Annotated in this window: 40 protein-coding genes; 15 read left to right on the top strand and 25 right to left on the bottom strand. The window is 69.6% G+C overall.

Features of this window, described 5'->3' with window-relative positions; genetic code table 11:
- From D7Y15_RS15570 to D7Y15_RS15590, 5 genes are all read left to right on the top strand, one after another.
- A partial coding sequence (locus D7Y15_RS15570; protein ID WP_121753082.1) for a TerB family tellurite resistance protein occupies positions 1–613 on the top strand: 613 nt, incomplete at its 5' end.
- A 24-nt stretch (positions 614–637) separates the two neighbouring features.
- On the top strand, positions 638–1,342 hold the full coding sequence (locus tag D7Y15_RS15575) for a Smr/MutS family protein (RefSeq protein WP_121753083.1): 705 nt from the start codon (positions 638–640) through the stop codon (positions 1,340–1,342).
- A 36-nt stretch (positions 1,343–1,378) separates the two neighbouring features.
- The gene (add, locus tag D7Y15_RS15580) at positions 1,379–2,371 is read left to right on the top strand and encodes an adenosine deaminase (RefSeq protein WP_121753084.1); all 993 of its coding nucleotides are present in this window, start codon (positions 1,379–1,381) and stop codon (positions 2,369–2,371) included.
- A gap of 3 nt (positions 2,372–2,374) precedes the next feature.
- The gene (locus D7Y15_RS15585; protein WP_121753085.1) at positions 2,375–3,463 is read left to right on the top strand and encodes a quinone-dependent dihydroorotate dehydrogenase; all 1,089 of its coding nucleotides are present in this window, start codon (positions 2,375–2,377) and stop codon (positions 3,461–3,463) included.
- Between the two features lie 108 nt (positions 3,464–3,571).
- Entirely contained in the window at positions 3,572–3,937 is a 366-nt protein-coding gene (locus D7Y15_RS15590) for a hypothetical protein (protein ID WP_148712779.1), read from the top strand.
- Between the two features lie 28 nt (positions 3,938–3,965).
- Here D7Y15_RS15590 and D7Y15_RS15595 read toward each other — a convergent pair whose 3' ends face one another.
- Positions 3,966–5,048: an SMI1/KNR4 family protein gene (locus D7Y15_RS15595; RefSeq protein ID WP_121753087.1), complete on the bottom strand. Its 1,083-nt coding sequence runs from the start codon at positions 5,046–5,048 to the stop codon at positions 3,966–3,968.
- Between the two features lie 182 nt (positions 5,049–5,230).
- Here D7Y15_RS15595 and D7Y15_RS15600 point away from each other — a divergent pair, with 182 nt between their 5' ends.
- Both D7Y15_RS15600 and D7Y15_RS15605 read left to right on the top strand, forming a co-directional pair.
- Positions 5,231–5,788 (top strand): hypothetical protein, encoded by a 558-nt coding sequence (locus tag D7Y15_RS15600; RefSeq protein WP_120575612.1) that lies wholly within the window; start codon positions 5,231–5,233, stop codon positions 5,786–5,788.
- Between the two features lie 53 nt (positions 5,789–5,841).
- A complete protein-coding gene (locus D7Y15_RS15605) occupies positions 5,842–7,077 on the top strand; it encodes a serine/threonine-protein kinase (RefSeq protein WP_121753088.1) in 1,236 nt (411 codons plus the stop codon).
- Here the strand turns inward: D7Y15_RS15605 and D7Y15_RS15610 are convergent, their stop codons facing one another.
- The 3 genes from D7Y15_RS15610 to D7Y15_RS15620 form a co-directional block, all read right to left on the bottom strand.
- Complete coding sequence (locus D7Y15_RS15610) at positions 7,078–7,518, bottom strand: hypothetical protein (protein ID WP_120575610.1); 441 nt, start codon at positions 7,516–7,518, stop codon at positions 7,078–7,080.
- A 148-nt stretch (positions 7,519–7,666) separates the two neighbouring features.
- Positions 7,667–10,579: a serine/threonine-protein kinase gene (locus D7Y15_RS15615; protein WP_158629061.1), complete on the bottom strand. Its 2,913-nt coding sequence runs from the start codon at positions 10,577–10,579 to the stop codon at positions 7,667–7,669.
- A gap of 170 nt (positions 10,580–10,749) precedes the next feature.
- Positions 10,750–11,133 (bottom strand): hypothetical protein, encoded by a 384-nt coding sequence (locus tag D7Y15_RS15620; protein ID WP_121753090.1) that lies wholly within the window; start codon positions 11,131–11,133, stop codon positions 10,750–10,752.
- A gap of 180 nt (positions 11,134–11,313) precedes the next feature.
- Here D7Y15_RS15620 and D7Y15_RS15625 point away from each other — a divergent pair, with 180 nt between their 5' ends.
- Entirely contained in the window at positions 11,314–12,276 is a 963-nt protein-coding gene (locus D7Y15_RS15625; protein ID WP_121753091.1) for an ornithine cyclodeaminase family protein, read from the top strand.
- 551 nt (positions 12,277–12,827) lie between these two features.
- On the opposite strand, the gene D7Y15_RS15630 is transcribed toward D7Y15_RS15625, so the two are convergent.
- The 5 genes from D7Y15_RS15630 to D7Y15_RS15650 all read right to left on the bottom strand — a co-directional run bounded on the left by D7Y15_RS15630 (position 12,828) and on the right by D7Y15_RS15650 (position 18,318).
- Complete coding sequence (locus tag D7Y15_RS15630; protein ID WP_120575607.1) at positions 12,828–13,982, bottom strand: glycosyltransferase; 1,155 nt, start codon at positions 13,980–13,982, stop codon at positions 12,828–12,830.
- Complete coding sequence (locus tag D7Y15_RS15635; protein WP_120575621.1) at positions 13,972–15,255, bottom strand: O-antigen ligase; 1,284 nt, start codon at positions 15,253–15,255, stop codon at positions 13,972–13,974. Before D7Y15_RS15635 ends, D7Y15_RS15630 begins: the two co-directional genes overlap by 11 nt.
- Before the next feature lie 217 nt (positions 15,256–15,472).
- The gene (locus tag D7Y15_RS15640) at positions 15,473–17,134 is read right to left on the bottom strand and encodes a DUF6178 family protein (RefSeq protein ID WP_121753092.1); all 1,662 of its coding nucleotides are present in this window, start codon (positions 17,132–17,134) and stop codon (positions 15,473–15,475) included.
- A gap of 39 nt (positions 17,135–17,173) precedes the next feature.
- Entirely contained in the window at positions 17,174–17,794 is a 621-nt protein-coding gene (yihA, locus tag D7Y15_RS15645; protein ID WP_120575605.1) for a ribosome biogenesis GTP-binding protein YihA/YsxC, read from the bottom strand.
- 11 nt (positions 17,795–17,805) lie between these two features.
- On the bottom strand, positions 17,806–18,318 hold the full coding sequence (locus D7Y15_RS15650; RefSeq protein ID WP_120575604.1) for a multiheme c-type cytochrome: 513 nt from the start codon (positions 18,316–18,318) through the stop codon (positions 17,806–17,808).
- Between the two features lie 135 nt (positions 18,319–18,453).
- Between D7Y15_RS15650 and D7Y15_RS15655 the strand changes: the two genes are divergently transcribed.
- From D7Y15_RS15655 to D7Y15_RS15680, 6 genes are all read left to right on the top strand, one after another.
- Positions 18,454–18,936: a hypothetical protein gene (locus tag D7Y15_RS15655; RefSeq protein WP_120575603.1), complete on the top strand. Its 483-nt coding sequence runs from the start codon at positions 18,454–18,456 to the stop codon at positions 18,934–18,936.
- Between the two features lie 3 nt (positions 18,937–18,939).
- Positions 18,940–19,536, top strand: a complete 597-nt coding sequence (gene coaE, locus D7Y15_RS15660; RefSeq protein WP_120575602.1) for a dephospho-CoA kinase — start codon at positions 18,940–18,942, stop codon at positions 19,534–19,536.
- Positions 19,537–19,559: 23 nt separating this feature from the next.
- On the top strand, positions 19,560–20,729 hold the full coding sequence (locus D7Y15_RS15665; protein ID WP_172809084.1) for an SDR family oxidoreductase: 1,170 nt from the start codon (positions 19,560–19,562) through the stop codon (positions 20,727–20,729).
- Between the two features lie 545 nt (positions 20,730–21,274).
- A complete protein-coding gene (locus D7Y15_RS15670; RefSeq protein ID WP_121753094.1) occupies positions 21,275–26,422 on the top strand; it encodes a myxosortase-dependent M36 family metallopeptidase in 5,148 nt (1,715 codons plus the stop codon).
- 123 nt (positions 26,423–26,545) lie between these two features.
- Complete coding sequence (locus D7Y15_RS15675) at positions 26,546–26,941, top strand: MaoC/PaaZ C-terminal domain-containing protein (protein ID WP_120596265.1); 396 nt, start codon at positions 26,546–26,548, stop codon at positions 26,939–26,941.
- A gap of 2 nt (positions 26,942–26,943) precedes the next feature.
- Positions 26,944–27,426 carry a MaoC family dehydratase N-terminal domain-containing protein gene (locus D7Y15_RS15680; RefSeq protein ID WP_120575598.1) on the top strand — a complete coding sequence of 161 codons (483 nt, stop codon included), beginning with the start codon at positions 26,944–26,946 and terminating at the stop codon, positions 27,424–27,426.
- 18 nt (positions 27,427–27,444) lie between these two features.
- Here the strand turns inward: D7Y15_RS15680 and D7Y15_RS15685 are convergent, their stop codons facing one another.
- From D7Y15_RS15685 to trmFO, 11 genes are all read right to left on the bottom strand, one after another.
- Entirely contained in the window at positions 27,445–28,221 is a 777-nt protein-coding gene (locus D7Y15_RS15685; RefSeq protein WP_121753095.1) for a tetratricopeptide repeat protein, read from the bottom strand.
- Between the two features lie 3 nt (positions 28,222–28,224).
- Positions 28,225–30,072 carry a molecular chaperone DnaK gene (dnaK, locus tag D7Y15_RS15690; protein ID WP_121753096.1) on the bottom strand — a complete coding sequence of 616 codons (1,848 nt, stop codon included), beginning with the start codon at positions 30,070–30,072 and terminating at the stop codon, positions 28,225–28,227.
- An 18-nt stretch (positions 30,073–30,090) separates the two neighbouring features.
- The gene (locus D7Y15_RS15695; RefSeq protein WP_120575595.1) at positions 30,091–31,416 is read right to left on the bottom strand and encodes a tetratricopeptide repeat protein; all 1,326 of its coding nucleotides are present in this window, start codon (positions 31,414–31,416) and stop codon (positions 30,091–30,093) included.
- 92 nt (positions 31,417–31,508) lie between these two features.
- Positions 31,509–32,735, bottom strand: coding sequence for an aspartate aminotransferase family protein (locus tag D7Y15_RS15700; protein WP_120575594.1), 1,227 nt, complete (start codon positions 32,733–32,735; stop codon positions 31,509–31,511).
- A 59-nt stretch (positions 32,736–32,794) separates the two neighbouring features.
- Complete coding sequence (gene hslU, locus D7Y15_RS15705; RefSeq protein WP_120575593.1) at positions 32,795–34,192, bottom strand: ATP-dependent protease ATPase subunit HslU; 1,398 nt, start codon at positions 34,190–34,192, stop codon at positions 32,795–32,797.
- Between the two features lie 12 nt (positions 34,193–34,204).
- On the bottom strand, positions 34,205–34,732 hold the full coding sequence (hslV, locus tag D7Y15_RS15710) for an ATP-dependent protease subunit HslV (RefSeq protein WP_120575592.1): 528 nt from the start codon (positions 34,730–34,732) through the stop codon (positions 34,205–34,207).
- An 80-nt stretch (positions 34,733–34,812) separates the two neighbouring features.
- Complete coding sequence (locus D7Y15_RS15715) at positions 34,813–35,202, bottom strand: DUF1801 domain-containing protein (RefSeq protein ID WP_233596748.1); 390 nt, start codon at positions 35,200–35,202, stop codon at positions 34,813–34,815.
- Between the two features lie 24 nt (positions 35,203–35,226).
- The gene (locus D7Y15_RS15720; protein ID WP_120575591.1) at positions 35,227–36,129 is read right to left on the bottom strand and encodes a tyrosine recombinase XerC; all 903 of its coding nucleotides are present in this window, start codon (positions 36,127–36,129) and stop codon (positions 35,227–35,229) included.
- 64 nt (positions 36,130–36,193) lie between these two features.
- Complete coding sequence (locus D7Y15_RS15725) at positions 36,194–38,464, bottom strand: kinesin (protein ID WP_121753097.1); 2,271 nt, start codon at positions 38,462–38,464, stop codon at positions 36,194–36,196.
- A 103-nt stretch (positions 38,465–38,567) separates the two neighbouring features.
- Positions 38,568–40,187 carry a PD40 domain-containing protein gene (locus tag D7Y15_RS15730; RefSeq protein ID WP_121753098.1) on the bottom strand — a complete coding sequence of 540 codons (1,620 nt, stop codon included), beginning with the start codon at positions 40,185–40,187 and terminating at the stop codon, positions 38,568–38,570.
- Positions 40,184–41,548, bottom strand: coding sequence for a methylenetetrahydrofolate--tRNA-(uracil(54)-C(5))-methyltransferase (FADH(2)-oxidizing) TrmFO (gene trmFO, locus D7Y15_RS15735; RefSeq protein WP_121753099.1), 1,365 nt, complete (start codon positions 41,546–41,548; stop codon positions 40,184–40,186). The genes D7Y15_RS15730 and trmFO overlap by 4 nt, the downstream gene beginning before the upstream one ends.
- A gap of 228 nt (positions 41,549–41,776) precedes the next feature.
- Between trmFO and D7Y15_RS15740 the strand changes: the two genes are divergently transcribed.
- Entirely contained in the window at positions 41,777–42,169 is a 393-nt protein-coding gene (locus D7Y15_RS15740) for a TraR/DksA C4-type zinc finger protein (protein WP_120575587.1), read from the top strand.
- Positions 42,170–42,231: 62 nt separating this feature from the next.
- Here the strand turns inward: D7Y15_RS15740 and D7Y15_RS15745 are convergent, their stop codons facing one another.
- The 5 genes from D7Y15_RS15745 to D7Y15_RS15765 form a co-directional block, all read right to left on the bottom strand.
- Complete coding sequence (locus D7Y15_RS15745) at positions 42,232–42,810, bottom strand: biopolymer transporter ExbD (RefSeq protein ID WP_120575586.1); 579 nt, start codon at positions 42,808–42,810, stop codon at positions 42,232–42,234.
- Between the two features lie 2 nt (positions 42,811–42,812).
- Positions 42,813–43,337 carry a biopolymer transporter ExbD gene (locus tag D7Y15_RS15750; RefSeq protein WP_121753100.1) on the bottom strand — a complete coding sequence of 175 codons (525 nt, stop codon included), beginning with the start codon at positions 43,335–43,337 and terminating at the stop codon, positions 42,813–42,815.
- Between the two features lie 25 nt (positions 43,338–43,362).
- Positions 43,363–44,118, bottom strand: coding sequence for a MotA/TolQ/ExbB proton channel family protein (locus D7Y15_RS15755; RefSeq protein WP_120575584.1), 756 nt, complete (start codon positions 44,116–44,118; stop codon positions 43,363–43,365).
- 163 nt (positions 44,119–44,281) lie between these two features.
- Positions 44,282–46,879, bottom strand: coding sequence for a type I DNA topoisomerase (topA, locus tag D7Y15_RS15760; RefSeq protein WP_121753101.1), 2,598 nt, complete (start codon positions 46,877–46,879; stop codon positions 44,282–44,284).
- Positions 46,880–46,902: 23 nt separating this feature from the next.
- On the bottom strand, positions 46,903–47,367 hold a 465-nt coding region (locus D7Y15_RS15765), incomplete at its 5' end, for a DNA-processing protein DprA (protein WP_199745930.1).

The raw sequence follows: 47,367 nt of genomic DNA on the forward strand, positions 1-47,367 counted from the left end.
GTTCCCCATCGTCCAGGCCCCGGACGAGGACCCGCTCGACCGCGACATCACCGCCCTCTTCGTGGACGTGGCCCGCGCCGACGGCGACATGCGCCGCGAGGAGGTCCGCGAGGTCCGCCGCTACTTCGAGGAGGTCCTCCGCGCCGACGCCCACACCGTCCAGGCCGTGCGCCGTTACCTCAAGGACTTCCTCTCCCGCCCCGCCTCCCTGGACGCCCCTGCCTCCCTCGCCTCCTGCCTGGACTCCCTGCCTTCGGGCGAACGGCTCCGCCTGCTGGACGCGCTCTATGAGATGGCGCTCGCGGACGGCCCCCTCCAGCGCTCTGAACGCGAGGCCCTGAAGCGCATGGCCGAAGGCCTGGACGTCCCCGACGCCAAGGTCCAGGCCCTGGCCGAACTGCACCTGGGCGACGCCACCGCCCACTACCAGACGCTCGGCCTCCCCCCGGACGCCACCGACGCGGAGGTGAAGAGCGCCTACCGCAAGCTCGCCGCCCGCTTCCATCCGGACAAGGCCGCCCACCTGGCGCCCAAGGCCGCCGAGCAGGCCGCCCGCCGGTTCCAGGCCGCCCGCGACGCCTACGAGGAAATCCGCAGGCTGCGCGGCCTGTAGCCCGGGTTAGAAGACAGGAATCCCATGAGCCAGCGTCCCCCGAAGAAGAAGGAAGCGGAGTTCCAGAACAACCCGTTCAAGTCCGCCATCAAGACGCTCCAGGACCAGGAGAAGCAGGAGAAGGCAGCGGCCGCCGCCGCGGAGGCCTCGAAGAAGAAGGCCGTCGCGCAGAAGCCCACCAAGGCCCCCAAGGCGCGTCCGGAAGACGACGACGTGGGCCTCTTCTTCTCCGCCATGGACGGCGTGCAGCAGATCACCCACCGCGGTGAAGCCCCCAAGACGAACCCGCGCCTGCCGGAGCTCATCGACGACAACGCGGAGGCGCTCGCGCAGCTCTCCGACCTGGTCGCCGTGGACGGGCCCCTGTCCTTCACCGGCTCGGACACGGCCTTCGAGGGCGCCTCCCCCGGCGCCGACCCCAACCTGCTGCGTTCGCTGCGCCGGGGGGACTTCTCCGTGCAGGACCGGCTGGACCTTCACGGCAAGACGCAGCGCGAGGCCCAGGCCGCCGTGGAGCGCTTCCTGTCCGACAGCCGCCGCGCCAAGCGCCGCTGCGTGCTCATCGTCCACGGGCGCGGTTTGAATTCCAAGGATCAGATCCCGGTGCTCAAGGACGCGGTGAGAGACCTCTTGTCGCAGAAGCGGCTGGAGCGGATGGTGCTGGCGTTCTCCACTGCCCGTCCGCAGGACGGCGGGGCTGGCGCCGTCTACGTGCTGCTGCGCCGATAGCTTTACGCGTGGCCGTGGCTGTGCATACATGCCGCCATGGTTCGCGACCTCATTGACCTTCACATCCACGTGGGTGGCGCGGTGGCTCCGCACATCCTGTGGTCCATTGCCCACCAGCAGGGCTTCAAGCTCCCCGTCAAGAACTACTTCGACTTCGTCGAGCTCATCACCTCCCGTCCGGGCAAGGTGGGCAGCCTGGACGACTACCTGAAGATCCTCCACACCTGGACGGAGAAGATCCAATCCTCTCCCAGCGCCATCGAGCGCTCCGTCTACGAGGTGATTGGCAAGGAGTACCGGGGCAGCCGCGTCACGCAGATTGAGCTGCGCTTCAATCCGATGAAGCGCAACCTCTCCAGCGAGTTGGATCTGGACCACATCATCCACGCGGCGCTGCGGGGCATGGACCGCGCGACGCTGGAGTACGGCGTGAAGGTGGGCCTCATCTTCTGCCTGGCCCGCGAGTTCGACCACAAGCTCAACAGCATCATCGTGGAGAAGGCCATCAAGTACCGCTCGCGCGGCGTGTACGGCATCGACCTGGCCGGCACGGAGCGCGACGCGATGGAGCACAAGTCGTCGCTCTCGGAGTACGAGGATCTCTACGCCCGCGCTCGCAAGGCCGGCCTCAAGTGCACCGTGCACACCGGCGAGACGGCCGGCACGGGCGCCAACGGCCTGATGGCGGCGGTGGAGAAGCTCAAGCCCCACCGCATCGGCCACGGCATCCGCGCCGCGTACGACGAGTCCGCGATGAAGATTCTTCGCGAGAACAACATCACGCTGGAGCTGTGCCCCACGTCCAACATCCACACCAAGGCCGTGGCGGACCTGCAGGAGCTCAAGCACATCATGCAGACGTTCTGGGACCGCAAGGTGAAGTTCACCATCAACACGGACGGCCCCTACCTGCTGGAGACGGACATGCGGCGGGAGATTGAAATCGTCGAGTCCAACAACCTGCTCTCCACCGAGCAGGTGGACCAGGCACTCGCGTGGGCGCGCGAGGCGTCCTTCATCCCGGCCTGACGCATGTACGGCCTGACTCGCGCATTGCTCTTCAGCCTGCCCCCGGAGCCCGCGCACCGGCTGGGCATGTCGGGGCTCGCGGCCCTGGGGAAGTGGAACGCCCGCTGCCGCGCCATGCGCGAGCACACGCTGCGCCTCGCGCCCATGGACCTGTCCGTGGAGCTGGCGGGGATGAAGTTCGCCCACCCGGTGGCGCTCGCCGCCGGGTTGGACAAGGACGCGGAGGCCGTGGACGGGCTGTTCGCCTGCGGCTTCTCCGCGGTGGAGATTGGCACCGTCACGCCGAAGCCCCAGCCCGGCAACCCGAAGCCGCGCCTGTTCCGCCTGCCGGAGCACCGCGCGGTCATCAACCGCATGGGCTTCAACAACCACGGCACGGCCACCGCGGCGGAGCGCCTCAAGGCCCGCTCGTGGAAGCCCGGCCCGCTGGGCGTGAACATCGGCAAGAACAAGGACACGCCGCTGGAGCGCGCGATGGACGACTACGTGGCGTGCGTGGATGCGCTCGCGTCGCTGGGGGACTACGTCGTCGTCAACGCGTCCTCGCCCAACACGCCGGGCCTGCGCAAGCTGCAGGAGCCAGAGCAGCTGTCCGCGCTGCTGCTCGCCGTGCGCGAACGGATGGAATCCGTGGCTCCGGGCACACCGCTGTTCCTGAAGATCGCTCCGGACCTCACACCCGAAGCCGTGGATGAAGTCGTGGACGTGGCGATGGCGCGAGGGCTGTCCGGGCTCATCGCCACCAACACCACGCTCACCCGACCCTTCGAGCACCCGCACTCGAAGGAGGCCGGCGGTCTGTCCGGCGCCCCCGTGCGCGAGCTGTCCAACGCCGTCATCCGCCGCGCGTACCAGCGCGGCAAGGGCGCCCTGCCCCTCATCGGCGTGGGCGGCGTGTTCACCGCGCAGGACGTCTACGAGAAGCTGCGCGCGGGCGCCACCGTGGTGCAGGTGTACACGGGCTTCATCTACGAGGGCCCGGGCATGGTGGACCGCATCCTCCCGGAGCTGGGCGCCCTGCTGGCCCGGGACGGCTTCGCCTCCGTGCGAGACGTGATTGGCATGGACGCTCGCGAAGGCATGCCCGCATAGGCCCACCTGCCCTCCGGGGCAGGTAACCTGTCTTCCTGGTGACACAGGAAACTCGGGACAGGCCCCGGGCGATGATTGTGGGACGTCTTCCGCCCTTCGAGGTGCGCCGTGAAGATCTCCCGTCCGCCGTCGTCCCCGCCCGCGTCGCCGACCTCGACGCCGCGCCCTTCCGTGCCGCAGCCGGTCCCGCCGAAGCCGCCCGCGGAGCAGAGCCCCTCCGACGTCTTCGACGGGCCGGTGGCCAGCTCGAACGCGGGTGACAGCAAGCAGGGTGCTTCAGGCAGCAGCATCCGCGTCGGCGCAAGCGCCTCGAGTGGCGGACAGGGCATCGAGGACCGGGACAAGTTCAAGCCCTCACAGGGCCCCGGCGGCCCGGGCACGACCGCCTCCGGCAGCAGCATCCGCGCGGGCGGCCGGGGCAACTCTGGCGGGACGCAGGGCGATCCCCCCTGCACGCCCCACCGGAGGGACTGAAGACGCCGTTCCTCCCGCGCACGCGTGCTCAGTACTCCTTCAGGAGCGCGGCGGCCACCTTGAGGTCCAGCCGCTTGAACAACGCCGAGACCTTCGCCTTCGGGATCAGCTTCTTCGCGGCCGCCTCTACGCGGAGGAGCGCGAAGGCGAGCTGATCGAGTGAGGCGAAGGCCGGCGAGACAGAGCCCTCCTCGTGCGCGTAGCGGACGACCGCTCCCGTCGTGACGTCGAGGAGGAACATCTCGCCGGAGCCGTCGCTCGCGATGCCGACGTACTTGTCGTCGTTCGCAGCGGCCAGGTCCTCCTTCTTGCAGTCGAAGCCGTAGCTGTCGAAGTCGAAGGCGAGGGTCATCGACGGCACGCCACCGCCCATCACCACTTCGTCCAGCGCACGACCCGCGGGAACGGCACGAACCTTCTTGCTGCCGGGCTTCGACACGCGGGGCGCCTTCGGGAAGAAGCGCGCCGCGTCGGCCGCGAAGTCACCGCGCTCGATGTAGCCGGCCAGGGTGCTCGCCTCGGTGCTCTCCCCCCACTCGGTGAGCGTGGGCTTGCTCACGTCGAGCGGCGTGCCGTCCTTGGCGAAGAACGTCGTGCTCTTCAGCTTGCCCTTGGCGAACACCGCCGTCAGGCGATGAGGCCAGGGCTTCGGGACCTTGAAGATCTTGTGCAGGAGCTTCGTGCCGGCGTACTCGAACAGGGCGCCATCGACCGGGCCGACGACCCACTCGAGGGCGCCGTCGATGACGCCATCACGCAGTTCAATCCGCAGCTCGTCCGGGAAGTCGAAGCCGGGGCGGAAGCGCACCTCGACCAGCGCGCCGTCCGCGAACGTCGCGATCATCGTATTGTTCGGCCCGTTCGGCAGCCCAAGCGCCTCCTGCATGGCCAGGCGCGGTGCGTGCTCCGACATCTCGTGGATGCCGAGCGACCATTTGATCTCTCCATCCAGCTTGCCGTCCTTGCGCGTGGCGTCGAGCAGCAGCAGGCCCGACGGATGGATCCACAGGCGCTCGCGCGCGTCGTTGGGACCTCCGCATCGCCAGAGTTTGGTGGAGGCATCGAAGGTGGCTTCAGGAGGAACGCTCTTGGGGCGCGGGGCGGTCGTCATCGCGCCGCACCATACCTGTCGCACCCCTTCCCTCCACCTTCTGGTGGGCGCGGAAGCGCTGTCTGGCTTTGAACGCTGACGCGCTGCATCCCAGACGCGTCTTCGGTTTTCCGGTACTCCTAGGAAACTCGGAACGTGGTGGGTCCGATGATGGTTTCAGGAACTCCGTCCTGAGGTGCTTCGTGAAGATCTCCCGCCCGCTGTCGAGCCCCACGCAGCCCGAGCAGCCCACCCAGCTTCCGGTGCATCGCGCGTCCGGGCAGAGCCTGGCTGGCGGGCACGGATCCTCCAGCAGCGCCCAGGGCTACAGGGATCCGCCGGACCTCTTCCAGGGCGGCCCCAGCCATGACCGGCCTGGCCTCTTGATCCAGGACCGCCTCCATCGCGGCCCCGTGGGTGAGGGCGGCCAGGCGCGGCCCTGCGCCTCCGGCTCCAGCGTGAGGGGCCAGGGCGGTGGCCACTCCGGTTCCGTCTCGTGCAGCTTCGTGCCTTCGGAGAGCGGGGCGGCGGGCGCGGCCAGGCCGAAGCCATCCTCCCCCTTCCAGAAGTTGGCCGAGCGGGTCCGCGACCTGTTCGCGAAGCTGGTGGGCGCGGACGCGCCGGAAGGCTCCCGCCGTGGCCGGGTGGCGACGGGCGATAGCTCCCGGTCCGCGGGCTCCAAGCACACCGGCAGTGGCCAGGGACGCATCGGGGCCGAAGAGGAGCTCCAGGCCAGCGACCCGGCTCGGGTCGGCGGCTGACCCGCGGCGTGATCCTGCGTTCCGGGCGTGAGTGACGGTAGGCTTGCCCCGGAATGAACGACGTCCAGCGATTCGGGCCGTACCGCGTCCTGCGGGACATTGGTGAAGGCGGCATGGGGCGCGTCTCGCTCGCGGAACGCGAGGGCTGGGAAGAGCCGGTCGTCCTCAAGCGAATCCACTCCGAGCACGCCGCCGACGTCCGCTTCCGCCGCCGACTGCTGCGTGAGGCGGAGGTCGCCGCCGGACTGCACCACCTCAACGTGGTGCGGGTGCTGGAGACGGGCGTCATCGACGACCAGGTCTACCTGTCCATGGAGTACGTCGCGGGCTCCAGCCTCGCGCACGTCCACGCGGCGAGCCGGCCAGAGCTGCTGCCGCTGGGCCCCATCCTGGATGCCATCGCGCAAGCGTGTGACGGGCTCGCGTATGTGCACCAGTTCGTCAATCCGGAGTCGGGCAAGTGGATGGAGCTCATCCACCGCGACGTGTCCCTGGACAACCTGCTGCTGTCCTACACCGGCACGGTGAAGATTGCCGACTTCGGCATCGTGAAGACGTCCGAAGGCACGCAGACGACGTCCGGCGTGGTGATGGGGAAATTGGCATACATGTCCCCGGAGCAGATCCGCGACGAGGTCCTGGACGCGCGCGCGGACCTGTACTCGCTGGGCATCTGTCTTTACGAGCTGCTCGCCGGACGTCGGCCGTTCCCCATCCAGCGCGGCCGCGCACTGATGGAGTCGGTGCTGTATGACGCTCCGCCACCGCTCATGCCGCAGCGCCCGGGGATTCCCGCGTCGCTGGTGTCGCTGGTGGAAGCGCTGCTCGCCAAGGACCGCAAGGGCAGGCCCACGGAGGCCACCGCCGTGGCGAAGGAGCTCCGCGCGGAGCTGGCCCGGCTGGGCGAGTCCCCGCTCTTCCCCTCCCGGCTGATGGAGCCACCCACCGGCGTCCCAGCGAAGCCCCGGAGGCTCCGTCCGGCCCTGCCCGAGCCTCCCGCCTCCGAGCCCACGGAGGTGATGAAGCCGGAGGTCCTGCCCACCCTGCCCCTGGAGCCCGCGCCTCCTCTGCGCTCGGAGGCGCCGACCCAGGCGTTGAGGCCCCAGCGTCCCGTGTCCCGGCCACCGGAGCCCGCTCCCGTGAAGGAGCAGGCTCCGCTCCCAGAGCCAGTGAAGCGGTTCCGGCCCCCCGAACCACCGCCACCGTCCTCACAGGCACCGTGGCTCAAGTGGGTGGCCGTCTCCGTGGCGGGAGGTCTCATCGCCGCGGCGGCGTGGTGGTGGAGCTGATCAGCAGCCGCAGGTCCCGCTGAAGGCGTACTGGTATTGATATTCCGTGTGCGTGTAGGTGCCGCCCGCGTCGAAACACACGCGATAGCTGTACTGCTGATTGAACAGGCCCGGCTTGCCGCGCTGGTAGGGGTAGCTGCCATCGTCGCACGGCGGAGGGAGGTGCTCAGGCCCGCCCCCCGTGATGGAACGGGGAGCAGCCGCCATCGGATCACCCTCACAATACCAATAGACGCCACACGCGCGGTTGTCCGAACAATACTGCCCGCCCGAGTTGATCCACTCGGACCAGTTCGCGCACGAGCCCAGCGCGGCCTCCGTCGTGGCCAGTGAAGCCTCCTCGGCCGCGGCCTCCTCGGGCGTCATGGGCCCACCGCACGCAGTCAACGCCAGACCCGTGCAGACGCCGACGACGACGCGCAGCAATGACATTCCAGGCATGAAGGGGGACTCCTTGTCCGAGGGGGCACCGGCATGGCGCCCAGCCGTCCGACAGGGATTCAGATTAGACAATCTCGACTCCCCAGACCAGCGCAAGCCTTTCAGGAAAATTCCCGACAAGAACGGTCCGTTCAAAAGGCGGCAAAGCCTATCGACTTGCAATCCATTGCCGCACCGCGGCCAGCTCGCGCCGCGTCATATTGCCGCCCTGCGCAAAGCCATCCTCGGCCTTGTTCGCCAGCGTCAGAGCCCGCGCATGCTCCGCGGGCTGACCCCAGAGTGCCTGCGCGAGCGCGAAGTGCGTCATCGCGGCGTCCACCGGGTTCCAGCCCAGCGGGGCCAGCACCCGCTCGGATGTCTCCAAAAGCTCTCGCGCGCTGTCGCCCTGCCCCAGCAGGAAGTACGCGAGCCCCAGCGCGGTGCGGCTGTGGATGGTCCGCGCATGCTCCGCGCCCAGCGAGCGCGACTTGGAATCCAGCGCCGCGCGCAACAGCGGCACCGCCTCCTTCGGACGGCCCTGCGCCACCATCAGCCGCCCTACATCCTCCTCCAGCGTGTCCACCGCGAACTCCTCTGGTGGCAACACCTTTCGTTGGAGCGCCAGCCCTTCCTGGAAGTGCGCGAGCGCGTCCGCGTCCCGCTCCAACCGCTCCTCCGCGCCGGCCAGCGCCTTCAGCGAATCAATGGCCTCGCGGCTCTCCGCGCCAAAACCCTGACGCATTCCCTCCAGCGCCTGCCGGTGCAGCGCGAGCGCCCGGTCCGGCGCGCCCAGCGACTCCTGCACCAACGCGATGTCGTGGAGCAGCAGCAACGTCTGGGAATTGAGCGGCCCCAGCGTCTGCTGTTGCAGCGTGTACGCGCGCTGTAGCCACTCCAGCGCCTTCGGCAGGTTGCCTGACTCCTGCTCCGCGAAGCCCAGGTTGGTGAGCGTGCCCGCGAGCAGCGGATGCACCGGGCCCAGCCGCTCCTCGTAGATGGCGAGCGCCTTCTGGTACAGCGCGGTGGCCTCCGCCTTCTTGCCCTGGCGCAGCATCACCATGCCCAGGTTGTTATAGACCTTCGCGGTGTCCACGTGCGTGGGCCCCAGGGTGCGCTCGCGCAGCGCCAGGGCCCGCGTGTAGTGCTCCGCCGCCGCGTCGAGCGCTTCCTCGTTCAGCGCGAGGATGCCCTCGTGGTTGGCGAGCCGTCCCTCCAGGTCCGGCGCGGAGCCCAGCCGTTCGATGAGCGCGTGCGCCTGGGCGCTCCACAGGTGGGCCTCGGGGAACCACTCGGGATCCCCGCTCAGTCCGAGCACCAGCTCCGTGGCCACCTGGAGCGCCACTTCGTCATGCCGTCCCGCCGTGGCGGCGGCCATGGCCTCGTGCCACGTAGCCCGCGCGTCGCGCGACTGGCTCATGCGGTGGTGGGCCCAGCCCAGGACGTGGAGCGCCTCCGCCTCCACGGGCCGGTAGTGCGTCACGTGCGCCGCCTCCACTGCGGCCTTGGCCACGGGCACCGCCTGCGCGTAACGGCCCGTGTCGAGCAGCGCCTGCGCATGCGCCACGTCCTTGCGCACGGCGTCCACGCGGGTGCGCGCCGCCTGGTCCTCCGGCGGGGGCACCGCGGCGGAGAGCGCCTCCACGTTCGCGCAGCCAGACACGCCGCGCAGCGAATCCACCGCTTCCGCGCTGCGCTGCACCAGCGCCACATCCGCGTGCGCCAACTCAGCCCCCAGCGCGTCCACCGCCCGCAGGCGCCGGTCCAGACACGACATGCGCAATGCCAGATGTGCTTCCGGCTGCTCTCCCGTCACGCGCGTGGCCTCGCAGGCCTGGCGATGCATGCGGCTCCACTCGGACGCGTAGGCATCCAGCGCGCGCTCCACCCGGTCGAAGGCGCCATCCGCGTCCTTCGCGCCGCTCTTCTCGAAGGCCTCCGCCACCGCCGCCTTCTGCGTGGGACCCCAAACGCGGGCGAACAGCTTGGGCGCGCCGCTGCACGGCGTGGGACGCACCCACGCCACGCCCACGCCCAGGAAGAGCCCGGCCACCACCGCGATGGAGCGGCCCGCGAGCTTCTTCCGTCCCGCCTCCGGGTCGCGCTCCAGCGCCGCCAGCAGCGCCTCCATGGACGCGAAGCGCTGCTCCGGCGCCACCGCCAGGCCCTGCGCGAGCACGCGGTGCACCCAGCCCGGGACGGATGGATGCGCGGGCGGCTCCAGCTCCACCCGGGGCACCACCGCGCCCTGGGGGGCCCGCTGCGAATCCAGCAGCGTGACGGCCATGCGCCGCAGCGTCCCCTCCTCGAAGGGGCGCTGACCGGTGAGCGCCTCGTAGACGGACACGCAATAGCTGAACTGATCCGCGCGCGCGTCCGGGCCCCGGCCCGCGTACTGCTCCGGCGCCATGTACGCGGGCGTCCCCACCAGCGCTCCCGTCGCCGTGAGCCTTGTGTCGAGCGGCCCTTCCAACAGCGCCGCCGGTGGCACCGCGGGCCCTGCCTCCGTACCCACGCCCGCGTCGGACGCGATGCCGAAGTCCGTCACCCAGACGCCGCCGTCCCGGCCCAGCAGCACGTTGTCTGGCTTGAAGTCGCGGTGCACCAGCCCCGCCGCGTGCGCCGCCGCGAGCCCCTGCCCCATCGCCCGGCATACGGCCAGCACCTGGCGCTGGGGGTGCGGCCCCTCGCGCAGCCACTGGCGCAGCGTGCCGCCCTCCACCCGCGCCATGGCGATGAACACCCGGCCCTCATGCGTGCCCACGTCGTGCACCGTGAGCACGTTCGGGTGGGACAGGCGCGCCATGGCCTGGGCCTCGCGCACCAGCCGCAGCGCGCGGGCGCCCTCCTCCTCGTCAGGCAGACGCCGCTCGTGCAGGAGCTTGATGGCGACGGTGCGGCGCAGCTCCGGATCGAAGGCCTCGAAGACCTCGCCCATGCCGCCCTTGCCCAGCCGCGCCAGCAACACATAGCGGCCCACGCGCGTCGCGTGGAGCGGACGCTCCGGCAAGCTGGAGTCACCCGTCGGGTGGCCGGTGTTCGGCGCCTGGGAACCGGTGTCTTCAGTGGGCCGGGAGGTCTTCATCACCCCCAGCCTATCCTGCCTCCGGCTTATTCCGGCTATCCGCACCCGACATCGGGGACTGGATTTCCGACAGTACCCACTCGCCCGCCCACCAATCTGGCGAGCAGCAGCACGCGCACATGAGGCCCGCGCTGCGCTTCGCATTCCTTCACGCCATTCCCCAACGCCCGCTACACGTTGCGCAATGACTCACGGTACTCGTCAATCAGCTTCCAAGACCAATCCCACATCTTCTCTTCATCCCCACCCACCGCCCTCTGAATCGCATTGACCCAGCCAAACTCGGCCCCCCACCCCTTCACCTCACGGAGGTAGGCAATAAACCCTCGATTGAAGTCACCAACAGGCTCCTCAATCCCATGAACAGACAAGGCCAGGGCATACCCCCTCAGCATATGCTCCAGACACCGCAACTGCACAAACCGATGCTCCTCATCGGCATCAAGATACAAAGACGGGCGCCTGCGGATTTCGCCAAGAAGTTCAAAAACATTCGTCATCTCCAGCTCCAGATCCCAGGTGAAGTCGGGCGCCCGCGCGACCGCCTCAAGCATGAAAGAATGGACCACCCGATGCCACCTGGGTGTTCTCCATTCTGACGTCCCCCATGCGCCACGATGGCGATGCCAGCCAATCTCAGGCGTGCCCACCTTCTCGACTGAAAGCGACTCCCGCCGGACAACCCGGCTGGACAACCCTTGGGGGGCCACCGCGTTCCTGGCTATAGCGCGCCCATGCCCACCCTTCTCCTCAGTGCCAGGGATTTGCGCGGCCTCTACACCGTCGAGCTCGGTCTGGAAGCCGTCGAGCGCGCCTTCCTGGCGCATGGCCGCGGTGACGCGCTCATGCCCCCCAAGGTGTACCTGTCCCTGCCGAAGTACGACGGCGACTTCCGCGCCATGCCCGCGTTCCTCGACGGCGCGGCTGGCGTGAAGTGGGTCAACGCCCATCCGAACAACCCTCGCAAGCACGGGCTGCCCACGGTGCGCGCCGTGTACGTGCTCAGCGACCCGGACACCGCGTCCCCGCTGGCCATCCTGGACGGCACGCTGCTCACCGCGTGGCGCACCGGCGCCGCCGGCGGCATCGCGTCCAAGTACCTGGCGAAGAAGCAGCCGCGCACGTTGGGGCTCGTGGGCTGCGGCGTGCAGGCGCGCGTCCTCATCGACGCGCACCGCGCCCTCTTCGGGGACCTGGAGCTGCTGCTGGCGGACGCGTCCGCCCAGGCCGCGGAGGCACTCCAGAAAGAGAAGGGAGGCCGCGTGGTGAGCCTCCAGGAGGCCTCCGGCGCGGACATCGTCTGCTCCGCCACGCCCGCGCGCGCCCCGGTGGTCCGCCGTGAGTGGGTCCAGGCCGGCGCCCACATCAACGCCATGGGCGCGGACGCCCCCGGCAAGCAGGAGCTGGATCCGCGACTGCTCGTCGAAGGGCGCGTCTTCATCGACGACGCGGATCAGGCGCTCCACTCCGGCGAGGTCAACGTGCCGCTGCACGACGGGCTCATCCAGGCCGAGCAGCTCGCCGGGACCCTGGGAGAGGTCGTCGCTGGCCGGAAGCCCGGCCGCACCGGCACCGAGGTCACCGTCTTCGACTCCACCGGCCTCGCCGTGCAGGACGTGGCCCTGGTCCGCGCGCTCTACGACGTCGCCCTGGCGAAGGGCGTGGGCCAGCGGTTCGATCTGGTCGAGGACGCCTGACGCCTGTATCCCACCCGGTGCATCCTCCTCGCGGAGACGACCCTGAAGGGCGCACGGGGGCGGCGTTGTGAGGCAAAAAAGAGAGCGCTCGCCGGCACCTTGGAGTTTTACCGGCGAGCGCCCCGGGCCGCGTGCCGACTGGCAGGGCCTCGTAAAGTCGCGGCGGATGTGGAGAGCGGCCTGTCGGCCCACCCCACGCCACCTTCATGTTTCCAGCCATCCGCCCCGCGTCCCGTGTTCCGGGCCCCGCGCTCGGCGTCCGTTTCCTTCAAAAAACCCCTGCGTACCGGCGGTGATTCCTCCACCCGCCTGATCCGCCACACCCAGGGTGAGCACGCCTGCCGCTTCCGGCAATGCCCGAGGCGCCATTACCACGCCTTGCCCATCAATCTCCACGAAAATCGAGCTATTCCCATCTATAACCTGCGCACACGCAGGTCCTCGGGGAGAAAACGCCTCCCTTTTCTACGAAACGCGCCCGCCCCCAATTGCTGAGGACGGGCGTGGATTATCCGGATCGGTCTGACATTTGCCGGCCCCTGGGGGCGGTTTCAGCCTGGGGGCAGTCCTGCCACCTGGCGGTACAGCGCGTCATGTCGGCGCACCATCTTCTCCAGGGACAGCTCCCGGGCAACGAAGCCCCGGGCGGCCTTGCCCATCTTCCGGGCCTCCTTGGGGTTGGCCAGCAGCCGGCGGAAGGCCTGGGCCAGCTGGGCGGGCCGCTCCGGCTCCACCACCAGGCCCCGCTCGCCGTCCGAGATGAGGTCCGGATTGCCGCCCACCCGGGTCACCACCATGGGCAGCCCGGCCGCCATGCCCTCCATCACCGCGTTGGACATGCCCTCCGCCGTGGAGCACAGGACGCCGAAGGTGGCCTGACCGTAGAGGGCCGGCACGTCCGTGCGGTGCTTGAGGAAGTGCACCCCGTCCGCCACCCCCAGTTCGTGCGCCATCTTCTCCAACCCCGGCCGGCGCGGCCCGTCCCCCACGAACCACGCGTTCAGCTTCGTCCCCTCATGACGCAGCATGGCAAGGGCGAGCAGCAGGTCCTCCTGCCGCTTCACGGGGTGGTTCATGTTGGCCACGTGGAGGACCGTGGGCACTCCGTTGGTTTCGGGCAGTGTGTCCTTGAGCCCCTCCGCCGCGCGCGCGTCGAAGCGCTGGAGGTCCAGGCCGTTGTGGATGACGGAGATGCGTGAGGCGGGCAGCCCCTCCTCGTTCATGAGCAGCTGGCGGATGGCCTCCGCGTTGGCGATGACGTGATCCGCCATGCGCGTCATCTGCGCGTGCAGCAGGCGGCGGGCCTTGCCCTGCCAGTGGGACAGGTCCAACCGGCCGACGATGACCTTCGCGCCCGCGAGCTTCGCGGCCGGCACCGCGATGATGCTGGAGTAGAAGTCATGCACGTGCACCAGCTGCACGCGGTGCTGCTTGAGCCAGCGGGCCATCCGGTGGATCTGCAGCAGCGTGTTGGGCTGCACGAGCGAGCCCTTGAGTGAGAACACCTCCGGCGCGTGCCCCAGCTTCCAGACGGAGCCCATCAAGGGCCCCGCGTCCTCCAACACAGACACCTGCAATTGATAGCTGGAGGGCAGGCCTCGCAGCAGCTCCAGCACCTGGACCTCGGTGCCGCCAATGTGGAACGACCGGGTGAATTGCACCAGGCGGAGGGGCTCCTGCCCCATCCGCGCATCCTCACGCCGCATGCCCAGACCCCTCCCACGTGGCCACCGGCGCGGGATTCATCGCCGGTTGCCTCCCCACCGCCAGGGCTCGCTCCCGTGCCTGCGCGATGCGGTGCGCGCTCGCGGCCAGGCCGAAGAGCACGTAGCAGTGCGCGGACAGGATGTAGCCCGAGAACAAATCACAGACGAGGTAGCCCGCTACCGCCGCCAGTAAGGCGCGTGCCAGCCACCCCATCTCCGAGTCCGCCGACGCGGCCGCGGCCCCGCCCACGGCTCCGCCCGAGAACACCAGGAAGCACAGGAGGCCAATCCACCCGAGCTCCCCGATGACGTCGAGGAAGATGTTGTGCGCCACGTAGGCGCGGTGCGCCTCGGGCGGCGCGTACTCGAACCAGGCGTAGCGGAAGCCGCCCGCGCCCACGCCGAGCAGCGGCTTGTCCAGGCTCATGCGGCTGGCCACCTGCCACGCGTAGACGCGGCCCATGGCGGACGCGTCCTCGTGGAACGACGCCACCGTCTCATTGCGCTGCCAGAAGCTCTTGGGCGCGAACACCGCCAGGCCCGCGACGAACACCGTGCCCAGCACGATGGCCTGCATGCGGCGCTTCTCACGGATGGCCCACATGGCCATCGCCACCGACAGTCCAATGAAGCCGCCGCGCGAGTGCGACAACACGATGGCCACCACCGCCAGCACCGCGGACACCGCGCACAGCACGCGGAACACCCACGGGGTGCTCTTGCGCGCGAGGAACGCCACCGCGAGCGGCACCACCAGCACCATGTTCATGGCCATGTGGTTGGGGTCCGCGTACACGCCGACCCAGCGCGAACGGAAGCCCTCCACCATGTTCTCGCCGACGATGTACCAGTTGATGACGCCAATGGACGTCACGATGGCGCCCAGCACCATGGCGCCGGCCACCACCGCCAGCCGCTTGGGCGTGGTGATGACGTTGACGAGCGTCAGGTAGATGGCCGTGAGCTTGAGCAGCTCCACGCCCTGGAAGCGCGTCACCTCCGGGTTCACGCTCCACGCCACCGAGCAGAACGCCAGCGACGAGAACGCCAGCAGCGCGATGCCCCGCGCGCCGTCGAAGAAGAGAGGCTCCGCCTTGCCAATGCGGCGCATCACCATCAGGCCCGCGCCAAGCCCTGAAGTCAGCAGCGCGAGTCGCAGCGGCTCCAGTGCGGGGATCCACTCACCCGGCACCGCGTACATCACCGCCGCGAACCCCGCGAGCATGTAGAAAGCCAGTACGTCGCGACGCTGCCCCACCGCGCCCGGTCCCATGTACGCCACCCCTTCGCTGTCGGTCGCTCGTCCCGTCACACGCGTGCCCCTGGCCCTCGTGGATTTCCGTTTGCTGTCTGCAAACAGCCGTTTGCAAACAGCTAGCGGGCGAGGGGCAAAGCAGCGCGCGTGCCAGAAGATGGCAACGCGGGAGGCCTGTATCTTCGGGAGGTTGCGGGCTCGCCCGCGACCGCCGGGCCGGGCAAGGCTGAAAAAGCTACGGGACCGGGGCGCTCTCCATCGGTAGGACCGCGGAGGCGATCAGATCCAAACGGCCCTCGCGCAGCCACGCCGGCCCCAGCTCCGACAGAAGCCGCGCCAGCGTGACGTTCACCACCCGACGCAGCTCCTCACGCGCGGGCTCCGGCACCACGGGCGAAAGCGCCGCCACCGCGCGCTCCGCCGCGCTCGCACGCAGGCGAGGTGCATCCGGAGTGCCTTCGAACAGGCGCTGGCCCAGCTCCACCGTGCGCCCCAGCGGCACGGGCCGCACGTCCACGCCCTCCTCCAGCACGGCCATGGACACGACCGCCGCCCACAGCCGCTCCACGCCCAGCACGTCCAGCGACACGCCGAAGCGCGCCAGCACCGTGTGCGCCGCGTCCTCGGAGCCGCCCAGGAGCGCGCCCAGCGCCGCCACCTGCCCCTCCGCACGCGCGAGCAGCCCTTCCGAACCGGCCACCTCCCGCAGCGAACGGAACGGAACGGGCTCCGCGCCCGGAACGCGCAGCGCCCGCCGGGGCCGCTTGCGCCGCAGGGCCTCCAGCGCGGCGGCCTCCTCCGGGAGCACCAGCGGCACGTCCTCCAGCTTCATGAAGGGCGCCTTGAAGAGGCGGTCCGCGCGGTACTTGAGCTGGAGCGTCAGCGTGAAGCCCACCTGGAAGACGCGGCGCAGGGGCGTGTCCCGCAGCACGTCCGGAGCCTTCGCGGGGTCGGCGCCCGTCAGGTGCTCCAGGCCCAGCGACAGGTAGTCGCGCACCCATTCGCCCACGCGGCGCACGGCGTCCAGGTCGCCCGGGTCGCCCAGCTCCGCGACGAGCACCGCGTTGGCCACTTCCCGCAGCTCGTCCTCCGCGTTCATCCGCTCCACGTCGGACAGGTCCCGGAAGGCCGCCTCCAGGTAGTCCAGGTGGCCGCCCGTGGCGGTGAGCGCGGGCGTCCCGGGCCCCGTGGGGCGCGGCGGCACGTCCACGCGGCTGAACAGGGCGAGCGCGTCCTCCAGCGACGGGAAGCCCAGGTCGGCCAGGCGCGCGCGGCGGAACTGGAACGCGGTCTCCTCCAGTTCGGAGGGAATCTCCCAGCGCACGGCCTCGAAGAGGCGCACCGCTTCGAAGGGGTTCTCCGCGATGAGGTCATTGAGGAGCGCGCGCATGGCGGACGCCTCCACGCCCTCCACCTTCACCTCCACCAGGTAGCGCCCTTCCGGGGTCTCCATCGTCATGCCCTGCGGGTTGACGTCCGGGTTCTCCTCCAGGTCGTGGACGACGGTGAACTCCTTGAGGAGCGTCTCCACCACCTCCAGGTCCACCGCGTGCACCTTGCGCAGGAAGTCCTCCGGCTCGTCGCCGCGCGCGGCGCGCAGCCAGGTGAGCACCGCGTGAGGGTCCAGCTTGTCCTTCGCCCAGCCGCCCAGGTCCACGAAGGTGCGGAACTGCGCGGGCGACGCCAGCTGCACGAGCTCCGTCGTGTCCGCCAGCCCCACCTCCTGGATGGTGACGTAGAGGTCCTCCGCGGGCAGCGAGCGCACCAGCGCGGGCGTGTCCTCCGCGTCGAAGAGCGCCGCGACCCGCTGGCGCGGGGACAGGCGCATCAACCGCTGACGCTCCTCGCGAGGCGCGAGGGGCGAACCACCACCATTCGTCTTGCCGTTCTGGGACACGCCGGGGGTGCTACCACAGCGCGCCTACGGCCGGCAGCCTCAGACGCGGGTGGCCTTGCCGAAGGTGTCCAGCAGCGTGCCCCAGACCTCCTCCACGCCCAGCTTCTCCGTGGAGGAGAACGGGATGACCGCCTCGCGGGGCAGCTCCAGTTGCTCCGCGACCTTGTGCAGCCGGGGCTTGCGCTGCGCCTTCGTCAGCCGGTCCACCTTGGTGGCCACGACGAGGATGCGGCGGTTGTGCTCCTGGAGGTAGTCCAGCGTCTGCATGTCCTCCGGCGTGGGGCCAATCTCCGCGTCGATGATGCTCACCACCACCTCCAACCGGTGCCGGTTCTTGAGGTAGGTGGTGATCATCTCCTGCCACTGGGCCTTGTCCGCCTTGCTCGCCTTGGCGAAGCCGTAGCCGGGCAGGTCCGCCAGGCGCACCGTGTGGCGCACGCCGTCGCGGTCCAGGTCGATGTCGAAGAAGTTGAGCGTGCGGGTACGCCCCGGCGTGTTGGACACGCGCACCAGCTTCCGCCGGTTCGTCAGGGCGTTGATCATGGACGACTTGCCGACGTTGGAGCGGCCGACGAAGGCCACCTCCGCGCCGTGGTCCGTGGGCAGCCCCTTGAGCTCCACGGCGGTGGTGACGAAGCGGGAATCGAGGATCTTGATCAAGCGGAGGTCACTTACTTCTTCGCCGTGGCCGGAGCCGGCGTGGAGGGGGCGGCGTCCGCCCGGGTCTGCTGCTTGCGAGCGCGCTCGGCGGACCAGTGGTCGATGGCCTTCAGCGCTTCCTTGAAGTCGAACGGGCGCAGGGACGGCGAGGACGCGTCATGGCAGGTGCGGCACTGCTTCTCCGACGGGTCCACCAGCCCCACCAGCCGCGCCAGCTCCGGGTCCTTCATCACGTAGGACGGCGAGTAGTACTGCCCGCCGCCGTGGCATGTCTCGCAGGTGACGGCCGCCAGCTGCTGCTCCGCCTGGTCCGGCGCGTGGCAGGACAGGCAGCGCGCGTCCTTCTTCTGCCCTTCCGCCAGCGTCTCGGTCGCACGGGCGTGCTTGGACTTCATCCACGCGTCGTACGCCTCCGGGTGGCAGCCCTTGCAGCTGTCGGGGCCCGTGAAGTCCGCGGCGCCGGCGAGGCCGCCGGAAACGGCGAGCAAGAGGGCGGAAAAGACCCGGAAGGCACGAGAAGACATGCCTTGAGCACGTAGCAGAGGCCCCTGGAGGGGGCAAGGCGTCTCGTTCGTGATTGAATACCGGGTGGACAGCTGCGTGGCTTGAGGTAACGGACCTTGAGGCGTGCCTGCCTGATCCGCTAGGGAGGAGTCGAGATGCGCACCCCTGTGATTGCCGTCCTGTTCGCCGTTGCCGTCGCTGCCGTCTCCCTGCCTGCTTCCGCCAAGCCGTGGCAGGGCATCGAGCCCGGGTCCTCCAAGAAGGAGGACGTGGTGAAGAAGTTCGGGGAGCCGTCCCGGACCATGAGCCAGGAGGGCAAGGAGATCCTGGCCTACTTCGCCAAGGAGGCCATCAAGGGCACCACCCAGGCCCAGTTCAAGGTGGACCCGGCCACCCAGATGGTGGAGCGCATCGACGTGTTCCCCGGGCCCGTCATCGAGAAGGACACCATCGAGAACAGCTACGGCCCCGCGTGCCCGGCCGGCGCCATGCCCGCCACGCCCTGCTACCTGCGCAAGCTGACGGACGACTTCCGCACCTACTTCCTCTACGTGAAGCTGGGCGTGGCCATCTTCTTCAACGAGGACGGCAAGACGGTGCAGTCCTTCGTCTTCACCACCCCCAAGGCCGCGAAGTAGCCCGTGCACGTCTTCGGACTGACGGGTGGCATCGCCTCCGGCAAGAGCACGGTGAGCCGGATGCTGCGGGAGCTGGGCGCGCGCGTGCTGGACGCGGACGTGCTCGCCCGCGAGGTGGTGGAGCCCGGCACGCCCGGCCTGAGGCGCATCGACGAGCGCTTCCCCGGCGTGGTGGGCCCCGACGGCCGCCTGGACCGGGTGAAGCTGGGCGCGCACATCTTCGCGAATGCCGAGGAGCGGGCCGCCCTCAACGCCATCGTGCACCCGGAGGTGCGCGCCCTCTTCCTCCAGAAGCTCCAGGCGTTGGAGGCGGAAGGGGTCACCCACGCCGTCTACGACGTGCCGCTGCTCATCGAAACGGGGCTGCACCAGGCCATGGAGGGCGTGGCCGTGGTGTGGGTGCCGCGCGAGGTGCAGAAGGCGCGGCTGATGACGCGCGACGGGCTCCTGGCGGACCAGGCGGAGGCGCGGCTCCAGGCGCAGATGGCGCTGGACGACAAGCGCGAGCACGCGACCTGGGTCATCGACAACAGCGGCGCGCCGGAGGCCACCCGCCCTCAGGTGGAGGCGGTGTGGCGGGCGATGCTCGCACACGGCTGACGGGCGGTTATGCTGCGCCGCGCATGAGCGAGACGTCCAAGACGCGGCAGGGCCCTGGCACCTACTTCATCACCGGCTACCCGGGCTTCATCGGCAAGCGGCTGGTGGAGCACATCGCGCGGGAGGACCCGAAAGGGCACATCTACGCGCTCGTGCAGCCCAAGGCCTTCAAGGAGGCGCAGTCGCTCGCGGCGAAGGTGAAGGGCGCGCGCGTGGAGCTGCTCACCGGTGACGCGGTGGACATGCACCTGGGCCTGTCCGGCGAGGAGTACCAGCGCCTGTGCGAACGGGTGACGGACATCTTCCACCTGGCCGCCGTATCGCAGCTGGGCGTGCCCAAGGAGACCGCGTGGCGGGTGAACGTGGACGGCACGCGCAACCTGCTGGAGCTGGCGCGCGACTGCGAGAACCTCTCCCGCTTCAACCACTTCTCCACCTGCTACGTGTCCGGCGACCGCGTGGGCGTCATCGCCGAGGACGAGCTGGACCGGGGCCAGTCCTTCCGCAACGCCTACGAGGAGACGAAGTTCCAGGCGGAGCGGCTGGTGCAGCGCGCCTCCGCCACCCTCCCCGTCACCATCTTCCGTCCGTCCAGCGTGGTGGGCGACTCGCGCACGGGCGAAATCGATCGCTTCGAGGGCCCCTACTACCTGGGCATCCTGCTCGTCACCTCCCCGCTGGTGGTGCCGCTGCCCCTGCCGGGCAACGGCGTGGCGCCGCTCAATGTCGTCCCGGTGGACTTCGTGGTGGAGGCCGTGTGGCGGCTGTCGCGTGACGCGCGCGCGAAGGGGCGCATCTTCCACCTGGTGGACCCCAACCCCATGAGCGCGCGGCGCGTGTACGAGCTCATCGCGGAGAAGTCCCACAAGCGGCTGCCGCGCTTCAACCTGTCCGCGCGCGCCGCGGACGTGATGCTGCGGCTGCCCGTGCTGGAGAAGCTGGCCCGGCCCCAGCGCGCCGCCATCAGCTACGTGAACCACCTGGCCATCTACAACTGCCACAACACGCTGGAGCTGCTCGACGGCACCGGTGTGCGGTGTCCGCCGCTGTCGTCGTATCTGGATCAGCTCGTCGCCTACGTGCGGGAACAGTACAAGCAGCGCAAGGAGGGCGCGGAGGTCGAGGATCCACTGGACCACGGTCCACTGCCCTCTTCGGATGAAGGCGCGCCGGCACCGCGCTCGCGCCGCTGAACAGGGTTCGGGCCCGCAGGCAAGGTGCGGCGCGCCACGTGTCACACGCTCGCGCCCGCCTGGCCGCTACGGCTTATTCCAGACTGCCAATTGTTACTGGGTTGCTAACGCAAAATTGAGGGGCCCCCCCTCTATGCAACGAAACAGTGTCCTGGTTAGCATGCGCTCCCACTGAATCTGGCGCGGTGAAGACAACCGCGGCCAGAAGAGTGGGTTGGAGAGCAGCGCTTGCCGGTGACCGTAGACAGTCGATTCGGATGGGCCGCCCCGGGTTCGGGTATGGCGCCCCGGCTGTCCAGCTTGTCGCAGCGCTTCGCACCCGCCCTGCTCGCCTCGCGCGTGCCGCCTTTCCACGCTGAGTTCCCCGCTCACGTCGCCAATGCGACCTGTGGCGTTGGGCTGCGTTCCCTAATGGGCTGTTGTCCACCCACGGTCCTCCATCCGTAAGGAGCGGCCCGCCTCCCCCGGCGGACTTCTCCTCGTGCAGTCGTCGTCACTCGCAGTCCCCTCGTCCGGCAGTTCATTACCCCCAAGAAGGAAGGCGCATGCGTCTCAGGGAAAAGCTGTTGACCAGCCTGCTGCTGGTGCCCATCGCGGGTACCAGTGCGTGGGCCAAGGAGCGGTCGAACTTCGACGCGTTCCTGGAGCAGCGGGACTCCCGCTCTCTCGCCGTGGATTCGAACACGGCGGTGTCCCGCGGGCTTCGCATCGAGCAGACCGAGCAGCGGCTCGGCGTGCCTACGTTCGCCTGGGCGACGCAGGAGGGTGCGCAGTCCAAGTCCGTCATCCGCGCCGGCATGACGGCGGAGAGCGCGGCGCGCGCGCACCTGCAGTCCGTGGCGGACAGCTACCGCCTGACGCGTGACGACGTCGCGGGCGCCAACCTGCGCTCGATGCACAACACCGGCAAGGGCGCCATCATCGCGACCTTCACCCAGTCGGTGGGTGGCATCCCCGTCTTCCGCAACGAGATCAAGGTCGTCATGGGCCAGGACCTGCGCCTGGTGGCCGTGAGCGGCTACCTGGCCCCGTCCGAGCTGGCGCTCTCCGCGCGCACCAAGGCGCGCGCCGGCTTCAACCTGGGCGCCGCAGACGCGGTGTCCGGCGCGTTCAAGGACCTGACGGGCTCCGGCACGCAGGCCACCTCGTTCATCAACGCGGGCACGAAGGGTGACTACACCTTCTTCGAGCTGGCCCCCGCCACGAAGTCCGCGCTGCCGCAGGACCTGGCCACCCCGGCCCGCGCCCGGCAGGTGTACTTCATGCTGGCCGGCAACCTGGAGCCGGCCTGGTACGTGGAAGTGAACGCCGGCCCCAAGGCCGCGCGCTCCAGCCAGTACTTCGGCTACGTGGTCTCCGCGGCCACCGGCAAGGTCCTCTTCCGCAACGACCTGACCGCGGACGCGGGCACGGCCTTCACGTACAAGGTCTGGGCGGACCAGGCGTCCCCGTTCATCCCGGAGGACGGTCCCCAGGGCAACGACGCGACCCCGCACCCCACGGGCACCCAGGACGGCTACCAGGCCCCGCTGAACCGCCCGGCGCACGACATCACCCTGGCCAACAGCCCCTACAGCAGGAACGACCCCTGGCTGCCGGCCAACGCCACGCAGACCACGGGTAACAACGTGGACGCGTACGCGGACCTGGTCGCGCCGGACGGCTTCCAGCCCGGCACCCGGGACACCCGCGCGGAGACGACGAGCGACAACACCTTCTCGTACGTCTACGACACGACCAAGGCCCCGGGCATCAGCACCGAGCAGACCAAGGCCTCGGTGGTGAACCTGTTCTACGTGAACAACTTCCTGCACGACTGGTTCTACGACTCCGGCTTCGACGAAGTCGCGGGCAACGCCCAGTCGTTCAACTTCGGCCGTGGCGGCGTGGAGAACGACCCCATCCAGGCCCAGGCGCAGGACTACGGCGGTCGCGACAACGCGAACATGAGCACGCCGGCGGACGGTGCGTCGCCGCGCATGCAGATGTACGTGTTCAACGGCACGCCGGTGCTGTCCGTCACGGCGCCCGCGTCCCTCGCCGGCGTCTACGAGGCCTCCTCCGCGAGCTACGGCACGCAGGCCTACGACATGCCGGGCGAGATCAAGGCGGCCCCCGAGGCAAACCCCCTGGGCTGCACGCCGTTCGAAGCCGGCTACTTCACCGGGAAGGTCGCGCTCATCGACCGCGGAGTGTGCAACTTCGTCATCAAGTCGCTCAACGCGCAGAACGCGGGCGCCATCGCCACGATCATCACGAACAACTCGCCCGGCAGCCCCATCTCCATGGGCGGCAACGGCATTGATGACGCCAAGGTCAAGACGCCGTCCCTGATGATCACCCAGGAGGCGGGCAATGCGTGGAGGGCGGCGACCGAGCCCATCACCGTGACGTTCCTGCGCGAGCCGAACCAGGACCGCGACGGTACGCTCGACAACGGCATCATCGCGCACGAGTGGGGTCACTACATCAGCAACCGCCTCATCGGTAACGCCGCGGGCCTGAGCAACAACCAGGGCCGCTCGATGGGCGAGGGCTGGGGCGACTTCCACGCCATGCTGATGCAGGTTCGCGAGTCCGACCGGACCAAGGCGGGCAACGGCAACTGGCAGGGCGTCTACAGCACCGCCGGCTACGTCACCAGCGGTGGCAAGAACCAGGGCTACTACTTCGGCATCCGTCGCCTGCCCTACTCGACGGACATGAGCAAGAACGGCTACACGTTCAAGCACATCGCCAACTTCACCCCCCTGCCCACGGACGCGGGCACGCGCACGGACAGCAACAGCGAGGTCCACAACAGCGGTGAGGTGTGGGCCACCGCGCTGTGGGAGTGCTACGCGAGCCTGCTGAACGCGCACCCGTTCGCGGAAGCGCAGAACCGCATGAAGCAGTACCTCGTGGCTTCCTACAAGGCGACGCCGAACGCGCCGACCTTCACGGAAGCGCGTGACGCGGTGCTGGCCGTCGCGCTCGCGAGCGACCCGGCGGACTACCAGCGCTTCGTGGCGGCCTTCGCCAAGCGCGGCCTCGGCTTCGGCGCCAAGTCGCCGGACCGCGACGCGTTCGACCACATCAGCGTGACGGAGAGCTTCGCCACGGGCGGCAACCTGGAGGTCACCGGCATCACGCTGACCGACAGCGTGTCCGGCTGCGACCAGGACGGCATCCTGGACATCGGCGAGCAGGGTGAGCTGAAGATCACCGTGCGCAACGTGGGCGGCAACGGGCTGAGCGCCTTCGCCGGCACCGTCAGCAGCACCAGCACCACGGCGACGCTGGAGTTCCCGAGCGGCGGCGCGATCAACATCCCCGCCCTGTCGCGCGGCGCTTCCGCCACCATCACCGTGCCCGTCAACGTCACCGCGGTGTCCGGCTCGCCCGCGCGCGCCGGCATCAAGGTCGCCTTCGACTCCACGGAGATCCCGGCGGGGGCGAAGACGGCGACGTTCGATCCGCGCGTCAACTACGACAACGTTCCCACCACCAGCGACACGGAGACGTTCGAGTCCGGCCTGGCCGGGTGGACGGTGTCGCAGAACGTGTCGCCCTCCGGTGACTGGACGCTGTCCGGCACGCCGGAAAACCGGTTCGCGAATGGCAGGGATCCGGGGACGATCGCGGAGACCACCATCACCAGCCCCTGGCTGACGGTGGATGACGCGGCTGACTTCGTGATGAGCTACGACTACCGCCACTCCTTCGAGTTCGACTCCAACGCCTCCTACGACGGCGCGGTGCTCGAGTTCACGGTCGACGGCATCGACTGGATCGACCCCTGGGACCTGTACCCGGTGGTGAACGCGGAGGTGGGCTACGTGGACTACATCGCCACGGGCGGCGGCAACCCCCTCGAGGGGCTCCCCGCGCTGGCGCAGGTGAGCCCGGACTTCCCGGACTTCTCGCCTGTGAGCATCAACTTCGGGACCTTCTTCCCCGACCTGGGCCTCAAGAACGTCCGCTTCCGCTTCCGCATCGGCGGTGACGTGGCCGTGGGTGGTTACGGCCTGGACGTGGACAACGTGAAGTTCGAGGGCGCCACGGCGGTGTTCTCGGGCCAGGCGGAGCAGCCGGCCTCCACGGGCACGTGCAACGTGCCTCCGGTGGCCAACGCGGGTCCGTCTCGCGTGGGCACGGCGGCGGTCGCCGAGGGCACGCTCGTCAGCGGCGTCCTCAACCGCGCCACCATCACCCTGAACGGCACGGGCAGCTTCGACCCGGACGCCGCCGCGGGTGAAGCACTCACCTACAGCTGGACGCAGACCGGTGGTGCCACGCCTGTCTCCCTGAACGGCGCGGACACCGCGACGCCGAACTTCGTGGCGGACGTGGACTACACGGACACCCTCACCTTCCAGCTCGTCGTCACCGACGCGTCTGGCAAGGCGAGCGCCCCGAAGACGGTGGACATCCAGATCAACAACGTGAACCAGCCCCCGGTGGCCGCGGCCTCCGCGCCGGCGACGGTGGACGAGCGTGACACCACGCCGGTGACGCTGGACGCCTCGGGCTCCACGGACGCGGACGTGATCCACGCGAACACGCTGACGTACTCCTGGGCCCGGACGGGTGGCACCACCCCCGCGGTGACGATCACCAACGCCACCCGGGCGAAGGCCACGTTCCTGGCTCCGGAAGTGACGGCGGACACGCAGCTGAACTTCACGGTCACCGTGACGGACAGCAGCGGTGCGAAGTCCAGCAAGGCCGTCGCCGTGACGGTGAAGAACGTGGACCGCGCTCCGGTGGCCAACGCCGGCGCGGACTTCGAGGCGGATGCTCGCGCCACGGTGACGCTGACCGGCTCCGGCACGGATGCGGACGGCACGGCGGTCACCTACCTGTGGGAGCAGACGGGCGGCACCAACGTGACGCTGACGGGTGCGGACACGGCGACGGCGAGCTTCACGGCGCCGGACGTCAGCGCCCCCACCGAGCTCACCTTCAAGCTCACGGCGACCTCCGGCGGCCAGTCCGGGTCCGACCTGGTCAACGTGACGGTGCGCAAGGCCAACCGCCACCCGGTGGGCCAGGCTCCTTCCGCCGTCGACGCGGATGAGGGCAGCAACGTGGAGCTGGACGCTTCCGGCATCACGGATCCGGACGGTGACGTGCTGACCTACACCTGGGCCCAGGTCGGTGGCCAGCCGGTGACTCTCGACAGCACGACCGCGGCGAACGTGAAGTTCACCGCGCCGCAGGTCCAGGTCGATACGGCCCTGGCCTTCAGCCTCACCGTGACGGACTCCGACGGCGCCACCTCTGGCCCGTTCGTCTACACGGTCAACGTGAAGCAGGTGAACCAGGCGCCGGTCGCCAAGGTCCGGGTCATCTCGGGCGTGCGTGGCGGTGAGCTGGTGAAGATCGACGCCGCGACGTCGACGGATCCGGACAACGAGACGCTGACCTACACCTGGGCCCAGACGGGTGGCCCGTCCGTGACGCTGACCGGCGCCAACGCCGCCGAGGCCAGCTTCACCCCGCCGGCGAAGAAGACGCTGGAGAACTACGCCTTCACCGTGACGGTGAAGGACGCGGCCGGTGCCACCAGCACCGCCGAGATCAAGGTCTCCGTGCCGAAGGCCGACGACGACGGCGGCGGCTGCTCCTCCACGGGCGGCTCCGCTGGCGGCATGGCGCCGCTGATGGCGCTGTTCGCGGCGATGGCGTTCGCTCGCCGTCGCAAGGCGTAAGCCGGCGCTTCATCCTGAAGCCCTGAAGTGACGAGGGGCGGTCCTCACGCGAGTGGGGGCCGCCCCTTCTTCATTTCCCGTGGGCATCCACGGACAAAGGGATGCGGTAGGCTCGCGCGCCTCATGGCACGCACGTTCCAGGTGGGAGACACCTTCACGCACGTCCGCCAGTGCGACCGGCTGCGGCCGGTGTATTACGCGGGCGCTTCCGGGGACTACAACCCCATCCACATCGACCCGGAGGTGGGCAGGCAGGCCGGCTTCAACGGCGTCATCCTCCAGGGGCTCTGCACGCTGGGCTGGGCAGTGGAGGCGGTGGCCGTCTTCGTGGGAGACCCGGGGCTGGTGCGCCGGGTGAGGGTGCGCTTCTCCCGGCCGGTGCTGCCAGAGGACACCGTCACCTTCCAGGGCCGCGTCACCGCCGTCGCGGACGGCCGGCTCACCACGGAAGTCACCGCCACCAACCAGCGCGGCGAGCCCGTCCTCCGGGGCGCCGTCGTCGAAACCTCGCTCGGATAGCCATGGCCCTGGACCCCAAGTTCGTCGGCCGTGCGTACGGCCCCTTCACCTATGAGATTGGCCGGGAGAAGCTGCGCGAGTTCTCCCTCATCCTCGGCGGCTCCGTGCCCTCCGCGGGCACCTTCGGCGAGCCCCCGGCGCAGGTGAGTCCCCTGCTCTACTCGCAGGAGGCGGCCCAGGCGGGCCCGTACGGCGACGTCATCGCCTTCCCCAGCTTCGCGGTGGTGTTCGCCATCCGCCCCTTCAGCGCCGCCATCGCGGACCCGGAGCTGGGCGTGGACCGCGTGCGGCTGGTGCACGGGGAGCAGGAGCTGGAGTTCCTGGGCGTGATGCGCCCGGGGGACGTGCTCACCACCACGGGCGAAATCACGGAGCTGTACCGCAAGGCCGGGATGGACTTCCTCGTCGTCACCACGGAGACGCGCAACGCGAAGGGCGAGCCCGTGGTGCGCGGCGTGTGGACGGCCGTCATCCGCCCCGGGTGACGCGGATGCCCCGTGCGCCTACTCGCCGGGGGCGATGATGCCCTCGTCGAGCAGCTGCGCGAGGATGCGCGCGGTGTCCAGGCGCGACATGCCGGACAGCGCGAAGAGGTCGTCGAAGCTCACCGCGCCGTCAATCTGCGCCAGCACGAAGCCCGCGCGGTGGTCCAGGTTGAGCCAGATGATGTCGTCCGGCTGCAACCGCACGCGCGGCATGCGGTGCAAATCTCCCAGCCGCGCCTCCAGCATGGCCACCAGGATGCGCTCGCTGCGGTCGCGCAGCGCCTCCACGCGCGGGTTCTCCGGCGCCAGGAACTGGGCCCGGCGCAGGAGCTCCACCGCGCCGGAGTGGTCATCCAGCGCCAGCAGGTCCTCCGCGCCCCGCAGCAGGCTCTCCACCTCCGAGCCCTCCGGCAGCCCGCCCGCCGGAGTGAAGGTGTCCGGCAGCCCGAACTCCTGCGTGCGGTGCGCCTCCGCGATGAGGTCCAACGCGTCGCCGCGCACGCCCGTGCCCTCGGGCAGGCTCACGGATTCACGCAAGGGGGCTTGCACCGGGCCGGGCTCGGAGGGACCGGCCCAGACGCCCCAGTCCGCCTCCTGATCCGGGCCCGTCAGGTTCCAGCCGGTGTCCCCGCCGTGATCCACCGGGCCGTCCCGCCCCAGCAGCCGGCGCGCGCGCGCGTTGCCCGGGTCCAGCTCCAGGGCCCGGGTGAACAGCTTCTCCGCGCCGGCCATGTCGCCACTCAGTCGCAGCAGCAACCCGGCTTCGACCAGCGCCTTGGCGCGGAGCGCGTTCATCGCCTACCTCCCCGGCGTTCCGCGCGAGCCCGCCGAGCGCAACAGCGGCAGGCTCTGGGACAGGGCCTCGCAGGCCCGGGTGAGCGCGCCCACGTCTTCCACGCCGCGCGCCTGACGCGCGGAATCCAGGGCGGCCTCCGCGCGGGCGACGACGTCCGGCGACAGGCCTCCGGCCCCGGGCATGAGCCGCACGCGGGAGAGCGCGTCCACCAGGTCGCGCGCCAGGATCTCCAGCTCCACGCGCTTGGCCTTCAGCTCCTCGGTGTTGCGCGCCGCCACCAGCCAGTCGCGCTGCTCGTCCATGATGCGGCGCAGCTCGTCCTCCGTCAGGCCGCTGGAGGCGGTGACGGTGATGGACTGGCGCAGGCCCGTGTCGCGGTCGCGCGCGGACACGGACACGATGCCCTCCGCGTTGATGTCGAACGTCACCTCAATCTCCACCTGTCCGCGCGGCGCCTCGCGCAGGCCGGTGAGGAGGAACTCGCCCAACAGCTCGTTGTGGTGCGCGAGCTCGTGCTCGCCCTGGAGCACCATGATCTTCACCGTGCGCTGGAAGTCCTTGGAGGTGGCGAACACCTCCGTGGCGGACGTGGGCACGGTGGTGTTGCGAGGAATCAGCCGCCGCACGTAGCCGCCGGCGATGGCCACGCCCATGCTCTGCGGCGTGACGTCCAGCAGCAGCAATTCGCTCTGCTGGCCCACCAGCGCGTACGCCTGGATGGCGGCGCCCAGGGCCACGACCTCCTCCGCGTGCACGCCCTTGCAGGGCTCGCGGCGGAAGTACTGGCGCACCTGCTCCACGATGCGGGGCATGCGCGACATGCCCCCCACGAGGATGACCTCCTTCAGGTCCGAGGGGCGCACCTTCGCCTCGCCCAGGACTTCCGACGTGATGCCCACCAGGCGCTCGCCCAGGTCCGCCGTGAGCTCCTCCAGCTTCTCGCGGGTGAGCGTGGACTGCAGGTGCAGCGCGGCGCCTCCGCCCGGCGGCGTGCAGATGAAGGGCAGGTGCACCTGCGCCTCCTTCACCGACGACAGCTCCACCTTCGCCTTCTCCGCGGCGTCCTTCAGCCGCTGCAGCGCCATGCGGTCCTTGCGCAGGTCGATGCCGTGTTCCTTGGCGAAGCCGAACACCATCCACTCGATGATGCGGTGGTCCCAGTCCTCGCCGCCGAGGAAGGTGTCACCGCCGGTGGCCACCACGTCGAAGATGCCGTTGTTGATCTCCAGCACCGACACGTCGAAGGTGCCGCCGCCCACGTCCAGCACGGCGATCTTCCCGTTCACCGTGCGGCCGAAGCCGTAGGCCAGCGCCGCCGCGGTGGGCTCGTTGATGATGCGCAGGACGTCCAGCCCCGCGATGCGGCCCGCGTCCTTGGTGGCCTGGCGCTGGCCGTCGTTGAAGTAGGCCGGCACGGTGATGACGGCCTGGGTGACGGGCCGGCCGAAGTGCGCCTCCGCGTCCGCCTTCAGCTCCGCCAGGATCATGGCGCTGACCTCCGGCACGGCGAGGTCGCGGCCCGCCAGCCGGATGCGCACATCGTCGTGCGCGCCGCACACCACCTGGTACGTGAGCGCGCGCAGCGCGTCCTGCACCGGGTGCGAGGAGTACTTGCGGCCGATGAGGCGCTTGGCCGCGGACACCGTCTCCTGCGGGTTGGTGATGGCCTGGCGCTTGGCGATGCCACCCACCAGGCGCTTGCCGTTCTTCGACACCGCCACCACGGACGGCGTGAGGGGCTGGCCGGTGCGGTTCTTGATGATGATGGGCTGACCGTCCTGCACCGTGGCGACGAGGCTGTTCGTCGTCCCCAGGTCGATGCCAATCAGCGGTTCGGGCTCAGCAGCCATGGGGACGCATGCACCTCATCACGTGAACGTCCAGCGCAGCTTCTTGAGGGCGGCGCGAGCGTCGGCGTTGTCGGGGTCCAGGCGCACGACCTCCTCGAAGTGGTGCTTGGCCTGCTTCTTCTGCCCCGCCACCAGGAGCACGTGGGCCAGCAGCAGCTGGTAGTCCGCGCGCCCCGGCTTCAGCTCCACCGCGCGCTGCGCGAGCTTCATCACCTCTTGCGCATCCTGCGCCAGCTCCCGGCCCACGCGCGCCGCCTGGAAGGCCGCCTCCGGGTTGTCTCCGTTGAGCGACACGGCCAGCCGGTAGGCCGCCTGCGCCCCGGCGAAGTCGCCGCGCATCTCCAGCTCCTGGCCGCGCTCCACCTCCGCCTGCGCGCGCGTCAGGTCGTGCTTGCGGCGCGCCTCCACCAGCAGCTGCGCGACCTCGCGGTTCTTCGGGTCCAGGCCCAGCACGTGGTTGAAGTCCTGGTAGGCCCGCTCGAAGTCCCCGCGCGCGGTGGCCGCCCTGCCCCGGGCGATGAGCTCCGTGAGCTTGTGGCTGCGCGCCATGTACGGGTGGCGAGCGAAGCGGGCCTGGCGCTCGGCGCGGCGGGCCTCGGACTCCGCGTCGTCCGGGGGCGAGGCGGCGGGAGGCGGCACCGTGGAGAACGACCCCGAGGGCGGGCGCGCCCCCGAAACGGAGGGGGGCATCATCGCCGCGAAGTTGCTGCCGGACACCGTCCGCGGGGGCGCGGCGGCCGGCGGAGGCGTCGTCGGGACGCGAGCGGCCGGGGCCGGGGGCGCGTCGGGGGCGCGCGTCGGCTCCTGGCGGCTGAGGGCGTTGTGGGCGTCCGTGAGGCGCTTGAAGATGCGCTCCAGCCGGGCGCGGAAGCTGCCCAGGTTCTTGCCGAAGTAGCGGTCCGGGTGGAAGCGGCGGGACGCGTTGTAATACGCCTGCTTCACCTCCTGGGGACTCGCGCCCCGGGCCACGCCCAGCACCGCGTGGTGGTCCATCCTCTCCAGCGAGCGCTCCATCTCGATGATGTCGCGCTTCTGGTCGGGATCCAGGTCCACCTCCTCCGCCATGGAGGCATCCACCGCCGGGGCGGCGGACGGGGCGCGCTGCACCACCCGGGCGGGCACGATGGCCCCCTTGGCGCGCAGCGCCAGCAGCACGGCGATGGTGCGTGCCTCGCCCAGCGAGGAGCGGGACAGCACGGCGTCGATGCGTTCGACGCGGCCCACCAATGCCAGCACGGAGCCCTCCTCGGGGCTGAGCTGGATACGGGCCGGGTCCAGGTGGGGCACCGTGGCGATGTGGTCGGTCCTGCCCCCCAGGCCGACGATGGGGATGGGCGCGCTCAAGGTGTCAGTTCCGCAGGCTGGCGAATCCCCAAGTGTAGGTGTCCGGGAAGCAGGGCGTCAAACCTCCCGGCACCGCCAAACCGCTCCCCCTTCTACAGCGTGGGGAGGACACGCTGGAGGATGCCCAGCGCTTCGTCCAGTTCGTTCCGGGTGATGATGAGGGGCGGGGCGAACCGGAGCGTCACGTCCCCGGCGGAGTTCACCAGCATCCCGGCATCGCGCAGCTTCGCGATGACGGGGGCGACCTCCCGGTCCAGCTCCACGCCCAAGAGCAGCCCCTGCCCGCGCACGGCCTTGATGCGGCCTTCCGGCAGCGCGGCCTGGAGCGCGCGTGCGCCAGCGAGGAAGTACTCCCCCTTGGCCTGCACCTCTTCCAGGAATCCGGGCTGACGCATCAGGCGCAGCACCACGTTGCCCGCGGCGGCGGACACCAGGTTGCCGCCGAAGGTGGAGCCGTGGGTGCCCGCGGAGAGGCTGACCGCCAGCTCCTCGCGGCAGAGCATGGCGCCCATGGGCAGCCCGTTGCCCAGCGCCTTGGCGATGCTGATGGCGTCCGGCCGGATGCCGTGGTGCATGAAGCCGAAGGGCTGGCCGGTGCGGCCCATGCCCGTCTGGACCTCGTCCACGAGCAGGAGCAGGCCCTTCTCGTCACAGAGGGCGCGCAGGCCCTGGAAATAGCCCGGGGGCGCCATGCGCACCCCGCCCTCGCCCTGGATGGGCTCCACCAGGATGGCGGCGGTGGACGGCCCCACGGCGCGGCGCACCGCCTCCAGGTCGCCGAACGGCAGGTGCCGGAAGCCCTGGGGCAGCGGCTCGAAGCCTGCGTGGTACTTCGGCTGGCCGGTGGCGGTGACGGTGGCCAGCGTGCGGCCGTGGAAGCTCTTCTCGAAGGTGAGGATCTCGAAGCGCTCGGGCTGTCCCCGGTCCTTCATCACCTTGCGGGTCAGCTTGATGAGGGCCTCGTTGGCCTCCGCGCCGGAATTGCAGAAGAACGCGCGCGGCAGGCCCGCCCACTCGGTGAGCTGCGCGGCCAGGTCGATCTGCGGCTGCGAGTAGAAGACGTTGGAGACGTGCCACAACGTGTCCAGCTGCGCCTTGGCCGCCGCGACCACCTCCGGGTGGCAGTGGCCCAGGGCGCATACGGCGATGCCGCCAATGCAATCCAGGTACTCCTTGCCATCCGCGTCCCACACCCGCGTCCCCTGCCCGCGCACCAGGGCAATGGGTTGCTGCTTGTAGTTCTGCAGCAGGTGCTGCTTCGCCTTCTGGATGAGGTTCTCGTTACCAGGGGCGGATGCTGGGGACGGCGGCGTTTGCAAGGGGGTGTACCTCTCTCTTCCTGACGACGCGGTGTGGCGACGCGGCGGACCCTAGCGCGCTAGAGGATGTAGCGCGACAAGTCCTCGTCCTGGACGATGGCGGCCAGGCGCTCGCGCACATAAGCGGCGTCCACCTGGAAATCGCGAGGTCCCATTTCGCTGGCGGTGAACGACACGTCGTCCAGCAAGCGCTCCAGCACGGTGTGCAGCCGCCGGGCGCCGATGTTCTGCGTGCGCTCGTTGGCCTGCTGGGCGATGCGGGCGAGCTCCGCCACCGCGTCGTCCGTGAAGGACAGCCGCACGCCCTCCGTGGCGAGCAGCGCGGTGTACTGGCGCAAGAGCGAGTTCTTCGGCTCGCGAAGAATTCGCACCAGGTCGTCGCCGGACAGCGGCTCCAGCTCCACGCGGATGGGGAAGCGGCCCTGGAGCTCCGGGATGAGGTCCGCCGGCTTGGAGACGTGGAAGGCGCCCGCGGCGATGAAGAGCATGTGGTCCGTCTTCACCTGACCGTACTTGGTGTTGACGGCCGAGCCCTCCACGATGGGGAGGATGTCGCGCTGCACGCCCTCGCGCGAGACGTCCGGGCCCCCGCCGCCCTTGCCGCCCTCGCGGCTGGCGATCTTGTCGATTTCGTCGATGAAGACGATGCCGCTGGACTCGGCGCGCGCCACGGCCTCGCGCTGGACGCGGTCCGGATCCACCAGCTTCTGCGCCTCTTCCGCGCGCAGCACCTGGAGCGCCTCCGGCACGCGCAGCTTGCGCTTCCGGGTGTTCTTCATGCCCGGCATGTTCTTGAACAGGTCCTGGAGGTTGACGCCAATCTCCTCCATGCCCTGGCCGCTGAAGTTGCGCATGAACGTGGGGGAGCTCTCGTTCGTCTCCACCTCCACGGTCTGATCATCCAGCGTGCCGGCGCGCAGCTGGGCGCGCAGCTTCTCCCGCTCGTTCTCGCCCAGCGGCGAGGGCGCGGGGGTCGGAGGAGGCGAGAAGCCGAACGGCGGAGAGGACGGCGTGCGCGTCTGCCCGCCGTTCTTGATGAGCTCCATCAGCCGGTCCTCCGCCAGCTCCTCCGCGCGCGGCTTGACCTTCTCCGTCTCCTCCTCGCGGACCAGCGCGATGGCGGCCTCGACGAGGTCGCGGATCATCGACTCGACGTCGCGGCCCACGTAGCCCACTTCGGTGAACTTGCTGGCCTCCACCTTGACGAAGGGGGCCTGGGACAGCTTCGCCAGGCGGCGGGCGATCTCCGTCTTCCCCACGCCGGTGGGGCCGATCATGATGATGTTCTTCGGGTAGATTTCATCCCGCAGGTCGTCCGTCACCTGCTGGCGGCGCCACCTGTTGCGCAGCGCGATGGCGACGGCGCGCTTGGCGTCGTTCTGCCCGACGATGTAACGGTCCAGCTCGCTGACGACCTCGCGAGGCGTGAAGGCGGACAACTTGCGCGACTCGGCCACGGGGCGGTCCTCTCAGAGCTCTTCGTAGGTGACGTTGGCGTTGGTGTAGACGCAGATGTCCGCGGCGATGGCCATGGCCTGCGTGCAGATGTCGCGGGCGGACAGCGGCGAGTGCGCCTGGAGGGCGCGCGCGGCGGCCAGGGCGTAGTGGCCCCCGCTGCCCACGGCGGCGATGCCGTGGTCCGGTTCAATGACGTCGCCGGCGCCGGACAGGATGAAGGTCTTCTCCTTGTCCGCGACGATGAGCAGCGCTTCCAGGCGGCGGAGGAAGCGGTCGGTGCGCCAGTCCTTGCCCAGCTCCACGCAGGCGCGGGCCAGGTTCTTCTGGTGCTCCTTGAGCTTGGCCTCGAAGCGCTCGAAGAGGGTGAAGGCGTCCGCGGTGCTGCCCGCGAAGCCGGCGAGCACCTGCCCCTCGCCGAGCTTGCGCACCTTGCGCGCCGTGTTCTTCATGATGGTCTTGTCGAGGCTGACCTGGCCGTCGCCCGCGATGACGACCTTCCCGTCGCGACGGACGCAGAGGATGGTGGTTCCGTGGAACATGACTGGGGGTTTAACAAGACCACCCGGCCGCGACCCACAAAAACCGCGCGGCTGTCCGCTCCCTCACCCTGCGAAGGCGCTCAGGTCGCGGTCGCTTTCATCCAGCGGCCCACCAGCTTTACCAGGGCGGCCTTCTTCGCTTTCACCGTCTTCGCGTCCGGCAGCGTCACCACACCCCGGTCCTTCGCCAGCCACTCCACCAGCCCGGAGCCGTCCTCGAAGGCGAAGCCCGCCACGTCCTTCACCTTCGCGCCCCGGTGGAGGATGACCTGGAAGATGCCCTTGGGGGCCAGGCGGAACGTCACGCGGTCATCACCCGAGTGGACGAAGCTGGGGGCCTTCCACTTGATGCGCTCGGTGATGCTGGCGTCGGAGGCCAGGATGGCCGCGCGCACGACTTCGATCTCAGCCTTCAGCGGGTGCTCGAGCTCCGCCATGAACTGTTCGACTTCGCCGCCCCGGTTCGCCATCTCCGGCTCCTTCCTTCCGCTGCGTCACGCGCGTGGGTGCGCGGAGTCGTAGACCTCTTGCAGCTGTTCGAAGGTCACGTGGGTGTACTTCTGCGTGGTGGACAGGCTTGCGTGGCCCAGCAGCTCCTGGATGCTGCGGATGTCCGCGCCACCGCCCAGCAGGTGCGTGGCGAACGAGTGGCGCATCGCGTGCGGGCTCACCTTGCGCGCCAGGGCCAGCTTGAGCACGTACGCGTCCAGGTGCCTCGCGATGCTCCGAGCCGTCAGCCGGCCGCCCTTGAAGTTGAGGAAGAGCGCATCCGGATCCTGGCCCTCGCGCACCTCGGCCAGCAGCTCGCCGCGCCGCGCGAGGTATGCCTCCAGGGACCGGATGGCCTTCGCGTTGAGCGGCACCAGCCGCTCCTTGCTGCCCTTGCCCATCACCCGGACGATTCGGCTGCTGCGCTCCACGCCCAGCAGGTCCAGGCCGCACAGCTCGCTGATGCGCAGGCCGCCGCCGTAGAGCATCTCCAGGATGGCCTTGTCGCGAAGCCCCAGCACCGTCTTCACGTCCGGCATGTCGAGGATGGCGAACACCTCCTCCACCGGCAGCACCTTGGGCAGCGACTTCGGCAGCTTGGGGCTCTTCACCAGCTTCGCGGGGCTGGCGGACAGCAGCTTCTGGCGCACCAGGTACTTGTAGAACGACTTGATGCTGGCCAGCCGCCGCGCGCGGCTCGACGGTGCGTGGTCCACCGCGAGCGTGCCCAGGTAGCCGCGGATGGCCGCGTGCGTGCCCGCGAGCAGTGACAGCTTCATCCGCTCCACGAGGTAGCGCTCATAGTCCACCAGGTCGATGAGGTAGTTGCGCACCGTGTGAGGGGACGCGCCCTTCTCGCCTTCGAGGTGGACCTTGAACTGCTCCAGCAGCGGGGACAGGGTCGACATGGTCGGGGAAGCCTAGGGGCCTCCCCGAGCCTCGCAAGATTCGTGTCGGTCCGCGAGCCCCGCCCTACTTCGCGGGCGCCGGAGCGGGGGCGACTGGCACCACGGGAATGGCCCCCGCTGGCAGCTCGGTGGGCACCAGCTTGGGCAAGAGCACGCGGCAGGCGTCCTCGGACAGCCAGTGGTACGTGCACAGCCACTCCGTGACGGGCACGCGCACCTGCCAGCCCAGCACGAAGAGGATGACCAGCGTGAGCCCGATGCGGGCCCCCACCGACATGCTCTCGGTCTCGTCGTCGTCCTGAGTGTGGCGCAGCGCCCCGCGCACCAGGTCCGCGTGGTCCACGCGCGCGTTGCTCGGCAGCTTCGGCTTGCGGGTGATGAGCGTCGCCACGCCGCGCGTGAGCATCAGCCGGTCGTTGAGCGCCCAACCGGAGCCCTCCAGCAGCAGCGCCAGGTTGCGCCGGCGCAGCTTCAGCCACCCGAGCAAGCCCGCGGGCGCCATCACCACGATGGCCAGGATGGTCGCCGCGGTGATGACGTCCACCAGCGTGAGCGACTTCACCTGCGTGAGGATGAACGCCAGCGAAGAGCCCAGCGCCGCGAACGCGATGCCGCCCGCCGCGAGCACCCCCGCGATGCCGCCTCCCGAGGGAGCCGCCGCGGGCGCAGCGGCCGCCGGGGCTGGAGCCGCCGTGGGTGGAGGCGCGGTCACCGTCTGCTTGTAGCCGGACTCCAGCGATGAATCGAAGTCCTTCTCCCCGGACGCGGCCAGCCCCTCCACCTTGCTGGTGATGAACGCGCCGATGCGCATGAACGGCATGGTCATCGACTCCCAGAGCGACACGGGCTGGCGGATGACCTGCGTGACGATGGCGTCGCTCTCCTTGCCGTCCACGTCGTAGAACACGCCACGCTTGCCCACGACGAGCTCCGTGCTGCGGCCGGCGGTGACGGGCACCGCCACCTCGTAGCCGTCCGCGCCGTCGCGGGGCAGCACCTTCACGTAGAGGATGCAGGTGGTCCCCTGCCCCGTCAGCGCCGCGTGCGCCGCGCGGTCCGTCACCAGCACGGACAGCGTGTACTTGCGCCCCGCCAGGATGAGCGTGCCCCGCTCCATCAGCGCCCGCCGCTTGGGCAGGTACAGGTTGGGCATGCTGATGAAGTTGTTGGCGAACTGCAGCAGCCAGCGCTGGTACAGCACCAGCCGCTCCAGCTCCGCGATGACGTCCAGCGTGGGCTTGAGCGACAGGTCCTCGCGGCTCACCGCCTCCAGCGCGTCCAGTTCCTCATCCGACACCGTGCCCAGCGTGTCCGCCACCGCGTGCAGGGGGCTCGCGTCGCGCTTCGCCTGCCAGCCGAGGATGGCCTCCGCCTTCGAGGACAGCTCGCGCCAGGCCGTGTCCGTCAGCTTCACGCCGTCGCCCAGCAGCGGCGTCGCCACCTCCTGGTGGAAGGCTTCCAGCTTCTCGTAGCCGGCGCCGCGGTACAGCCGCGCCCACACCAGCACGCCGCTCGGGTCTGGGGGCGCGATGGGCAGCTCGTTCGCGGCCTTGCCCATGGCGCCCAGGTCACCCAGCGCACCCTCCACCCGGTCCGCGCGCAGGCGCAGGCTGGCGGCGGCCTCCGGCTGCGCGGCCACCAGCCGGCACTGCACGAAGTAGCCGTCCAGCAGCGGCGCCACATCGTGCACGCGCTTCGCCTGCTCCAGGCTCGCCGTGCCCCAAGTGAACACGGCATCCCGGCCGCCCAGGTGCGCGAGCAGGGCCGTGCGCTCGTCCCGGAAGCGCTTCACCAGGCCCACGTCCACGCCCGCCAGGCCCGCGCGGTTCGTCACCTGCGGGAACGCCGCGATGATGGACTGGGCCAGGGGCCGCAGTCGCTCCGGCAGCGACACCGGCGCGATGAGGCCGTCGCCGTTCTTGCCCGCGTCGCGCAGCGCCTTGTCACTGGTGCGCAGCTGCTCCAGCGACAGGCGCGTGGTATCCGGCGCGTTGAGCGTGCGCAGCACCAGCTCCGCCGCGCCCTTGAGGTTGGATGCCGTATCGGAGAGCGCCGAAAGCTCCAGCACGTCGCTGCCCGCGTCCGCGCCCTTGCGGTCCGTCAGCCGCGCCGCCGTCCAATCCACCGCGCCGCGCAGTTCCTCCACGCGGATGCGGCGGTTGCCGTCCGCGTCCATCAGCGTCAGGAAGCGCGGATCACACGCGATGCCCTCCATGGGGCACGCGAGCGCCATCCATTGCGTCGCGGGGATCCTCACCGCCTCGGTGAGGGTGTTGAAATCGGGGATGTCGACCTGGAGCGAGCCGCCATAGCGGCGATAGACGAGCTGTGCCATTCGGCGCGAGAAGACAGCACACCCTGTCCGGGTGTGCACGCCTCAACATCAGGTCGCGCCCAGGCAGGAAGGCCCCGGCGGCCTCCCTGCCCTGGGTCACCCGCTACTGCGCGGTGGCGACGGCGCTGTAGACGCCGGGATTCTGCCCCTGGCCGATGATGTAGACGGCTCGCGCGTCATCCTTGCCCGCGAAGTACACGGGCACCTGCACGCCCTGGTCTAGCGTCTTCCGCGCCCCCGACTTCACGTCGTAGACGGCCACGTCGTAGGTGTCCGCGTCCATGCGCGCGTACGTCGCGAGCACGCGGGCACCGTCCTCGGAGATCTTGTAGCTGAAGATGCCCTGCATCCACGTCTTCGCCTCGGCCTGCTTCTCGTTCAGGTCCACGGCCTTGAAGTCGCACGCGCGGCCGTTGCGGATGCAGTTGGTGCGGAACACCACCGCGCTGTTGTTCGGCGCGAAGCCGTAGCCGAACACGCCCGGCTGCACCTTCTCCGCCTTCTCCTGGCCCAGCGCGTACAGCATCAGGTCCACGGAGAACACCGGCTTCACGAAGCGCGACAGGAACGCCACGTAGCGGCTGTCCGAGCCCCACACGAAGTTGGGCACCCGGTCCCCCACGCGCTTGGGCGCGCCGTCCGGCAGCGACGCCACGCCCAGGGCGCCCGCGCGCGACGGCTGATCATACTTCTCCAGGAAGGCCACCGCCTTGGAGTCCGGCGCGAACGCCATCTCCTCCACCGCCTCACCCACCTTGCGCCCCGCGCCTCCGGACGCCGGGCCCACGTGCAGGTCGCCCAGCTGCTCCGGCTTGCCGTTCTCCGTGCGCGCCAGCCACTGGCCATCCGGCGAGAAGCCGAACGCCTTCGTCCCCGTGGCCAGCTTCGTGCCCTTCAGCGCGGGCACGTCCGCGAGGAACAGGTCATACATCCCGCGCACGGCCTCGCTGCGCACCTGGTAGGCCACGTGCTTGCCGTCGGAGGACACCTGGTAGTCGCCCACCTGATCCGCCAGCTTGCGCGGCGCTTCCGTGGAGCCCACCGTCACCGCCGCCAGCCCGCCCGCCGCTGACAGCCGGCGCTTGAAGAGCAGCGTCTTGCCGTCCGGGGTGAACTGCGCGGTGCTCACCTCGCCCGCCACGTCCTGGAACGGCCCCTGCGGAAGCTTGCCCAGCTTCAGCGTGCCCGCGTCCACGAAGGCCACGCTCACGCCGTCCGGGGACGGCAGCAGGTAGCTCACCGCCGTGCCCAGCTTCACCGGCTCCGCGCCCGCGTCCGTGAGCGACAGCACGTTCAACTCGCCGGACTGCGAGGCCGGGTTGTAGCCCGTCACGTACAGCAGGTGCTTCGAGTCCTGGGAGAACAGCAGGCTGCCCGGCACGTTCGTCACGCCGTCGCCCAGCGCGCGCGACTTCCCGCCCGCCGTCGGCACGACGTGCAGCGAGCCCACCAGCATCTGCGGCGGAATGCCATCCAGCCGGGGCTTCTGCCCGTTGAGCAGGAACGTGGCGAACTGCCCGTCCGGAGACAGGCGCAGATCCGCCGCGCGTCCCGCCGCGAGCAACTGCCCCTGCCCGCCCACCACCGCGCTGCCCTTCGCCGCGCTGCGGACCGTGTCCCCCTGCGCGGCGCTGCGCTGGGAGGGCGCGGCGTTGTCCTCGCCCTTCTTGCACCCCGACACCGCCAGCAGGGCCAACAGGCCCACCATCCCGGTTCGCATCATGCGCTCGTCTGTCCTTCCGTCTGGGCGACAACGCCCGCGAGTGGCAGCCAGGCCGCCAGGTCCTGCTTCGCCCGCGCCGAGTAGGCCGCGCGCTTGTCCGCCTTCTTCATCCGCCCGGACAGCGGCGGGAACAGGCCGTAGATGACGTTGGTGGGCTGGTGCGGGTGATCCGGCGGGTGCGCTTCCCCGGTGAGGTGCCGGTACAGCGACCCCAACGCCGTCGTGGCCGGTGGCGGCACGAACGCGGTGCCCGTCAGCCGCGCGTGCACCGCCAGCGCCACCATGTAGCCGCACGCCGCGCTCTCCACGTAGCCCTCCACGCCCGTCACCTGTCCCGCGAAGAACACCCGCCGCTCCGTCTTCAACGACAGGTCCTCCGCCAGCAGGCGGGGCGAGTCGATGAACGTGTTGCGGTGGATCTGCCCCATCCGCAGGAACTCCGCATTCTGGAGGCCCGGGATGCACGTGCTGAAGATGCGCTTCTGTTCACCCCAGGTCAGACGCGTCTGGAAGCCCACCATGTTCCACGCCGTGCCCGCCCGGTCCTCCATGCGCAACTGCACCACCGCGTACGGGTCCGTCCCCGTGCGAGGGTCCTTCAAGCCCACGGGCTTCATGGGCCCGTAGGCCAGCGTTTCGTCGCCTCGCTCCGCCATCACCTCGATGGGCAGACACCCTTCGAAGTACTTCGGTTCCTCGAAGCTGTGCGGCACCACCTTCTGGCCCGCCTTCACCTCGGTCACGAAGCGGTAGTACTCGTCCTTCGTCATGGGGAGGTTGAGGTAGTCATCCCCGCCGCCCTTGCCGTAGCGGCTCTGGCGGAACGCGATGTCCATGTCGATGGAGTCTCCCGACAGGATGGGCGCGATGGAGTCGTAGAAGTAGAGCTTCGTGCCCACGTGGCGCTCCAGGTCCACCGTGAGCGCCTCCGACGTCAGCGGCCCCGTGGCCACCACCACCACGCCGTCCTCCGGAAGCCTCTCCACCTCGCCGCCGACAATCTCCACGCCCGCGCCGGACACCAGCCGGGTGGTGATTTCGCGCGAGAAGCCCTCGCGCTCCACCGCCAGCGCGTCGCCCGCGGGCACGCGGTGCAGGTCCGCGCTGGAGAGCACCAGCGAACCCAGCGCGCGCAGCTCCGCGTGCAGCAGGCCAATGGCGCTCTCCGGGTTGTCCGAGCGCAGCGAGTTGCTGCACACCAGCTCCGCGAGCGTGTCCGACTTGTGCGCCGGGGAGCGCTTGTGCGGCTTCATCTCGCGCAGCACCACCGGCACGCCACGCCGCGCCAGCTGATACGCGCACTCCGTCCCCGCCAGGCCGCCACCAATCACCGTCACCCGCTGCTGCTTCGCGTCCGACATGCATGCCTCCGGGCCCCCGCACCGGGACCCCAAAGGGCCCTGTTAGCAGAGAGGCCACGCCCTTTCACGTCCGCCCGCCTGCCCCACGTCCCACCATGCGTGCGGAATGGGAGGTGAGGTTTCCCCACCTGGGATCCAACCCTAGGTTTCTCGCGGTCTTCGCTCGGGACGGGAAGCGTCCGAGCGAGCGCCCTACAACCTCGAATCTGGGATGGGAGTGACGCAGCCATGAGCCGAGCCAACGACTTGTTGAAGATCCGGGGCCTGTTGCAGGAGCGTCGCAGGACGACCGAGACCGCCCAGGCGGGGGCCCGCCGGGAGCTGGCCGCCCTGAAGGATCAGGAGCGTGATCCCGAGTACGAGGAACAGGCGCAAGCGGAGCTGGCGGACTACACGCTCTCCACGCTCATCGAAGCGCAGCGCCGGGAGATCATGCTCATCGACGCCGCGTTGAGCCGCATGGAGAACGACGTGTTCGGCGAGTGCGTGGACTGCGGCAACGAAATCTCGTTGGACCGGCTGGAGGCCATGCCCTTCGCCATCCGCTGTGAGGAAGACGCCGCCGTGCACGAGCAGGAGACGCGGGAGGCCGCGCGCCACGTGGGCAGCCTGTCCCTCTAGCGAAGCCGTCCGAGCGCTCCCCCGTGCGTCCATCCCGCGCGGGGGAGTCGAGTGTCCGGCGGCTACTCCGCGTCGCGCTGGAGCACGATGAAGCGGTAGTTCTGCAGCTCGTTCACGCCCGCCGTGTAGAGCACCGTGAGCAGCAGGTCATACGGGACCATCTTGTCCGCGATGACCGACAGCTCGTGCGTGAAGGGCGCCGCCGGGTTGCGCTCCTCGATGTACTTGAGCTTCTGCACTTCCTTCTTCAGCTGCGCGTCCAACCCGAGCACCAGGCGCTCGCCCTGGAGCTGGTTCGCCGGGATGCGGCCGTTCTCCAGCCGCACCACCTCTTTGTCCCCCACCATGATGTTCTTGGGGGTGATGGTGATGGCCACCGTGTCCTTGGGCGTGGCGCGCGTGGAGGACACCGGCGGCCGCACGTCCTCGGACGCGGTGATGGCCGCGGAGGACGACGCGAAGGACTTCAGGAGGAACACCAGGATGATGGTCATCATGTCCATCATCGCGGTGATGTTGAGCTCCTTCACCTCGCTGGCGGCCTCGCGCTCCTTGCGCTTCTTGCGCGCGAGGGCCCGGCGGTAGCGCATGCGCGCGAGCTGGTCGGCTTCTTCGGCGGACAGGGGCGCGGTCTCGGACATGGCTAGAGGACGCCCAGGGTGACGTCGGGGAAGAGCAGCTTGCGCTCGGCGACGGTGCCCGTCGTCTCACGCAGGGCGTCCATCGTCTGGATCAGCGCGTCATAGGGGATGTCCGGATCCGCCGCGACGATGACCTTCGTCTCCTTCGGGAAGGCGGCCTTGAGCTTCACCATCCGCGCGTTCAACGCGGCGAAGTCGTGCGTGCCATCCGCGCGCAGCGGCACCGAGGGCGCCCCACCCTCCGCGGGCGCGGCGTCCGGGCTGTCGCCTCGGATGAAGAGGCCCTTCTGGGAGATGAGCACGGACAGGTTCAGCTTGGGCGCGTCCGCGTCCCCTCCCGCCCCCGCGGTGGCGCCGTAGCTGGGCGCGTTCACGTTGAGCGCGCCAAAGGCGGTGAGGCCGGTAATCGACAGCAGCATGAAGATGATGAGGTTCATGAGGATGTCGAGGTACGGGACGATGTTCAGCTCGCCCGCCTCCTCCTCTTCCCTCGGCTTCAGCTTTCGGCGCGAGTAGTGGAACGCCATGGCGTGTCCGGTGCCTTTCGGCGGCTCAAGACGCGGCGCGGACGTCGGAGTCCGAAGGGATGACTTCCAGCGAGCCCCGGCGCGACAGGAGGTTCTCCAGCTTCAGCGCGTTGAGCTCCACCAGCTCCACCATGTTCTTGGAGTAGTTGCTGAAGAACAGGTGCGACACGATGCAGAGCACCGCGATGGAGAGCCCGAAGCCGGTGTTGTACATGGCCTCCGAGATGCCGTTGGAGAGCAGCGCCTGCTTCTGCTCCGCCGGCACGTTGCCCAGCGCGCGGAAGGTGCCGATGAGGCCCACGATGGTGCCGACCAGGCCCACCAGCGTCGCGATGTTCGCGAGCGACCACAGCCACTGCACCCGGCGCGACACGTGCGGCGTGTACTCCGCCAGCGCCTCCTCCACCGCCTTGGCCACTTCCAGCTCACCCCGGTTCGCGTTGATGAGCCCCGCGCGGATGACGCGGGCCAGGGGCGAGCGCGGCGCCATGCCGCAGAACTTCACCGCGCGGTCCAGGTTGCCGCTGCGGACCATCTTGTGGACCTGCTCGATGAACGCCGTCGCGTTGAGGCGGTAGCGGAAGAGCAGCGTCACCGCGCGCTCGCCAATCACGGCCAGCGAGGCGGCCAGCCAGAACAGGTTCACGAACATGAACGGGCCGCCGGCCTTGAACGCGCCGACGATGAAGTCCCCCAGGCCTCCCGAAGAGGCATGGCCCGCCGCGGCGGGAGCGGCCTCGGCCACCACCACACGCAGCAACTCATTCATGGAGGGAATCATCGCGGACCGCGTCCTTTCGCTGCCCCCGCGCGCACTCCTGCCGCGAAACGGGCAGGAGGCATGCTGGTGGGCCGGGAGCAATCCGGACTTCTAGGACTTCGCCTGCGAGGGTGTCAAGCCAGGGGGCAGAGCCTACCCCCCTGGAATGACTGGGCTTTTGCGCTCAGGCTTCCACGGTGGGCGTGGGAGCAGGCGCTGCCTCCGTGGAAGCCCCCGGAATGGCTGGCTCCACCACCTCGCGGCGGTAGTCGCATTCCTTGTTCGGGCAGGCGATGTAGGCGCCGTCCCGCTTGGAGAACTTCTGCAGGAGGTAGGGCGACGCGCACTGCGGGCAGGCTTCCGCCAGCGGACGGTCCCACGCGGCGAACTTGCACTCCGGATACCGGTTGCAGCCGAAGAAGATCTTCCCGCGGCCGCTGCGGCGCTCGGTGAGGTAACCCACCTTGCACTCCGGGCAGTTGACGCCAATGGAGATGGGCTTGGACGTCTTGCAGTCCGGGTAGCCCGAGCACGCCATGAAGCGCCCGAACCGGCCGCGTTTGATCACCATGGGCTTGCCGCACTTCTCGCACTTCTCGTCCGTGGTCTCCTCCTCCACGATGACGATCTTGCCCTCGGCGTCCCGCTTGAAGTCCTTGGTGTTCTTGCAGTCGGGGTAGTTCGAGCAGGCGAGGAAGTGGCCCATCTTCCCGAACTTGATGACGAACGGGTTGCCGCACTTCTCGCAGGCGATGTCGGTCTTGATCTCCTCGCGCTTGACGTCGCGCATCTCCGCTTCGGCCTTCTCCAGCGTCTCCTTGAAGGGGCCGTAGAAGTCGTGCAGCACCGTCTTCCAGGACGCGCCGCCGTCGGAGATCTGGTCCAGCTTCTCCTCCATGCTGGCCGTGAACGACACGTCCAGCTCATGGGGGAAGTGCTTCACCAGGAGCTCGTTGGTCATCTGGCCCAGGTCCGTGGGACGGAAGCGGCTCTCCAGCTTCTCCACGTACTTCTTGTCCTGGATGTTGGAGAGGATGGCCGCGTACGTGGACGGACGCCCGATGCCGCGCTCTTCCAGCTCCTTCACCAGCGTCGCTTCGCTGAAGCGCGGAGGCGGCTGGGTGAAGTGCTGTTCGTTGAGCAGCTTGTCCAGCGAGAGGACCTCGCCCTCGTTGAGCGGGGGCAGCTCGCCCACCACGTCCTCGGCGCCCTCTTCACCGGCGGCCTTGGCCTTGTCGCGCTCGGACTCCTCTTCCGGCGTGAGGCCGGCGCCGTAGACGCCCAGGTAGCCGGGGAACTTCAGGGTGCTGCCGGACGCGCGGAAGGTCGCGCGGCCCGCGGTGATGTCCGCGGCCGTCTGGTCATACACGGCGGGCTTCATCTGGCACGCGACGAAGCGGTTCCAGATGAGCTCGTAGAGCCGGAACATGTCCAGCTCGTCCATGGCGTCGAAGAAGGGACGCACGCGCTCGGGCGGATACTCCAGGGACGTGGGCCGGATGGCCTCGTGCGCGTCCTGGGCGCTCTTGCGGCTCTTGTAGACCATGGGCTCCGGCGGCAGGTAGTCCGCGCCGTACTTCTGGCCAATGAACTCGCGCACCTGCGTCACGGCGTCGTCGGACAGACGCGTGGAGTCCGTACGCATGTACGTGATGAGCGCCGTCTGGCCCTCCTCACCCAGCGGCACGCCTTCGTACAGCTTCTGCGCCAGCGTCATCGTCTTCTTGGCGGTGAAGTGCAGCCGGTTCGCCGCCTCCTGCTGGAGCTTGGAGGTGATGAAGGGCGCGGGCGCGTTGCGGCGCCGCTCCTTGCGGTCCACCTTCGCCACGGTGAAGGGCACGTCCTTCAGCTCCGCGACGAGCCCGTCCGTGGTGGCGCGGTCCTTCAGCTCCACCTTCTTGCCGTCCACGCGGGACAGCTTCGCCTTGAAGGGCGGCGGCCCCTGCGGGCCCTGCACCAGCGCGTCCAGCGTCCAGTACTCCTCGGGCTGGAACGCCTTGATCTCCGCCTCGCGCTCGACGATGAGGCGCACCGCCACGGACTGCACGCGGCCGGCGGACAGGCCCCGGCGGATCTTCTTCCAGAGCAGCGGCGAGATTTGATAGCCGACGAGCCGGTCCAGGATGCGGCGCGTCTGCTGCGAGTCGTAGTTGTCCTGGTTGAGCTGGCGCGGCTGCGCGATGGCTTCCTGCACGGCGCGCTTGGTGATCTCGTTGAAGGTCACCCGCAGGGAGTCCGGGTGGCCCAGCTCCTCCTTGATGTGCCAGGCGATGGCCTCGCCCTCGCGGTCGGGGTCCGTCGCCAGGAAGACGCGGTCCACCGTCTTGGCCATCTTCTTCAGCTCGTTGAGGACCTTCTCCTTGCCCTTGATGACCGTGTACTCGGGCTTGAAGTCGTCCTCCACGTCGACGCCAATCTTGCTCTTGGGCAGGTCCTTCACGTGCCCCACGGAGGCCTTCACCGTGTAGCCGGAGCCCAGGTACTTCTTGATCGTCTTGGCCTTGGCGGGCGACTCCACCACCACCAGGTAGTGCGGGCCCTTGCCACGGCGCTCGGGCACTTCCTCTTCGGCGTCCGCGTCCGCGTCCACGGTGGGAAGCTCTTCGGCGTCCGCGCCACGGCGACGGGCCGCCGTCTTCTTCTTGGCGGTCGTCTTCTTCGCCGCCGTCTTCTTCTTGGCGGCCTTCTTGGCCGCCGGCTTCTTCGCAGCCGCCTTCTTGGGCGTCTCCTCCTCCGCCGCCGCCTCCGTCTGCGCCGCCTGTGTCTTCTTCCGCGTGGCCATGGCTCTCCTACCTCGAACTGCCTCTAGACCTTCTCGTACCGTTTACCCGGGTGCTGGACCACCAGCCCCGACAATTCCAACTCCACCAGGGCGCTCGTGAGCGCCGCGGGCGACAGCGGGCTTGCGGCGAGCACCTCGTCGAACGAACGGGGAGCCCGGTCCAACAGCCCATAGGCCCCGCGCGCTTCCGCCGACAGCGCCTCCCACCACCCACTGTCCCGCCCCGCAGGCACCGCGCGGACCGGGTGAACGCCCACCACCGCACAAATCGATTCCGCGGACGTACATGCGCGGGCCAGCCCGTCCGCCAGCAGGGCGTTGCAGCCCGCCGCGGCCGGCTGCCAGACGTCCCCGGGCAGGGCGAACACCGGCCGGCCCTGCACCCGCGCCGCCTCCGCCGTGTACAGGGCCCCGGACCCCTCTCCCGCCCGCATCACCAGCACCGCATCCGACGCGCCAGCGATGAGCCGGTTGCGCCGGGGGAAGGT

It is taken from the genome of Corallococcus sp. AB030 (assembly GCF_003668965.1).
Classification (GTDB): Bacteria; Myxococcota; Myxococcia; order Myxococcales; family Myxococcaceae; genus Corallococcus; species Corallococcus exiguus.

Coding starts and splice junctions, on each gene's coding strand:
- D7Y15_RS15575 (WP_121753083.1), top strand. CDS start 638: ATGAGCCAGCGTCCCCCGAAGAAGAAGGAAGCGGAGTTCCAGAACAAC.
- add (WP_121753084.1), top strand. CDS start 1,379: ATGGTTCGCGACCTCATTGACCTTCACATCCACGTGGGTGGCGCGGTG.
- D7Y15_RS15585 (WP_121753085.1), top strand. CDS start 2,375: ATGTACGGCCTGACTCGCGCATTGCTCTTCAGCCTGCCCCCGGAGCCC.
- D7Y15_RS15595 (WP_121753087.1), bottom strand. CDS start 5,048: ATGACGACCGCCCCGCGCCCCAAGAGCGTTCCTCCTGAAGCCACCTTC.
- D7Y15_RS15605 (WP_121753088.1), top strand. CDS start 5,842: ATGAACGACGTCCAGCGATTCGGGCCGTACCGCGTCCTGCGGGACATT.
- D7Y15_RS15610 (WP_120575610.1), bottom strand. CDS start 7,518: ATGCCTGGAATGTCATTGCTGCGCGTCGTCGTCGGCGTCTGCACGGGT.
- D7Y15_RS15615 (WP_158629061.1), bottom strand. CDS start 10,579: ATGAAGACCTCCCGGCCCACTGAAGACACCGGTTCCCAGGCGCCGAAC.
- D7Y15_RS15620 (WP_121753090.1), bottom strand. CDS start 11,133: ATGCTTGAGGCGGTCGCGCGGGCGCCCGACTTCACCTGGGATCTGGAG.
- D7Y15_RS15625 (WP_121753091.1), top strand. CDS start 11,314: ATGCCCACCCTTCTCCTCAGTGCCAGGGATTTGCGCGGCCTCTACACC.
- D7Y15_RS15630 (WP_120575607.1), bottom strand. CDS start 13,982: ATGCGGCGTGAGGATGCGCGGATGGGGCAGGAGCCCCTCCGCCTGGTG.
- D7Y15_RS15635 (WP_120575621.1), bottom strand. CDS start 15,255: ATGGGACCGGGCGCGGTGGGGCAGCGTCGCGACGTACTGGCTTTCTAC.
- D7Y15_RS15650 (WP_120575604.1), bottom strand. CDS start 18,318: ATGTCTTCTCGTGCCTTCCGGGTCTTTTCCGCCCTCTTGCTCGCCGTT.
- D7Y15_RS15655 (WP_120575603.1), top strand. CDS start 18,454: ATGCGCACCCCTGTGATTGCCGTCCTGTTCGCCGTTGCCGTCGCTGCC.
- D7Y15_RS15665 (WP_172809084.1), top strand. CDS start 19,560: ATGAGCGAGACGTCCAAGACGCGGCAGGGCCCTGGCACCTACTTCATC.
- D7Y15_RS15670 (WP_121753094.1), top strand. CDS start 21,275: ATGCGTCTCAGGGAAAAGCTGTTGACCAGCCTGCTGCTGGTGCCCATC.
- D7Y15_RS15675 (WP_120596265.1), top strand. CDS start 26,546: ATGGCACGCACGTTCCAGGTGGGAGACACCTTCACGCACGTCCGCCAG.
- D7Y15_RS15680 (WP_120575598.1), top strand. CDS start 26,944: ATGGCCCTGGACCCCAAGTTCGTCGGCCGTGCGTACGGCCCCTTCACC.
- D7Y15_RS15685 (WP_121753095.1), bottom strand. CDS start 28,221: ATGAACGCGCTCCGCGCCAAGGCGCTGGTCGAAGCCGGGTTGCTGCTG.
- dnaK (WP_121753096.1), bottom strand. CDS start 30,072: ATGGCTGCTGAGCCCGAACCGCTGATTGGCATCGACCTGGGGACGACG.
- hslV (WP_120575592.1), bottom strand. CDS start 34,732: ATGTTCCACGGAACCACCATCCTCTGCGTCCGTCGCGACGGGAAGGTC.
- D7Y15_RS15715 (WP_233596748.1), bottom strand. CDS start 35,202: ATGGCGAACCGGGGCGGCGAAGTCGAACAGTTCATGGCGGAGCTCGAG.
- D7Y15_RS15720 (WP_120575591.1), bottom strand. CDS start 36,129: ATGTCGACCCTGTCCCCGCTGCTGGAGCAGTTCAAGGTCCACCTCGAA.
- D7Y15_RS15725 (WP_121753097.1), bottom strand. CDS start 38,464: ATGGCACAGCTCGTCTATCGCCGCTATGGCGGCTCGCTCCAGGTCGAC.
- D7Y15_RS15730 (WP_121753098.1), bottom strand. CDS start 40,187: ATGATGCGAACCGGGATGGTGGGCCTGTTGGCCCTGCTGGCGGTGTCG.
- trmFO (WP_121753099.1), bottom strand. CDS start 41,548: ATGTCGGACGCGAAGCAGCAGCGGGTGACGGTGATTGGTGGCGGCCTG.
- D7Y15_RS15740 (WP_120575587.1), top strand. CDS start 41,777: ATGAGCCGAGCCAACGACTTGTTGAAGATCCGGGGCCTGTTGCAGGAG.
- D7Y15_RS15745 (WP_120575586.1), bottom strand. CDS start 42,810: ATGTCCGAGACCGCGCCCCTGTCCGCCGAAGAAGCCGACCAGCTCGCG.
- D7Y15_RS15750 (WP_121753100.1), bottom strand. CDS start 43,337: ATGGCGTTCCACTACTCGCGCCGAAAGCTGAAGCCGAGGGAAGAGGAG.
- D7Y15_RS15755 (WP_120575584.1), bottom strand. CDS start 44,118: ATGATTCCCTCCATGAATGAGTTGCTGCGTGTGGTGGTGGCCGAGGCC.
- topA (WP_121753101.1), bottom strand. CDS start 46,879: ATGGCCACGCGGAAGAAGACACAGGCGGCGCAGACGGAGGCGGCGGCG.